Genomic DNA, 54,981 nt, shown 5'->3' on the forward strand with positions numbered 1-54,981 from the left:
CAGCTGGCTGCTGCGTAAAAACGTTCATGGTCGTCATGCTCGGGCCCGTCCCGAGCATCTGCTACGCTGATTTTGTGGCAGCGTGATTAGATCCTTGGGACAAGCCCAAGGATGACGGAAGTGGCAAAACTGAATTGCGAAAGGCCCGCCATTGGCGGGTCTTTCTGCGTTCAGGTAGCTGGCACTCTTTTCGCCGTTACCACCGTCTTCACAAATGCCAGAATGAACACCGTCGTCATCAGGAGCACGATTGTCGGGGCAGGGGCGCTATCGAGGAAGAAAGCGAGGTAAATGCCGCCGAGCGAACAGCCGAGCGCCACCGCGACGGCCGTCAGCATCATCGCCGTGAACCGGCGCGTCAGCAGGAAGGCGATGGCGCCGGGGGCGACGAGAAGCGCGACCGACAGGATGATGCCGATCGCCTTCAGGGCGCCGACCACGGTGAGCGACAGCACGGTCAGCAGACCGTAATGCAGGATCCGGGTCGGCAGGCCGATGGCTTTCGCGTGCTGTTCGTCAAAGGCGTGGACGAGCAGATCCTTGCGGAAGATCAGGAGGAAGATGGTCGAGGCCACGGCGATCAGCGTTGTTTCGATCAGGTCAGAGGGCAGGATGCCGAGCATGTCGCCGAACAGGATATGGTCGAGATGCACGTCAGCCTGGACGTTGACATAAAGAACCAGGCCCAATCCGAACATGCCGGAAAAGACGATGCCGAGCACCGTGTCCTCCTTGATACGGCTGTTTTCCTTGAGAAAACCGGTCGTCAGCGCGCAGATCATGCCGGCGGCGAAGGCGCCGATGGAAAACGGGATGGCGAGCATATAAGCGATCACCACGCCTGGTAGTACGGCATGGCTCACGGCATCGCCCATCAGCGACCAGCCTTTCAGCACCAGAAAGCAGGAAAGGATGGCCATGGGCAGCGCGATCATCAGCGTCACGGCAAAGGCAGTGCGCATGAAATCGATCTGGAAGGGAAAGAGCAGAAGGTCGATCGTGTCGCTCATCGTGCAGTCTCCGGGGTCGCCGGCGCCAGGGTGGCGTCTTCGAGGGATGCTTTCAGCCGGCGGCGCGCGGCGAGCATGCCGTGTTTGGGGGCAAACACGAAGGCTATGAGGAAGATCGCCGTCTGCAGCACCACGATGATGCCGCCGGTGGCGCCATCGAGGAAGTAGGAGAGGTAGGCGCCGACAAAGCTGGTGGCGGCGCCGATGCCGAGACCCATCAGGATCACGCGGCTGAAGCGGTCGGTCAGCAGATAGGCGGTGGCGCCGGGGGTGACGACCATGGCTACGACGAGAAAGGCCCCGACGGTCTGCATGGCGGCGACGGTGGAGGCGGCAAGCAGCGCGAAGAACATCACTTTCAGGAGATCAGGCTTAAGGCCGATCGTGCGGGCATGGTTCTCGTCGAAAAAGGCGACCATCAGGTCCTTCCACTTCAAGGCAAGAACCGCGAGGCTGACCGTGCCGATGATGACGAGTTGCAGCGTATCGCCGGGCGAAATGGCCAGAACATTGCCGAGCACGATGGTCTGGATATCGACCGAGGTGGGAGACAGCGACACCATGAACAGGCCAAGCCCGAAGAACGAGGTGAAGATCAGGCCGATAATGGCGTCTTCCTTCAGCCGCGTGCGCTGGTTGAGAAAGAGCATGGCGAGCGCCGCCAGACCGCCGGACAGGAATGCGCCGATGGAAAAGGGCAGGCCGAGCATGAAGGCGCCGGCAACGCCGGGCACGATGGAATGGGACAAGGCATCGCCGATCAGCGACCAGCCTTTCAACATCAGATAGGCGGAGAGGAAGCCACAGACGCCGCCAACGAGGGTCGAAACCCAAATGGCGTTGACCATGTAGCCGTAGGTAAAGGGTTCAAGAAGCGTCTGGAGCATTTTCGGCCTCCGTCTGCTTTTGTCGGCCGTGGCCATAGGTGACGTAGGGCCGTTCGTCATCGGTGAAGACCTTGACGTGGCGCGGGTCCTCGTCGTCATGCAGGTCGCGGCCGCCAAGAATGAAGTGACGCAGCACGCCGCCAAAAGCCTTTTCCAGATTGGCTTCGTTGAACGTGTCCTCCGTCCTTCCGTAGGCGAGCACCGTGCCCTTCACGAAAACGGTACGGTCGCAAAAATCCGGGACGCTGCCGAGATTGTGGGTGGAGACCAGCATGACGCGGCCCTCGTCGCGCAGCGCGCGGAGCAGTTCGATGATCTGCTCCTCGGTGGTCACGTCGACGCCGGTAAACGGTTCGTCGAGCAGGATGACCTGCCCTTCCTGGGCGAGCGCGCGAGCGAGGAACACACGCTTGCGCTGGCCGCCGGAAAGCTCGCCGATCTGGCGCTTGCGGTAGTCCGCCATGTTCACCCGTTCAAGAGCCTGCGTGACCATCTCGTGGTCGCGGCGCGACGGGATGCGCAGAAAATTCATGTGCCCGTAGCGGCCCATCATCACCACATCCTCGACAAGGACGGGGAAATCCCAATCGACCTCTTCCGACTGCGGAACATAGGCGACGAGGTTCTTTTTCAACGCCGCGCGGGCAGGAAGCCCGAGAATTTCCACGGCGCCCTCGGCCAGCGGCACGAACCCCATGATCGCCTTGAAGAGGGTGGACTTGCCGGCGCCGTTGACGCCGACAAGAGCGGTAATCGTTCCTCTCGGCACCTCGAAACTGGCCTGTTTGAGCGCAGTGTGGCCGTTGCGATAGGCAACGCTGACATTGTCGAGGCGGATGCCGGATGTCGCCGGCTTGACGCTGCCCATCATCATCGTGCGAGACCTTTCGCGATGGTTCCGGACGTGACGCGCAGCAGATCCAGATAGGTCGGCACCGGGCCGTCTGCTTCACTAAGCGAATCCACGTACAGAACGCCGCCATAGGCCGCGCCGGTCTCCGATGCGACCTGCCGTGCCGGCTTGTCGGAGACCGTGCTTTCCGAAAAGATCACCTTGACCTGATGCTGGCGCATGGCATCGATCACGGCGCGCACCTGCTGCGGCGTGCCCTGGCTGTCGGCATTGACCGGCCAGAGATAGAGTTCCTGCAGGCCGAAATCGCGGGCGAGATAGGAAAAGGCGCCTTCGCTTGTCACCAGCCAGCGGTGGTTCTCCGGCAGCTTTTGCAGTTCATCGCGGATCGGCTGGGTCTGGGCGCGGATCTTGTCGCTATAGGCCCTGGCATTGGCCGCATAGACCGCGGCATTGGCCGGATCGATCTGTGCCAGACCCTTACGAATGTTCTCGACGTAGATGAGAGCATTGTCCGGCGACATCCAGGCATGCGGATTGGGCTTGCCCTGATACGCGCCGCCGGCAATCGGCATTGGGGTGATGCCGTCCGATACAGTGACGCTCGGCACGTCGCCGAGGTTTTTCAAGAACCGTTCGAACCAGAGTTCAAGATTGAGACCGTTGCGCAAAACCAGATCGGCGTCACGGGCCCGCAACAGGTCGCGCGGCGTCGGCTGGTAATTGTGGATCTCGGCACCGGGCTTGGTGATGCTCTCGACGGTCGCGGCATCGCCGGCGACATTCTTCGCGATGTCGGCGATGATGGTGAAGGTGGTGACGACCTTGGGCTTTTCTTGCGCCTGCGCGGTGAAAGGAAGGGCAAGGATACCGGCGACGAGGCATGCAATTCTCAAAAGGGACATGGAACCGTTTCTGTTGTTGCAAGTCATTCGCATTATAGACTAGTGCGGATTTCTTCGCTGTCAATGCTATTGCGAATGATTAGCAACAAGGCAGGTTTGACCGGGCACCTGTTCTGCACGGGGAAGCGATTGCCCTCGTCGAAATCGGAAACGCAGCTAGGCGTCGAAAAAAGGTTCAACCTGGATCGATCTGGCACGGATGCGGTGGAAAACACGCGTATTTTCGCGTGGAAAACATTAGCGGATTAAAGTTTCCTCAATAGGAATGAGTGAGTATCGGCTCAGTATTCTAGATGTGTTGTTGAGTAATTGGGGTAGACCATGCCGGGGCTTGGTACGTGAAAGGCATCAAGATCCGGCTATCGCGAAAGCTTGCCCTGATCCTCGGTGGCATCGTCGTTCTCGGCGGTGGCAGCGGTGCGGCCGCGCTTTACGCCAGCCACGCCGGATTGCTCGGTTCCTCTTCCGCAAGTCTCAACGGGCTGTCCTGTTCGACGCTGCAGACGGTGAAGATCAAGCGCGATCATCAATACTGGGTGCGCAAATATGTCGTTGCCGATCCGGGCGACGGCATTGCGCGCCTGCGCACGGCGGTGCGGGTCGCCAAGTCTGTTCAGAAGTCGGAAAAGGCGGATCTCGTTCAGGTCGCCATTCTGGACAAGGCCGGACCGACCGACCGGGCCGCCATGCGCGGCCGTGCCATCGGCGCGCAGGTCATCTATACGCCGGATCCTTCGAAAGTGCCGGACGGCGTGATGAACCATCCGCTCTCCGCTTTCTACCTCGATGGCAGTGCCGATGCGACGGGCCAGTATTACGGCATGCGCGTCGACCTGCCTTACGAGGATATCGACGGCATGGCCGCGAGCCTGACCGAATTTTCCGATTGCGTCGAGCCGGTCGTTGCCGGTGCGGAAGGTGGTCATGGCGCCGCCCCGTCTGGTCATGGCAAGAGCGCCGATACCGGCCATGGCGGGGATGAAGCTGCTGGAAATCACGGTGAAGGTCATGGTGAAGCACCGGCGCAAAGCCATGATGCGGAACCTGCCGAAGGTCACGATGCACCGTCCGCCGAAGGACATGGGTCACCTGATGGCGGTGAGGTGGTTGCCTCGACGCCGCAGGACCAGGGTTTCCTCGCCTCGATTACCGGCCTGTTCTTTGGCGAAAAGAAAGATGAAACGCCGGCTATCGATGAACACACGACGGCTGCGGCGGGCGATCATCCGCCGGTGACGGAACCTTCTCCGTCAGGTCATTGAAGAGATCATCAATTCTCCACCGTCATCCTCGGGCTTTTCCCGAGGATCTGCCATGGCTTGATAGTATTGACGTGCTTGGATCCTCGGCACCGTGCCGAGGATGACGTCCCCATCGAAAGCGGTGCTTGATAAACAAATGGCGCCGCTGATGAAGCGGCGCCATTATCGTTTGATCTGGTCGGCGTGCATCCGTCGGATACGCGCCTTCTAGGAACCTCAATCCGCCTTGGCCTTGCGGGCGGGGAAGAGGATGACGTCGCGGATGGAAGGCGCGTTGGTCAGGAGCATGGTCAGGCGATCGACGCCGATGCCGAGGCCACCTGCCGGCGGCATGCCCTGGTCGATCGCGTCGAGGAACTCGTCGTCCAGCTGCTTGTCCTTCTCGCCGCGGGCGTGAGCCTGTTCCAGCTGCTCGACCATGCGCTTGCGCTGTTCTTCCGGGTCGTTGAGTTCGGAAAACGCATTGCCCAGTTCCCAGGCGTTGCAATAGGTCTCGAAACGCTCGACGAGGCGCGGCTCGCCCGGCACTTCCTTGGCGAAGGGCGAAATGTCCTTTGGGAAATGCGTGACGTGAGACGGCTGGATCAGCGTGCCCTCGACCTTTTCCTCGAAGATGAAGGCCAGGCACTCGCCCCAGGTCCAGTCCTTTTCGACTTCGAAACCGGCAGCTTTTGCAGCGGTGCGGGCTTCCTCGTCGGTCTTCATAGCGAGGAAATCGATGCCGGTGACTTCCTTGACGGCGTCGGGCATGGGCACGCGCTTGAACGGGCCCTTGAAGGACATTTCCTTGTCGCCGTACATGAACTCGGTCGAGCCGTGGATTTTTGTTGCCAGCTCGGCGAACAGGCGCTCCACGAGGTCCATGATGTCCTCATAGTCCGCGTAGGCCCAATAGCATTCCATCATGGTGAATTCAGGATTGTGCCGGGTGGAGACGCCTTCGTTGCGGAAATTGCGATTGATCTCGAACACCTTGTCGGTGAGGCCGGAGACCAGCGTGCGCTTCAAGAACAGTTCCGGCGCGATGCGCAGATACATGTCCTGCTTCAGCGTGTTGTGGTGGGTCTTGAACGGATCGGCCGTCGCGCCGCCATAGACGGAATGCAGCATCGGCGTCTCGACTTCCATGAAGCCGTCGTTTTCCATGAAATGACGGATGCCAGACACGATCTTCGAACGCTGCTGGAAGCGCAGCTTGGATTCCTCATTGCTCATGATGTCGAGGTGGCGCTTACGGTAGCGGATCTCGACATCGGCAATGCCGTTCCACTTCTCCGGCATGGGGAGAAGCGACTTGGTGAGCATGGTGATTTCTTTGGCGTTGATCGACAACTCGCCACGCTTGGTGCGGCGCACGGTGCCGGTGACGCCGATGATGTCGCCGAGGTCGATCATCGCCAGCATGTTGCGGGCGTCTTCCGGGGTAACGTCCTTGTGGGAAAAGATCTGGATCTTGCCGGACGCGTCATGGATGTCCATGAACATGCCCGAGTTGCGCGAGGAATAGACGCGGCCGGCGACGGTGACGGTATCTTCCGTTTCGGTGTCGTCGGGGAGCTCCGCGTATTTCGCCGCCAGCTCGGCATTGGTCATCGTGCGGTGGAAATGCGCCGGATAGACATCGCCGATGGTTTCGCGCAGCTTTGCGAGTTTTTGCGCGCGCACTTCGGTGGCGTCGGAGGAGAGGGCGGTTTCGGTCTTGGTGTCGGTCATCGTGTTTCGCCTTTAGGGGCTGTGTTCGTTGGGGTTACCGGTGCATTCTGGTGCCGTAGGGACGAAACCTCTCCGCATCCGCCATCCTCGGGCCTGACCCGAGGATCTAATCACATTTCGCCAGGCTGCCGCGCCTCATCCGTCACTGCCCTGGCAGATCCTCGGGTCAAGCCCAAGGATGACGTCGGAGAGCGGAGCGGCGTCAGCGCAAAGCGCCACAAGGGCGATTACTTTCCGTCGCCCACCATCGAGGCGACGACCGTTGCGGCAATCTTCAAACGCTGGCGTACCACCGAGCGGCCGAGGATTGCCATACTGTCGAACAGCGGCAGCGAGCGTTGCGAGCCGGACATGGCGATGAAGAGCGGCGGCGTCACGACGCGGAGTTTCTTCTCCAGCTTGTCGGCAACGGCGCGCAGTTCGGCGTCGATCGCTTCCACGTTCCACTCGATCATCTTTTCGATGTCGGCCTGAACGGTGTTGATGATGAGAAGCGTGTCTTCCGGAGACGTCTTCAGGCCCGCAAACGAGGCAGGCGTCAGGTTGACGTCGGCGGCGAGCAGGAAACCGGCAAGGTTCGGCAGGTCGCCGAGTTTCGACACGCGGCTCTGCGAGTGCTTCAAGCCTTCGGTCAGGCGGGAATTTTCCATCGCCCATTCGAGCGTGCGGGCAACGAACTCTTCCGGCGAAAGCTTTTCGCGCAGCCAGCGGCCGTTCAGCCAGTCCAGCTTCTGCAGGTCGAAGATCGCGCCGGCCTTGGACAGTGCTTCCGGGTCAAACTTTTCGGTCAGCTCTTCCATCGTCAGCAGCTCTTCGCCTTCGGCGATCTGCACGAAAAACAGGCCGAGGAAGTTCATCAGCGCTTCCGGCAGGTAGCCCAGCGCGGAGTAATAGCTGATCGATGTCGGGTTCTTGCGCTTCGACAGTTTTGACTTGTCGGCATTGCGCATCAGCGACAGGTGCATCCATACCGGCGCTTCCCAGCCGAAATAACGGTACAGCAGGATGTGCTTCGGTACCGATGCCAGCCACTCTTCGCCGCGCGCGACATGGGTGATCTTCATCAGGTGGTCGTCGATGACGTTGGCCATGTGATAGGTCGGCATGCCGTCGCCCTTGATAAGCACCTGCATGTCCACCGAATCCCACGGGATCGACACATCGCCGTAAACGCCGTCGGTAAAATCGCACGATCCTTCGGTCGGGATTTTCATGCGGATGACGGAGCCTTCGCCGGCTGCCATCTTGGCGGTCACTTCCTCTGCGCTGTAGCGCAGGCACAGACCATCATACTTCGGCGGCTTGCCGGCAGCGCGCTGGCCTTCGCGCATCTGCTCCAGCCGCTCGGGCGTGCAGAAGCAGCGGAAGGCATGGCCCTTGTCCAGGAGGTCCTGCGCGTAGGGCTGGTACATGTCCTTGCGCTCGGACTGGCGGTAGGGACCGTAGGGGCCGCCGACATCCGGGCCTTCCGCCCATTTCAGGCCGGTCCATTTCAGGGCGTCGAGCACACGCTCCTCGAATTCGAGGGTCGAGCGGGTGGCGTCGGTGTCCTCGATACGCAGGATGAACTCGCCGCCATGCTTCTTGGCAAAGAGGTAGTTGAAAAGCGCGATATAGGCGGTGCCGACATGGGGTTCGCCTGTCGGCGATGGAGCGATGCGGACGCGCGGGGTCGGATGGATCATGATGCTGCTCTTCTTGACGGCGCGCTGCCCGCAGAGTTCGGGCGGCGCCAAGCCTGTTCCGGGAATAGGGATTGGTGCAGGCTTAGGCCATATTCAGCCGGCAGCGTCAAGGTTTTTGGGGGCGGCAGCGCCTAGCCGACGGGCCAGATGTAAAGCAGCGCCGGTATGCTGACGATGATGATCAGCAAGGAGAGCGGCAAGCCGAGGCGTGGATAGTCGGAAAACTTGTAGCCGCCGGGGCCGAAGACCAGCGTGTTGCACTGGTGCCCGACGGGGGTGAGGAAATCGCAGCCGGCGCCGATCGCCACCGCCATCAGGAAGGCTTCCGGCTTGAAGCCCAGATTGGTGGCAAAACTGGCGGCGATCGGTCCCATGACCAGCACGGTGGCGGCATTGTTGAGAAAGGGCGTGACCGCCATGGCGGTGATGAGGATCAGTGCCAGCGCCCCCCAGGCGGGCAGCATGGCGGCGGCATTGCCGAGCCAGCCGGCAATCAGCTCGCTGCCGCCGGTCGTGCGCAGGCTGTCAGACACCGGAATCAGTGCGGCGAGCATGACGAGGATCGGGCCGTCCACCGATTTGTAGATGTCGGCAAGCGGAATGGCGCGGAAGACGACCATGCCGAGTGCGGCGGCGAAGAAGGCGACCGGTACCGGTGCAAGGCCGAGTGCCGTGGCCGCCATGGCCAGCGCCAGGATGATCAGCGGAATGACCGCGCGTCGCCGCGTGCCGAGCAAGACCTCACGCTGGGCCAACGGCAGTAGCGCAAAATCCTGCATGATGCCGGGCATGATCTTGCGGCTGCCCTGCAGCACCAGCACGTCGCCCGCCATCAGCGTGAGGCTGCCGAGCCGCTGCTTCAGCCTTTCACCATGACGGCTGATCGCCAGCAAATTGACGCCGCGCGTATAGGAGAGCGCCAGTTCCTTGGCCGACAGGCCGCGCAGGGGAGATTCCTGGCTGATAATGGCCTCGATCGAGATGATGTCGGCATCGGCCTTTCCCTTGCCATCGAGGGGCTTGCCGGAAAGCTGCAGCTTGCCCGCCGACACGACGCGGTCGAGCGCTGCCGAGGGGCCTTCGAGCAGCACCACGTCGTTTTCCCGCAACACCAGGTCCGGTAGTGGGGTACGCCGCGAGGGCCCGCGCAGGACCGCAACGGCGATGACCTCGCCGTCGCCCAGCTTGAGAAGTTCGCTGATCGGCCGCTCCAGCACGGTCGACTGCGGGCCGACCGTCACTTCGGACGTGTAGTTGCTGATCTCGACGGCTTCCTCAAGCGAATTGTGCTGCTTGGTGCGGCTCGGCACCAGCCAGTGGAAGAACAGGAGAAAGGTGATGCCGACAATGGCAAGGATGACACCCATCGGGGTGAAATCGAACATGGTGAAGGCGGTGCCGGTGATCTCCTCGCGAATGCGTGACACGACGATATTGGGCGAGGTGCCGATCTGCGTCATCAACCCGCCGAGCAGGGCGGAAAATGCCATCGGCATGAGATATTTGGAGGGCGAGGCGCCGGATTTCTTGGCGAACTGAAAGGCGACCGGCATCATGATCGCCAAAGCCCCGATATTCTTGATGAAGGCCGAGAGTACCGCGACCACGATCATCAGCAGCGCCAGCTGCGTATGCAGGGTGTTGAGATTGGGAAAGAATTTCTTGATGGCGGTGTCGACGATGCCCGAGCGCGCCACCCCGGCCGAAACCACGAGGGCGCTGCCGACGATGATGACGATGTCGTCGGAAAAGCCGGAAAAGGCGCGGTCCACCGGAACCACGCCAAGCGCCACGGCAAGCACCAGCGCGCAGCAGGCGACCACGTCGTAACGGAAGCGATCCCAGATGAACACCGTCATCATGGCGGCGATGACGGCAAAGGCGAGGATCTGCTGGGTGGTCATGCGGCTCCGGGCGATGCAAGGCGTTGCTTGAGATGTGGCGCATTAATGCTCGAGCGCACCGATTGTTTCAAACGGCGGACGCGGGCGCAGAAGATTTCATCGCCGCTGGACAAAGGCAAGTGGCCGATTAGAGTGCGCACGCCGGTTGGCCCCATCAGGAGATTTTCCATGACCGATATTCTGTCCATTCCCGTAACCCTTGCCGATGGGCGTGAGACAGCCCTTTCCGAATACCGGGGCAAGGTCATGCTGGTGGTCAATGTCGCGTCGCGATGTGGACTGACCCAGCAGTATGACGGGCTGGAGCAGCTCTATGAACAGAAGCGGGATGAGGGTTTTGTCATCGCTGCATTCCCGGCCAACAATTTCAAGGACCAGGAGCCGGGCACAGACGCTGAGATCGTCGAGTTCTGCCGGTCCACCTATGACGTGAAATTTCCGATCTTTTCAAAAATCTCGGTAAAGGGCAGGGATCAGCATCCGCTCTACAAGGCGCTGACCTCGGTCGTGCTGCCGACCACGGGCGACGGGCCTATGAAAGAGCGACTGCGCGCGATGGGGCTGGAACTGAAGGATGGCGGCGACATCGTCTGGAATTTCGAAAAATTCCTGATCGGCCGCGATGGCAAGGTTGTCGCTCGTTTCGCGCCCGACGTGGAGCCGCTCGACAGCCGGCTGGTGTCGGCGCTGGAGCAGGAACTGGCGAAGGGATGAAGTTTGCTGCCACTTGAGAAATTATAGCGGAGGTGCTATATAGCGTAGATGAGATAGGTGGTCGAAACACACGAGGACGCTGACCCCGAAATCGAGGCTTTGCCACCCCGTCTTCAGGCTCGGCTGATCCGACTTATCGAAGCAATTGAGAGTGTTGGTCTGGACAATCTGCGAGAGCCACATGTGAAGCATCTTGAGGGCAAACTTTGGGAGTTGCGTGCCAAGGCGTCAGAGGGAATTGCCCGCGGTATTTACGTGACGCTTACGGGGCGAAAAGTTGTAGTCCTACATGTGTTCGTCAAGAAAACGCAGAAGACGCCACCACGCGCTCTCGCAATTGCCAGGCAACGAATGAATGAGGTGAAGCCATGACCCGGATAGTTGAACTTAAGAAGAAGCTGATGGCAAACCCGGAGTTTCGTGCGGAATACGAAAAGGCGGACGCCGAGTTTAGCCTGATTGAGGCGCTGGTTCGTGCGCGCAGCAATGCAAATCTATCGCAGGCGGAGCTTGCTAGACGCATCGGGACGACGCAATCTGCCATCGCCCGGCTGGAAGGCGGCGGCGTTTCGCCTTCGCTTTCTACTTTGCGGCGTTATGCTCAGGCGACCGGATCAAAACTGGAAATCAACCTGATTCCGCAATGAAAGGGGCGATGTAGAGCGTCTGCTTACCCTCTAAAGAGGGTCTGTTCGGAGGTTTCACGCCGCTTCGCTCACCCGCATCGCGACACGCAGGCCGGCTGCCACGAGCATGTTGACAAGCGTGTCGAGGGAAAAAAGGTTTATCTTGCCATTCAGGAGATCGGAAATGCGCGGCTGAGTTACCCTCAGCAGCCGCGCTGCCTCTGCCTGCGTCCAATTTTTGGAGCGGATATGTTGCTCAAGTGACATCATCAGATGTGACCGAAGCTTCATGTTTTCGGCTTCGGCAGGATCCTGTTCGATGGCGTCCCAGATGTTTGCGAAAGTTTCATTGCTCATCGGTCTCGTTCCTTCAGCAGATCGCCAAAACGTTTCGCTGCAATGTCCAGGTCTGCCCTGCCGGTTTTTTGTGTCTTTTTCTGAAAACAGTGAAGCACATAAATGGCCGCCGCAAATTTGGCGACACAGAGCACTCTGAACGCGCCGGTCTCGTCTCGAACCCGGATTTCACAGACGCCCTTTCCGACTGTGTGCATGGGCTTCCGGTCGGATGGATTCAGTCCGTTCTGAACCTTGTCCAACTGGTAGCCGACCTCGCGCCGTGGCGCTTCCGGGAAAGAGGACGAATATACAAAGTTTTGTATTATCCGGCAATATGTCAACGAAAGAGGGCGCCACGGTGCGCCCTTCTTGTTTGAAGCTTTGCAAACCTGCCTCAATGCAGTGTCTGTTCGCCGCTCTTCTTCTTCCGCTTGGCGTTGCGCGAGACCATGTTCAAGATCTCGACCAGGGCGGAAAAGGCCATGGCGGCATAGATGTAGCCCTTGGGCACATGCACGCCAAAACCTTCCGCGATCAGCGTCGCGCCGATCATCAGCAGGAAGCCGAGCGCCAGCATGACGATGGTCGGGTTCTTCTCGATGAAGTTGGCGAGCGGGTTTGCGGCCAGAAGCATGACGGTGACGGCGGCAATCACGGCGATGATCATGATCGGCAGGTGGGGGGTCATGCCGACGGCCGTGATGATGCTGTCGATCGAAAACACCAGATCGAGGATGAGGATCTGGATGATGGCAGCCGAGAACGTCATCTGTACGACCTTGTCGGCGCCGCCGACCATGTCTTCCTTGTGATCGACCGGATCGACATTGTGGTGGATTTCCTTGGTCGCCTTGTAGAGCAGGAACAGGCCACCGGCGATGAGGATCATGTCCTTCCACGAGAAGGGATGGCCAAATGCCTCGAAGACCGGATTGGTGAGCTGGACGATCCAGGCGACGGTGCCGAGCAGGCCGAGGCGCATGATGAGCGCGAGGCCGATGCCGATCTTGCGGGCCTTGTCACGGTGTTCCGGCGGCAGCTTGTTAGTCAGGATCGAGATGAAGATGAGGTTGTCGATGCCGAGCACCACCTCCATGACGACAAGGGTGACGAGCGCGACCCAGGCTGTAGGGTCCTGGATGAGCATCATGATGTCCTGCATGGGGTAGCGTTCTCCTGAAACGTCGGACTTATGGACCGGATATATTGCCGCCGGTTTTCGATAAACAAGCGCACGTTTCGGATATACGCATGCCGCCCGGTTTTTATTCCGAGGGCGGGTCTGCTTTTTTTGCGCCATAGGCGGCCATGAAGACCTGAATTGCGCCATGGATGACACGCTCGATCTGCGGACGCGGCGGCGCTTCCGGCATGGTGCCGAACAGCCGGAACTTGAAAAAGCTGCCGCTGGCAAGATCCAGGAACTGCCCGGAGGCAAGATCGATGTCGTCGATGACGAGCGTGCCAGCCTCGACATGGCGGGTCAGGAAATCCTGAAGCACGCCGCGCAGGTTCTGCGGGCCGCGAAAGAAGCGGGCGCAAAGGTCCGGCATGCGCTCGCGCACGCCAAGCACGATGCGCATCGCATTGACGATCTTTTCGTCGGTCAGGTGTTCGAGGAATTTGATCCCGAACGCGCGCAGGCCCGTCTCGACGTCGTCATTGTCATTAAGCACCGTGCGCAGCGATGCCAGAAAGGCGGCACGCTCGCGCTCGACCATTGCGATGAACAGGTCTTCCTTGTTGTCGAAATAGACGTAGATCGTGCCTTTCGACACGCCGGCCTCTCGGGTGATGTCGTTCATGCTGGCGGCGTCGAAACCTTTTTGCATGAAAACCCGTTTGGCACCATCGACGATCTGCTCGCGTTTTACCGGATCCGCGCCGGCGGCAAAGCGACCGGCGGGCGAAGAAGTCTCGGTTGTCGACGATGTCTTCGAGGCGTCCATGTTACCTTTTTTCTTAATTCGAACCGTTTGGTTCGATTGGCACTTGATATGTGTTTTGCAACGCTCTAAGTCAAGCCCGATTAAACCGATCGGTTCGATTGGTGCTTGCTCTCCCTCTGTCGATGGTCGATACCATGAACGCATCACAAAATTCCGGCGCTGCCCGCGCCGTCAAGCTCGAACCTGTCGAGGACGACAAGGCCGAAGCCCGCACAGAAGCGCCGGCCAGCGCACCGACTGCCCCGACGGCGACGGCTGCGGCAACCACCGAGCAGAAGGCCGAGCCGAAGACAAAGAAGCGTGGCGTGGTGCTGCCGATCGTCGTGCTCGCACTTGTCGCCGGCGGCGCATGGTACGGCTATGAATGGTGGACGAACGGCCGTTTCCTGGTCTCGACCGATGATGCCTATATCGAAGGCGATATCGCCACGATCACGCCGAAGGTAACCGCCTTCGTGTCGAAGGTGAATGTCATTGCCAACCAGCAGGTGAAGGCCGGCGACACGCTCGTCACGCTCGACAATGGCGATTATCAGAACGCCCTCGATCAGGCGAATGCCGCAATCGAAACGCAGAAACTGTCGTTGACCCGCATCGATGCCCAGATCGCCGCCGGCAATGCCAGCGTCGAGCAGGCTGAGGCGCAGCAGGTTGCGCTGCAGGCTGCCGTTCGTGGTGCAGAAATCACCCAGAAGCGCCAGACGGAACTGCAGTCGAAGTCGGCCGGCACCGCCGCAGACCTCGATCAGGCCAATATCGCGCTCGATCAGGCCAAGGCCAACCTTGTCGGCGGTCAGGCCAGCATTGCCAGCGCCAAGGCGAATATCACAATTCTGGAAGCCCAGAAAAAAGAGGCCGAAGGCCAGATCCGCACGCTGGAACTGCGGCGTGACAAGGCTGCCCGCGATCTTTCCTTCACCATCCTGAAGGCGCCCTATGACGGTGTCGTCGGCAATCGTTCGGTGCAGGAGGGCGATCTCGTTTCCTCCGGTCAGCGGCTGATGGCGCTGGTGCCAACGCGCCAGCTTTATATCGACGCCAATTTCAAGGAAACGCAGATCCAGCATCTGCAGCCGGGATCCAAGGTCGGCGTGCATGTCGACGCCTATAGCGACGACACGATCACCGGTACGGTGGAATCGATCTCGCCGGCTTCCGGCTCGGTCTTCTCGCTGCTTCCGCCGGAAAACGCGACGGGCAATTTCACCAAGATCATCCAGCGCGTGCCGGTCAGGATCGCCCTGCCGCAGGAAGCGTTGGATAGCGGTCGCTTGCGCGCAGGCTTGAGCGTCGTCGTCGATGTCGACACGCGCACCGCTCCGCAGAACTAACCCGGCTCGGATCTAACGGCCCTGATCAAGGGCGGAGGTGGTCCCATGGCTGGGAGCGCAACGACAACGGCAGGATCGGCGGCAGGATCGGCGCCTGCTGCCATGGCAGCGGATGCCCCCATGGACCGAAGAAAGCTGATCGCTTTCTTCGCCATGGTGCTCGGCATGTTCATGTCAATCCTCGACATCCAGATCGTTTCGGCATCGCTGTCGGAAATCCAGGCCGGCCTGTCCGCCGGTTCGGACGAGATCGGCTGGGTACAGACATCCTACCTGATCGCGGAAGTCATCATGATCCCGCTGTCCGGTACCTTGGCGCGCATCGTGTCGACGCGGTATCTGTTTGCCTTCTCGGCGGCCGGTTTCACCGTCGCCAGCGCGCTCTGCGCCACGGCGTCGAATATCGACCAGATGATCGTCTACCGCGCCATCCAGGGCTTTATCGGTGGCGGCATGATCCCGTCCGTCTTCGCGGCCGCCTTCACGATCTTCCCGCCGTCGAAACGCGCCATCGTCTCGCCGATCATCGGCCTGATCGCCACGCTCGCCCCGACGATCGGTCCTACAGTCGGCGGTTATCTGTCCCACGCCTTTTCGTGGCACTGGCTGTTCCTGGTCAACATCATTCCGGGCATCATCGTGTCGATCGTCACCTGGAATTTCATCGACTTCGACAAGCCGGAACTGCCGCTTCTCAAGAAGTTCGACTGGACCGGTCTGGCGGCCATGGGCATTTTTCTCGGCGCGCTGGAATATGTGCTGGAAGAAGGCAATTCCAACGACTGGTTCAACGACCACATGATCGTCATCGGCGCAATTGCATCGGGACTTGGCGCCATCGTGTTCTTCTACCGGGCCTTTACCTCGGAATTCCCGGTGGTGGATCTGACCGCCTTCGCCAACCGCAACTTTGCCTTCGGCTCGATCTTCTCCTTCGTCATGGGCATCGGGCTTTATGGCCTCACCTATATCTATCCGGTCTATCTCGGCCGCATCCGTGGGTATGACAGCCTGATGATCGGCGAGACGATGTTCGTGTCCGGTCTTGCCATGTTCGTCACCGCACCGATTGCGGGCAAGCTGTCGACCAAGATGGATCTGCGCGCGATGATGGTGCTCGGCTTCATCAGCTTTGCGGCCGGCACCTATATCATGACCGGGATTACCGCCGACTGGGATTTCTACGAGCTGTTCATCCCGCAGATCCTGCGCGGTTTCGGATTGATGATGTGCATGGTGCCGATCAACAATATCGCGCTCGGCACGCTGCCGCCGGCGCGTATCCGCGGCGCATCCGGCCTGTTCAACCTGACGCGTAACCTTGGCGGCGCCGTCGGTCTCGCCATCATCAGCACGTTGTTGTCCAACCGTCAGGATGTGCATTACGAGCGGCTGCGCGAAAACCTCGATTGGGGCAATCAGGCTGCCGTCAACCAGCTCGACAGCATGGCCGCCAACCTCAATTCCTATGGACTTGACGGGGCTACCGGCGCCATCCGCCAGATGGTGCAGCTGGTGACCAAGCAGGCCGTCGTCATGTCGTTCAGCGACGTGTTCATGATCCTTACCGTATTGTTCGGTCTGATGATCTTGGGCGTTGCCGCCATTTCCAAGCCTGCACCGCCACAAGGCGGCGGCGGTGGCGGCGGCCATTGATTTTAAGAGGAATCCACCGCGCCACTCGGGGTCGCTGTCACCAGCGGCCCCGTTTTGCATTCTCCCTATCGGGCCGCGCAAAAATCTGATTTACGTACCTCAGCTTTTTCGCTACCACACGGGCGGAGGAGTGCGCATGAAGCCGACCGTCCATGACATTGCCAGACGTGCCGGCGTCAGCCTTGCCACCGTCGACCGCGTGCTCAATGCCAGGCCGGGTGTGCGCGAAGGCACGCGTCTGCGGGTCGAGGACGCGATCGCGACGCTCGGTTACGTGCGCGATGTCGCCGCCGCCAATCTGGCCAAGAGCCGTATCTATCCTTTCGTCTTCATTCTGCCGGTCAACGAGAACCCGTTCATGGCTGGCCTGCGCCGGGAGGTGGAGGAGGCGATTGCCCGCTCGGGCATCGAGCGAACCCGTATAGAGGTGATCGACGTGCCGGCGCTGGAAAGTGCCGCGCTGGTGGCGGCGCTCGACAAGGTGGCCGCCGGCGATGCCGCAGGCGTTGCCTTCGTTGCCGTCGATGCGCCGGATGTGCGCGAGGCGGCCAGCCGCGTTGCAGCCGCCGGCATTGCGATGGTGACGCTGGTCTCCGATCTCAGCCAGTCGCTCCGCGATCACTACGCCGGCATCGACAATATCGCCGCCGGCCGTACGGCGGCAACGCTGATGGGGCGTTTCCTTGGGGCCCGCCCAGGCAAGATCGTGCCGCTGGCGGGCTCCCTGATGGTGCGCGACCATCGCCAGCGTCTGGACGGTTTTGCCCAGGCGATGGCAAGCGATTTCCCGCATCTGGTGCTGTTGCCGGCGGTTGAAGGCAGGGATGATCCGGCGCTTGTGGAACGGCTGATCGGCGAGACGCTGCGTCGGCATTCCGACATCTGCGGCATCTACAGTCTGGGTGCCGGCAATAGCGGCCTGCTGCGGGTGCTTGAAGACGAGCCGGTATCGCCGCCGCCGGTGGTGATCCTGCATGAGCTGACTGAGCTAAGCAGTGCTGCGCTGCGGGCCGGCACGATCGATGCCGTTCTCAACCAGGATGCCGGGCATGAGGTGCGCAGCGCCATTCGCGTCCTGAAGGCCAAGGCGGATGGGCTGCCGGTCATTGCCGCGCAGGAACGTATTCGCATCGACATATTCTTGAAGGATAACCTGCCCTGAAGGTGGCGGGAGGAAAGGAAACAGCATGTATCTCGGTCTCGATCTGGGCACGTCCGGCGTCAAGGCGCTGCTTATCGACGGCGATCAGAAGATTATCGGTTCGGCCAATGGCGCCCTCGATGTCTCGCGCCCACATCCCGGCTGGTCGGAACAGGACCCGGCGCATTGGGTGCGCGCGACCAAGGAAGCCGTTGCCGGGCTGAAGCAAAAGTTCTCCAAGGAGCTGGCGGCGGTGAAGGGCATCGGCCTGTCCGGTCAGATGCACGGTGCGACGCTGCTTGATGCCGATGACAAGGTTCTGCGCCCCTGCATCCTGTGGAACGACACGCGGTCCCACAAGGAAGCCGCCAGCCTCGACGCCAACCCGATTTTCCGCAAGCTGACCGGCAATATCGTCTTCCCCGGCTTTACCGCGCCAAAACTGGCATGGGTGAAGAACAACGAGCCCGAGATCTTTGCCAGGGTTGCCAAGGTTCTGCTGCCCAAGGATTACCTGCGCCTGTGGCTGACCGGCGAACACATTTCCGAAATGTCTGACAGCGCCGGTACGTCGTGGCTCGACACGGGTGCGCGCAAATGGTCGGCGGATCTGCTGGCTGCGACCGATCTTTCCGAAGAACAGATGCCGTCGCTGGTCGAGGGCACCGAACAGGCCGGCAGACTGCGCGCCGAACTGCTTTCGGAATGGGGCATGTCCGAAGGTGTGGTCGTGGCCGGTGGGGCGGGGGACAACGCCGCTTCGGCGATCGGCATGGGCACCGTCAGCCACGGCGCTGCCTTCGTCTCGCTCGGCACATCGGGCGTGCTGTTTGCGGCGACCGACAGTTATCTCCCCAAGCCGGAAAGCGCCGTTCATGCCTTTTGCCACGCCCTGCCCAAAACATGGCACCAGATGGGCGTCATCCTGTCGGCCGCCGACGCGCTCAACTGGCATGCGAAGGTCAGCGGCAAGCCCGCCGGCGATCTGGTGGCCGAACTGGGTGACACATTGAAGGTACCATCGGGCGTGACTTTCCTGCCCTATCTTTCCGGCGAGCGCACGCCGCATAACGATGCCGTCATTCGCGGCGCCTTCGTCGGGCTGGAGCATGAATCCAGCCGTGCAGTGCTGACACAGGCCGTGCTGGAAGGCGTCACCTTCGCGATCCGTGACAATCTCGAGGCGCTGAAATCGGCGGGCACGCAGATAGAGCGTGTGACCGCCATCGGCGGCGGTTCGCGCTCGCGTTACTGGCTGGCCTCGATTGCGACGTCGCTTGGCGTGCCGGTGGATATTCCGGCCGATGGCGATTTCGGAGCGGCTTTCGGCGCCGCGCGTCTTGGCCTGATCGCCGCAACCGGCGCCGATCCGATTGCCGTCTGCACCGCGCCGCAAACCGAGCGCAGCATCGATCCCGTCGCCGATCTGACCGGCGCCTACGAGACCGCCTATAACCGCTACCGTGCCGCCTATCCGGCCATCCGGGCGCTGGCGGGCTGACAGCCGCCGAAATCGAAGACCGATCACGCAGGCGGAGTGTGACCGGTCTTCACTCCGGCCGGAACAGTGAGGCGCAGCCCTCCAAAAAAATTTGAGGTACGTACATCATTTTATGATTTACGTACCTCATGCGCTCGGTCTAGATTGAGAAAAACATTACGAGAGGAGACCCCCCACATGAAAACCGGCTTTTTCGGCGATATCCAGAAGGTCAAGTTTGAAGGCCCGGACAGCAGCAATCCGCTGGCCTATCGTTTCTACAATCCGGACGAGATCGTCGCCGGCAAGCGGATGGAGGATCATCTGCGCTTCGCCATTGCCTACTGGCATTCGTTTGCCTGGGAGGGCAGCGATCCGTTCGGGGGCCGTACTTTCGATCGCCCGTGGTATGACGGCGAAATGGAAAAGGCCAAGCTGAAGGCAGATATCGCCTTCGAGATGTTTTCGCTGCTCGGCGCACCCTATTACTGCTTCCACGATGCGGACGTGCGGCCCGAAGGCAAAACCTTTGCCGAAAACACGCGCAACCTTGAAGAAATCGTCGATTATTTCGCGCAGAAGCATGAAGAGACCGGCGTCAAGCTGCTGTGGGGTACGGCGAACCTGTTCTCCCATCGCCGCTTCATGGCCGGCGCCTCCACCAATCCGGACCCGGACGTGTTTGCCTATTCGGCCGCAACCATCAAGACCTGCATGGATGCGACGATGAAGCTGGGCGGCGAGAACTATGTTCTGTGGGGTGGCCGCGAAGGCTACGAGACCCTGCTCAATACCGACCTGTCGCGTGAATTCGACCAGATGGCACGCATGCTGCACATGGTGGTCGATTACAAGCACAAGATTGGTTTCAAGGGCGCCATCCTCGTCGAGCCGAAACCGCAGGAGCCGACCAAGCATCAGTATGATTACGACGTCGCGACGGTTTATGGTTTCCTGAAAAAGTACGGCCTCGAAAACGAGGTGAAGATGAATATCGAACAGGGCCATGCGATCCTTGCCGGTCACACGTTCGAGCATGAGCTGGCGCTGGCCAATGCCCATGGCATTTTCGGCTCCATCGACATGAACCGCAACGACTATCAGTCCGGCTGGGATACCGACCAGTTCCCCAACAATGTGCCGGAAATGGCGCTTGCCTATTATCAGGTTCTGCTGGCGGGCGGGTTCACCACCGGCGGCACCAATTTCGACGCAAAACTGCGCCGCCAGTCGATCGATCCGGAAGATCTGCTGATCGGCCATATCGGCGGCATGGATTCCTGTGCGCGCGGTTTGAAAGCCGCGGCGAAGATGCTGGAGGACGGTGCCCTGTCGAAACCACTTTCCGAGCGTTACGCAAAGTGGGACGGCGAGGAAGCGCAGAAGATGCTGCGCGGCGAATACACGCTGGAAGATATCGCCGCCAGAGTGGAGCGGGAAAACATCAATCCCGAACCGAAGTCCGGTCGTCAGGAACTTCTGGAAAACGTCGTCAACCGCTACGTTTGACGTATGAGAGAGCGGGCTGGGCCTGATAGAGGCCCCGGCCCGCCAGCGATCAGGTCGTCATCCTCGGGGCAGGCTCGAGGATGACGGCGATGGAGGCGGTTTTCTGCCAACCGGACGTCGGCAATGTCGTTTGGCACGCGAGACCTCTGCACGCGCCGGAAGCCCGGCGCCTCCTCGTGAAGGTCCGCCGCGCCAGGCCCCGACTGCGTTTTCTGTCAAATACAATTTATATTAGAAATATCTAATTAGTCAACGCGCAATGCACTCTGCGATTGTTGATAAGCAGTCGTTTTTCTGGCTCACATTTGGTTGAGCCACATTCAGCAAATGCTGCTTTACGTACCTCACAATCTTCGCTAGCCTCCCTGATTGGGAGGAAATTCAATGCATTCGACCGCTTGCGAGGAGGCTGGCGTTCGGTTTGTGTTTCCAGTTGGAAACCTGTCGACGTCCATACCATCGGTGGCCGGCCCATGAGCGTTTCTGCGCCTGAGCCTTCGATCCAACATGCCGCGCCGCTTCTGGAAGGTGCGGGACTTTCCAAGACATTCGGGATCGTCGAGGTCCTGAAGGATATCGCCCTCACCGTCCGGGCCGGCGAGGTCCATGCCATTATCGGTGAAAATGGTGCCGGCAAATCGACGCTTATGAAGATCCTTGCCGGCAACCACGCGCCGACGCGCGGCGAGCTGCGCATCGATGGCAAGCCGGTAAGCTTTTCCGGGCCCGTCGATGCCGAAAGCCACGGCATCGTGCTGGTGCATCAGGAAATCCTGCTGGCGCCGGACCTGACGGTCGCCCAGAACATCTATCTCGGCCGTGAACTCGGCAAGGGCATCGCTCTTGACGACAGGATGATGAACGAAGGCGCGGCCAAAGCAATCCGCGATCTTGGCGCCGACCTCGATCCCAACGCCATCGTCTCGCGCCTGTCCATCGCACAGCGGCAACTGGTGCAGATCGCGCGCGTGCTTCTGGTGCCGCACCGGGTCGTCATTTTCGACGAGCCGACCGCTTCGCTGACCCCGCATGAGACCGAGGCGCTCCTCAAGGTCATTCGAGACATTCGCGGCAAGGGCGTCGGCGTACTCTATATTTCCCATCGCCTGCCGGAGGTGAAGGAGATTGCCGACCGCGTCACCGTTCTGCGCGATGGCCGCCTGGTGGCTTCGCATGAAACATCCGAGCTCCAGCCGGCCGACATGGCGCGGTTGATGGTGGGGCGTGATGTGGCAAAACTCTATCCCGACCGGCATGCGGCGCAGGCGCGCGAGACCGTGCTGAATGTCGAGGATTTCGGTGTGCCGGGTTATGCGCAGGGCGCGTCCTTCAGCCTGCGCAAGGGTGAAATTTTGGGTTTTGCCGGGCTGATCGGTGCCGGCCGCACCGAGTTGATGGAAGGTCTGGTAGGGCTTCGTCCAGCCAGCGGCAAGGTGACCTTTCGCGGCCAAACAGTGGCCTTTACCGATGTCCATTCCAGCCTCAAAGCCGGCATCGCCTACCTTTCCGAGGACCGCAAGGGCAAGGGCTTGCTGCTGACGAAGGACCTGCGCACCAACCTGACACTCGCTTCGCTTGGAAAGTTCATCCGCGGGTTTCAGATCGATCGCAGACAAGAAAGCGACGCGCTCGACAAGGCGATCGAGGATTTCGATATCCGCACCGGCACGAAAATCATTCTTGCCGGGCAGCTGTCCGGCGGCAACCAGCAGAAACTGCTGCTTGCCAAAATGATGCTGCTCGATCCGCAGGTCGTCATCATCGATGAACCGACACGCGGCATCGATATCGGCAACAAGGAACAGATCTACAAATTCATTGCCGCTCTGGCCGGGCAAGGGCGCTCGATCATCGTCGTCTCTTCCGAAATGCCGGAACTGATCGGCATCTGCGATCGCATCCATGTCATGCGCGCGGGAAAAATCGTCGGCGAGGTGGAAGGGGACCGAATGACCGAAAACGATATCGTGCAGCTTGCCACGGGCGTGAATGCAGGCGCAGGGGAGGCGGCATGAGCGCGGTCGGCACGGATACGGCCAAGACGCCGAAAACGTCGAAGGATTGGGACATGGCCGCGATCGCGCCCTTCGTGGCGCTGGCGCTGCTTCTGGTGCTCGGCTATTTCGCCAATCCGAATTTTGTCTCGCTCGCCAATCTCACCAATGTCATCACCCGCAGCGCCTTCATCGCCATCATCGCGCTGGGCGCGACCTATGTGATCTCGTCCGGCGGGCTTGACCTGTCCGTCGGCTCGATGGTGGCCTTCGTCGCCAGCCTGATGATCCTGTTCATGAATTCCGGCGCCGTTGCCGATCCGATGCTGATGCTGATCGCCGCCATGCTGCTGGCGCTGATCCTTGGCGCCGCCTGCGGCCTTACCAATGGGCTGATCACCACGGTCGGCCGGATCGAGCCGTTCATCGCCACGCTCGGCATGATGGGCATCTATCGTGGCCTGACGACGTGGCTCAGCCAAGGTGGATCGATCACGGTGCGCGACCGTGAACTACAGCAGCTCTATCGGCCGGTCTATTTTGGCGACGTGTTCGGGGTGCCGATCCCGATCATCGTCATCTTCGTCACCGCCGCGATCGCCGCCTTCGTGCTCTATCGCACCCGCTACGGCCGGCATGTGATTGCCGTCGGCTCGAACGAGGACGTGGCGCGCTATTCCGGCATTTCGGTGCAGAAGGTGCGCACGATCGCCTATGTCATTCAGGGCCTGTGCGTCGCCGTTGCCGTCATCATCTATGTGCCGCGCCTCGGCTCGACCTCGGCGACCACGGGCATTCTTTGGGAATTGCAGGCGATCACCGCCGTCGTGGTCGGCGGCACCGCGCTGCGCGGCGGCGTCGGCCGCGTCTGGGGCACGATCTGCGGCGCCTTCATTCTGGAAATCGTCGGCAACATCATGCTCTTGTCCAACTTCGTCAGCGAATATCTGATCGGCGCCATCCAGGGGGCGATCATCATCATCGCCATGCTGGTGCAGCGCACGCTGATGCGGAAATAGGGTTTTTAAAGAATACGTCGGGCCATCTGGGGCGGGTCCGGTCGGGAGGAGAGACCCCGTATCTTGGGAGAGAGAACATGCGTAGAAGAACTTTTGGGATTGCCGCGGCAGCACTTGCCGCATCGGTGGTGATGGCACCCACGCTCGGCTGGGCGCAGGAAGCAAAGAAGGTGACGATCGGCGTATCCATTCCGGCCGCCGACCACGGCTGGACGGCAGGCGTCGTGTTCCATGCCGAACGCGTCGCCAAGCTGCTGATGGAAGAGCACAAGGGGCTCAACGTCATCGTGAAAACATCGGCCGATCCGGCCAGCCAGGCCAATGCCGTGCAGGATCTGGCCGTGCAGGGCATCGATGCGCTGGTGATCCTGCCGACCGATCCGGACCAGCTCGTCTCGGCCATCCAGCAAGTCAAGGACGACGGCAAGTTCGTGGCGCTGGTCGACCGTGCGCCTTCCGTAAACGACAATACCATCCGCGATCTCTACGTGGCCGGCAACAATCCGGCGCTCGGTGAAGTCGCCGGCAAATACATTGCCGAGACGACGCCCGAAGCCGAAGTCGTCATCATTCGCGGCCTGCCGATCCCCATCGATCAGCAGCGTCAGGACGGTTTCGACAAGGGTATCGAAGGCTCGAAGGTCAAGGTGCTGGATCGCCAGTACGGCAACTGGAGCCGCGACGACGCATTCCGCGTGATGCAGGACTATCTCACCAAATATCCGAAGATCGACGTGGTCTGGTGCCAGGATGACGATATGGCGGTCGGCGTGCTGGAAGCCATCGAGCAGGCCAAGCGCAGCGATATCAAATATGTCGTCGGCGGTGCCGGTTCCAAGGACATGATCAAGCGCGTCATGGATGGCGACAAGATGACGCCCGTCAACGTGCTTTACCCGCCGGCCATGGTGGCCACCGCCATGCAGCTCACGGCGGGCGGTTTCTACGATCAGGTCCCGGTCAGCGGCAATTACATCCTCGATGCGACGCTGGTGACCAAGGACAACGCCGAAGGTTTCTATTTCGCCGACTCACCGTTCTGATCGGCGTTTTTCGAGCGCGCATGGATCTTCCCTGCGCGCTCATTCCTGTTGCACATGGTTTAGCGAGGTATTTTTGATGAAGACGATCAAGGGCCCGGGCATCTTTCTCGGTCAGTTTGCCGGCGATGCGGCACCGTTCAATTCATGGGACGGCATTACCAAATGGGCGGCCGACAAGGGTTATCTCGGCGTGCAGGTGCCGACCTGGGCAGGCCAGCTGATCGACTTGAAAAAGGCTGCGACCTCCAAGGATTATTGCGATGAGCTTGCCGGCGTGGCGCGGAGCAATGGCGTCGAGATCACCGAGCTTTCCACCCATCTCCAGGGCCAGCTCGTCGCCGTGCATCCGGCCTATGACGAAGTGTTCGACGGTTTTGCCGCACCCGAGGTCCGGGGCAACCCGAAAGCCCGGCAGGAATGGGCGGTAGAACAAGTCAAAATGGGCATCAGCGCTTCAAGGAATCTCGGCATCAAGGCACATGCAACCTTTTCCGGCGCGCTGGTCTGGCCCTATCTCTATCCGTTCCCGCAGCGCCCGGCAGGCCTGGTCGAGGCCGCCTTCGACGAACTGGCAAGACGCTGGACGCCGATCCTCGACCATGCCGAGGACAACGGCGTGGACGTCGCTTATGAAATCCACCCCAGCGAAGACCTGCATGACGGGGTCACGTTCGAGATGTTCCTCGAGCGGGTCAAAAACCATCCGCGCGCCAACATGCTCTACGATCCGTCGCATTACGTGCTGCAATGCCTGGATTATCTCGACAATATCGACATCTACAAGGACCGGATCAAGATGTTCCACGTCAAGGACGCGGAATTCAATCCGACCGGCCGGCAGGGCGTCTATGGCGGTTTCCAAAGCTGGGTGAACCGCGCCGGCCGTTTCCGCTCGCCAGGTGACGGTCAGGTGGATTTTGGTGCGATCTTCTCCAAGATGGCCGCCAACGATTTCGATGGCTGGGCCGTGGTCGAGTGGGAATGCGCACTGAAACACCCGGAAGACGGGGCGCGCGAAGGGGCTGAATTCGTCAAGGCGCATATCATCCGTGTCACCGAACACGCGTTCGATGACTTTGCCGGTGCCGGCACGGATGAGGCGGCCAACCGGCGGATGCTGGGGCTTTAAGAGGGACATCATGGCAATCGAAGGCAAACAGGAAGCGGCTCGGCAGCCGCGCATTCGGCTCGGCATGGTCGGCGGCGGATCGGGTGCTTTCATCGGCGCGGTGCATCGCATGGCGGCCCGTCTGGACGACCGGTTCGAACTGGTTGCCGGCGCGCTGTCATCGACGCCGGACAAGGCGGCCGTTTCGGGCCGGGAACTGGGGCTCGATCCGGTCCGCACCTACGGGTCCTACCGGGACATGGCCGAAACGGAAGCGGGCCGCGAAGACGGGATCGAGGCAGTGTCGATCGTCACACCCAACCATGTGCATTTCGAAGCGGCGCGTGCGTTTTTGGAGCGCGGCATCCATGTCATCTGCGACAAGCCGCTGACATCCAATCTGGCGGATGCGAAAAAGCTGAAGACGCTTGCCGATGAAAGCGATGCGCTGTTCATCCTCACCCATAACTATACCGGCTATCCGATGGTGCGGCAGGCGCGCGAAATGATCGCCAATGGCGATCTCGGCAGGCTGCGTGTGGTGAATGTGGAATATGCGCAGGACTGGCTGACGGAGGCCGCCGAAGAGACCGGCGCGAAACAGGCCGTGTGGCGCACCGACCCGGCGCAATCGGGCGTCGGCGGTTCGACCGGCGATATCGGCACACATGCCTACAATCTTGCCTGTTTTGTCACCGGGCTGACGCTCGAAAGCCTCGCTGCCGATCTCGACAGTTTCGTGCCGGGCCGCAGACTGGACGACAATGCCCATGTGATGCTGCGGTTTGCGGCAGAGGAAGGCGAACGGCCTGCCAAGGGCATGCTGTGGTGCAGCCAGGTGGCGCCCGGCAACGAGAACGCCTTGAAGCTGCGTGTCTATGGCGACAAGGGCGGTCTGGAATGGTCACAGGAAAACCCGAACCTGCTGTGGTACACGCCGTTCGGCGAGCCAAAGCGGCTCATCACCCGCAACGGTGCGGGCGCGGGCGCGGCGGCTGCGCGCGTTTCGCGCATCCCGGGCGGACATCCGGAAGGCTATCTCGAAGCCTTTGCGACGATCTATTCGGAGGCAGCGCTTGCCATCCATGCCAAGAAGAGTGGCAGCGAACTCGATCCGGCCGTTCTCTATCCCTCGGTCGATGACGGCGTGAAGGGTGTCGCCTTTGTCGAGGCCTGCGTGGAATCGTCCAGAAAGAACGGCGTCTGGGTCACTCTGTGACCCGATCGCCGTAGCCGGTGGCCGCTGGACCTAATTAGCGGAACATCGAACCGAGCCGCAGGATGAGCTTGCGGTCGAACAGATGCGGCTGGTCATACATCCAGGTCAGCGCATCGGCCGTCGTCCATGCCTTCTTGTAGGCGCGCGCGCTGGTCAGCGCGTCGAACACATCGCAGACGGTGCAGATGCGAATGATCGGGCTGATCTGCTCGTCCTTCAGACCCAGCGGATACCCGCTTCCGTCAAGCGCCTCATGATGCAGGCGGCAGACATCGAGGATGAGGTCGGAAACGCCGCCGATATCCTTCATGTGGCGATAGCCGATTTCCGGATGGCTGCGGATCATCCGCCATTCGACGGCGTTGAGCTTGCCCGGCTTGTTGAGGATGGCGTTGGGGATCAGCAGCTTGCCGATATCGTGCAGGATGCCGGCGCGACCGATTTCCTCGACCATGGCATCGTCATAGTCGAGAAGCACGGCGAGCTGCGCCATCAGGCCGGCCACGACCACGGAATGGAGATAGGTCGCCTTGTGCTTGGCCTTCAGCCGGCTCATCTCGACGAAAAGTTCAGGCGCTTTCTCCACACCGCGCCGGGCGGCAATGGCGGCCTCGGTAATATGCGCCATGTCTATATTGCCGTCGACCATGGCTTCGAGACCCTGGCGCATCGCGTCCATGGCACCTTCGAGCGCGGCACTGGTCTCAAGCCGCATCGGTTCGCTCGATGGCGCCGGCTTGAAATAGCCCGCAGGCGCCCGTTCAAGCAGGGCTGCGACATCGACCCGGCTTTTCTGCTGGCTGACAAGCACGTCGATGGCGGATGACAGCAGAATGGATTTCAGGTCTTCCTCGGATTCGAGCATGAACCGGCGGCGGGGAAACTCCGCGCTCGGGCACTCGACGGCCTCTATGTAGAGCCCCGCCTGAACAAGATTTTTGGGGAAACGAAGTATCACGCCAGTCATTCCTCAATTACGGGGTGATTTGGCGGTCAAGACTATAAATAAATTACTTATATGAGCGGCTGCATTTTTATCTTGTGCGGCGCAAGCGCAAATTTCTCTTATTTGTGATCGAAATCGCTACAGCCTATCATTTTTTCATGCGCGTAAATGTCTTAATTTTCAAAGATCTAATGAAATCCTGAGTAGGCGTTTGGACATGTTCAATTGCGGCCGTACCTGTCGGTACAGAGGCCTACCCCGCTGCGCTTTAAGCAGCGGGGTAGGCCAGTCTTTAGTGTTCGGCGAGGTCGCGAACGGCCTTCACATCGGCCGCCGAAACGGCAGGCGCCTTGTTCGTCCAGCCTTCGCGCAGGAAGGTGGCGAGCGCCGCGATCTCCTCGTCGGAGAGACGGTTGTCGTAGCCCTGCATTCGCAGCTTCATCGGGCGGTCAGGCGTGGAGGGCAGTTCGGCGCCGTGCAGAATGACGCTGATCAATCCCTTGGACGATTTCGCCGCGACCAGCGAGTTGCCGTCGAGTGCCGGGAAGGTTTCGCCGGCGCCCTTGCCGTTGACGAAGTGGCAACCGCTGCAGTTGTCGAGATAAAGGCGGGGCCCGAGCGGGATATCCGGCTTGGCTTCCGTCAGCATCTTTTCCGTCTCCGTCGCCACCGGGGTTGCCGGCGCGGCCGATGCGTTACCTGCCGGCGGGGTCCCGATCTTCTTCAGGTAGGTGGCAATCGCCAGATTGTCCTCCTGCGTCAGGTACTGGGTCGAGTCGCGCACGACGAGCATCATTTCGCCGGTCGCGGTCGAGTGGGCGTTACGCGCCGTCGCGAGATAGGCGGCGGTCTCTTCGGTCGTCCAGGTCTGCGGGCCGCTTGCCGGACCACGCAGGTCAGGCGCGGTGTAACCGTCGATTTCGCCGCCGCTCAGGAAGGCCTTCGACGTGCTGTCGATACCGTCCTGCGCCATGAACAGGTTGCGCGGGCTGTGGCAGGCGGCGCAGTGGCCGGCGCCTTCGACAAGATACTTGCCGCGGTTGAACTGCTCGTCCTGACCTTCTTCCGGTTTGAAACCGGCCTCATAGCTGGCTGCCAGCCAGTTCCAGGCGCGCAGACCGAAGCGCATGTTGAAGGGGAAGGAGAGTTTGGTTTCCTCGACCTTGTTGGAAACCGGTTCGACCTCGTGCATGAAGTAGTCGTAAAGCGCAACGACATCCTCCTCCGACATCTTGCGGTAGTTCTCGTAGGGCATGGCCGGATAGAGATGCGTACCGTTCGGGGTCACGCCATCGTAAAGCGCCGCGCGAAAATCGTCGAGCGACCAGTTGCCGATGCCGGTTTCCTTGTCGGGGGTGATGTTGGTGGTCCAGATCGTGCCCATCGGGCTCTGGATGGCACGGCCACCCGCAAAAGGCTTGCCGCCTTCAGTGGTATGGCATGCCATGCAGTCGCCGGCGCGCATGACGTATTCACCATGGCCTTCGGCAGGCTTGAAATCCGCCGCGAGCTGGGTGACCGGGCCGGTACGCTGTACCGGCACGAAGATGAAGGCGAGAAGGGCGATGACGCCCAGGACGACGAGGACGCCGAGAACGTGAATGAATGTTTTCATCGATGTTCTCCTCAAACCAGCGGACGCGGATTACGCAGGTAATCCGTGCGGATGGCATGGGCGGCCCAATAGGCGAGACCGCCGACCATGCCGGTCGGGTTGTACTGGGTGTTCTGCGGGAAGGCGCCGGCGCCCATCACGAAGATGTTGTGCTTGTCCCAGGCCTGCAGATAACGGTTGACCGCAGAGGTCTTCGGGTCGGCGCCCATGACGGAGCCGCCGACATTGTGCGTCGTCTGGTAAGGACGCACGTCGTACATCGCGCCTTCCTTCTTGAAGCCTTCCTGCATCGAGGTCGGGTTCATCGATTTGGCGATCGGTTCCATCTTCGACTTCATGAACTGCGTCATGCGGATGTCGTTCGGATTCCAGTTGAAGGTCATGCGCATCAACGGACGGCCAAGCGGATCCTTGTAGGTCGGATCGAGGTCGAGGAAGTTGCCACGATAGGACATGTGCGAACCGTGCGAACCGATGTTCATGGAATGGCCGTACCATTCGCCCACTGCCTGCTTCCACTTCGACCCCCAGGTGGGAGTGCCTGCGGGAAGCGACATGGAGCGGATCGGCTGACCGTTGGTCTGACCGGAACGCCAATAGGCACCACCGATAAAGCCTTCGCGACCGAAATCGATATTGTCCATGCCGAAGTCGTCGATCGACATGCCGTTCGCGCCGGTGCCGATGAACGGGTTGAAATGCTCGTCCTTGAAGAACAGCGTGTAGCCGCCGTTCATCTGGTAGGCATAGTTACGGCCGGTCGTGCCTTCGCCCGTTACCGGATCATAAGGCTTGCCGATGCCCGACAGCAGCATCAGATGCACGTTGTGCAGCTGGTAGGCGGCCAGAATGACCAGATCGGCCGGCTGGAACACTTCCTCGCCGGTCTTGTAGTCATAATAGGTGACGCCGGTGGCTGTCTTGCCGTCCGGCGCCATTTCGACCCGCAGAACGTCGGATTCGGTGCGGTATTCGAAGTTCGGCTTGCGCTTCAGGGCATCGAGGATGGCCGTCTGCGGCGAGGATTTCGAATAGTTGTAGCAGCCGTAACGCTCGCAGAAACCACAGTGGTTGCACGGCCCCATCTGCATGCCGTACTCGTTCACATAGGCCTGCGAGGCGATGCCGCCCGGGCTCGGGAATGGATGACAGCCGGCAGCCTTGGCAGCTTCGGCAAACTTCGCGCCGTCCCAGGTGGTCGGCATGGCCGGCATCGGGTATTCGCGCGAACGCGGCGCCTCGAACGGGTTGCCGCCCTCGACGATCTTGCCCTTGATGTTTCCGGCCATGCCGGAAATGCCGGCAACATGCTCGAAGCGATCGAAGAAGGGCTCCAGTTCCTCGTAGGTGACCGGATAGTCCTGAAGATGCATGTCTTCCGGAATGATGCCGGCGCCCCAGCGCTCTTCCACATAGGAGCGCAGACGGTATTCCGACAGCTGCGGACGCCAGTTCAGGCCGTTCCAATGGGTGCCGGCGCCGCCCACACCGATGCCGGGCAGGAACGAGCCGAGGCTGCGGTAAGGCAGGGCGGTTTCGTTGACGTCGCGGCGGATGGTGACGGTCGAGTTGTGCGGCTTCTGCATCATGCCGAGGCGGACGCCGTATTTCAGCTCGTCGATCATGTTCGGATACTGGAAGTTCGGAACCGTATTCTGATCGTGGCCGCGCTCAAGCGCGACGATTTCTAGACCGTCCTGCGCCAGTTCCATGCCGAGGATGGAGCCGGTCCAGCCGAGACCGACAATGACGACGTCTTTTTTCTTTTCTGTGCGTGCCATGATCTCAGGCCCTTTCGCCGGAAATGGAAACGGGGCCGAGCGGGTATTTGACGTTGTGCTTCAGGACCCATTCCTTGTAGGCGCCGCGGGCGCCGGGGAAACCGATATAGGTCCAGGCCTGCATGCCGTGATTGCCGCCATACATCGGGTCGGCAAAGTAACCTTCCTTGGTGTTGGCGAGCAGGATCGTGAAGAATTCGCGCAGTTCCGGCGCAATCTTCATCTCGTCCTTCTGGAGCGAGGTCAGCGCCTTGTCCTGAGTTTCCGCATCCAGTTCGGCAAAGATCTTGCCGTGGGTGGTCTTGCACCAGTCGTCAAAGACCGGGATGGCCTGCTGGTAGATCTGCAGCGGGTTGAGCGGGGTCTGCCAGCCGCGCAGCGGGCTTGCCGCAGCATCGTGCGGGCCCTGCATGTACCAGTCGGCTGCCTTGCCGTAATCGCCGGCGAGCTGCTTGTCGATGAAGACCGGAACACGCGCCTCGATCGCGCCTGGGCCTTCCCCGTCCGAGGGGATCAATCTTGCTACCGCTGCCATCACGAAAGCCCACTCCGTGGGCTTGAGACAGTCCGGCTTGTATTCGGTCAGAGCCACCGGTTCTGGCTTCTGTTCGGCTTTTGCGGGAACCGCTGCGATACCCGCGATGGCTGCGCTTGCCGCCGATGCCTTCAAAAAGGTTCGGCGAGACGGCAGCCCCGGAACGTCTCTCATGTCTTGCTCCTTCGTCCGCGTGAGATGCCCCACGCGGCGGGTCAGGAAACTGACGCGTCATTTTAGCGCAGGACAATGTGACACTGCGGCCCTACGCCTCGGTCGGGGGATGTGCAAGGTCGTTATGGTTGAAATTACTGCATTTGCATTTAATGGCGAACAAACTTTGCGCATGTTCAAATGATCGTGCCGTTTTCGTCGCCAACCACGGGCTTTGGCGAACATCAATTTCTCCTCCGCGACCAGGATCGCCCGAGAAGGGGCTGACGGAGCAGGGAGGGCAGCGGCCATACGCCCCCGTGCCATGCGCATGCTGTACAAGGCGCGCTGTACAAGCGCGTTCGGCTTGGCTAAACCAGCCCGGCATCCTCATAACCAGAACAGAGGCGTGTTCTCATGACCGACCCCCTGCATCTTGCCCGGCAATTTCCCGCGGACTTCCTGTTCGGCGTCGCAACGGCCGCCTTCCAGATTGAGGGTGCGACGAAGGAGGGCGGGCGAAAGGCCTCGATCTGGGACGCCTTTTGCAACATGCCGGGTCGCGTCCATGCCCGCCACAACGGCGATATTGCCTGCGATCACTACCACCGCTTCGAACAGGATCTCGATCTCATCAAGGAGATGGGCGTCGAAGCCTATCGCTTTTCTATTGCCTGGCCGCGCATCATTCCCGATGGCACCGGCCGCATCAACGAAGCCGGGCTGGATTTCTACGATCGCCTTCTCGACGGCATGAAGGCGCGCGGCATCAAGGCCTATGCGACGCTCTATCATTGGGACCTGCCCCTGGCGCTGATGGGTGATGGCGGCTGGACGGCGCGCTCGACGGCCTATGCCTTCCAGCGTTACGCCCAGGTGGTGATGGCAAGGCTCGGCGACCGGCTCGATTCGGTCGCGACCTTCAACGAGCCCTGGTGCTCCGTCTGGCTGTCGCATTTGTACGGCGTGCATGCGCCGGGCGAGCGCAGCATGGAAGCGGCACTCGCTGCCATGCATTACACCAATCTCGCCCATGGCCTCGGGATCGAGACCATCCGCGATGCCGCGCCGAACGTGCCGGCCGGGTTGGTGCTCAACGCGCATTCGGTCATTCCCGGCACGCAGGAACCCGAAGACAGGGCTGCGGCCGAGCGCGCCTTCGACTTCCACAATGGCGCGTTTTTCGACCCGGTCTTCCGTGGCGAATATCCGCCGTCGCTGGTCGCCGCGCTGGGCGATCGCATGCCGCCGGTCGAGGAGGGGGATCTTGCGGTCATCTCGCAAAAACTCGACTGGTGGGGGCTGAATTATTACACGCCCATGCGCGTGCTTGCCGATCCGAACGAGGATGCCACATTCCCCGCGATGCGGCCGGCACCATTCGTCAGCGACCGGATCACCGATATCGGCTGGGAAATTCATGCGCCGGCCATGGCATCCCTCATCGAGGATCTCTACCGGCGTTACGACCTTCCGGTCTGCTATGTCACCGAAAACGGCGCCTGCGACAATACGGAACTTGTCGACGGCAAGGTCGAGGACGACATGCGTCTCGAATACTATGCCGACCATCTGGCGGTCGTCGCCGATCTGGTAAAGGCCGGTTATCCGATCAAGGGCTATTTCGCGTGGAGCCTGATGGACAATTTCGAATGGGCGGAAGGCTATCGCATGCGCTTCGGCCTCGTCTATGTCGACTACGAGACCCAGCAGCGGACGATCAAGAAGAGCGGAAACTGGTATAGCGCGCTGGCTTCGGCTTTCTCTTCGTCAGGGGAGCAGGATCCCGCCTAGAAGAGAGAAGATTATTTCCTGCCGCATCGCACAAACGGAAAACCATCCCTGTGCAGTTGTCGGCGAGGGCCGCATAAGTCTTCGTCAGAAGAGACAGAACTCTCTGCTGCAACCGCGCATACCGAAAGCCGTCAGAAAATGCTTGCCTCCCGTGTTTGTCTTCGAATGTGCCGCTGATTGGCTAAAACGCCATTAAGCGGTTATAGAGCCGCCAGTTCAAGAAGACCAACACCCGAGAGTAGACTATGACAATCCAACAAGCGGTAACCCGCACCGCGCCGGAGGCCGATCAGGCGGTCACGACGCATCCGGTGCCGATGGTTGCCTTCGAAGGCGTCGGAAAGCGTTACGGCCCCGCTGGCGAAGGCGGCTTTACCGCGCTTGCCGATATCGATCTCACCGTCGCACGCGGCGCCATCACCGGTATTATCGGCCGCTCCGGTGCTGGAAAATCCACGCTGATCCGCCTCGTCAACGGGCTGGAAAAGGCAACGACCGGTAAGGTGATCGTTGATGGCATCGAGGTCGGCGGGCTTGGCGAGGATGGTCTGCGTGGCCTGCGCCGCCAGATCGGCATGATCTTCCAGCACTTCAACCTGCTTTCATCGCGCACCGCTTTCGACAACGTGGCACTGCCGCTGGAAATCGCCGGTGTCGACAAGGCAACGATCAGGGCCAAGGTCGGGCCGCTGCTCGATCTCGTCGGTCTCGGTGACAAGGCGAACCGTTATCCCTCGGAACTGTCCGGCGGCCAGAAGCAGCGCGTCGGCATTGCCCGGGCGCTTGCGACCGATCCAAAACTGCTGCTCTCCGACGAAGCCACCTCGGCGCTCGACCCGGAAACCACGCAGTCGATCCTCGAACTTCTCAAGCGCATCAATGCCGAACTGAACCTGACGGTTCTCCTCATCACCCACGAGATGGAAGTGGTGAAAACCATTGCCAGCCATGTGGCAGTGATCGATGCCGGCCGTATCGTCGAAGCCGGCCGCACATTCGACGTTTACGCCAACCCGAGCCATGAGACGACGCGCACGCTTCTGGCGTCTGCGCTCAACCTGCCGGAATGGCTGCGCAACAGCATCAAGCAGGTTCCGTCTGTTGGCGACCGCGTTCTGGTTCGTCTGGTGTTCTTCGGCGAAACCGCCTTCAAGCCGCTGACTGGCCGTCTGGTTGCCGAGCTTGGCTCCGACGTCAACATTCTGGCCGGCGGTATCGAGGAGATCGGCGGCGAGCCTTTTGGTTCGCTGGTCGTCTCCTATTCGGCCGACCCCCAAGTCGTCGCTCGCGCGGAAAAATTCTATGCCAAAACCGGCCTGACCACGGAGGTTCTCGGTTATGTCGCTTGAGATGATGATCAGCCTTATCCTCAAATCGCTTGGCCAGACCGGCCAGATGGTGGCGATCTCTGGCCTGCTCGGCTCTCTGATCGGCCTTCCGATCGGCATTTTCCTCGCCACCAGCGGCAGGGGTGAACTGTTCCCGGCGCCGATGGTCAACCGCATCATCGGCCTGATCGTCAACGCCGCCCGCTCGACGCCTTTCATCATCATGGTCGTGGCGATCATTCCGTTCACCCGGTTCGTCACCGGCACCTCGATCGGCACCAACGCGGCGATCGTGCCCCTGACCATCGCGACCATTCCGTTTTTCGCCCGTCTGGTGGAAGCGGCGATCCGCGAGATCGACAAGGGCCTGATCGAGGCAGCGCGTGCCATGGGGGCGACCCCGATGCAGATCGTCTTCAAGGTTCTGCTCGCCGAAGCGCGTCCGGCCCTGATGGCCGCACTCACCATGACCATGGTCAGCCTGATCGGGTATTCCGCCATGGTCGGCGCTGTCGGCGGCGGTGGTCTGGGCGATCTCGGCATCCGTTACGGTTATCAGCGTTTCATGCCGGAAATGATGCTCGCCGTCGTCATCGTGCTGATCGTGCTCGTCCAGCTCGTACAGAGCGCCGGCGACGCACTGGCTCGCAGTTTCGACAAGCGCAATCGCAAGAACTGACTGTTTTTAGAGGGGTAAGATCATGAGACAACTGATTGTCGCGGCAACGCTTGCCGTCCTGTTTTCCACCGGTGCGGCACTCGCCGAAACGAAGAAGGTCGGCGTGACACCCGGCCCGCATGCGCAGCTGGTCGAAAAGGTCAAGGAAGTCGCAGCAAAGAAGGGTCTTGATCTCGATATCATCGAGTTCTCCGACTATGTCGTGCCGAACCAGGCGCTATCGGATGGCGATATCGACATCAACTCCTTCCAGCATCAGCCCTATCTGGACAACCAGGTGAAGGAGCGCGGGCTCGATCTCGTCAGCGTCGCCCAGTCCGTCAATTTCCCGATGGCGGGTTACTCCAAGAAGATCAAGGCGCTCTCCGAGCTGAAGGAGGGCGCGTCCGTTTCGATCCCCAACGATCCGAGCAATGGCGCCCGCGCCCTGCTGCTTCTGGCCGACCAGAAACTGATCACGCTCAAGGACGGCGTCGGCGTCAAGGCATCGGTTGCCGACATTACCGACAACCCGAAGAAGCTGAACATTCTCGAACTCGATGCCGCCCAGCTGCCGCGTTCGCTCGACGATGTCGATCTGGCCGCCATCACCACCAATTACGCGCTTGCCGCCGGTTTGAACCCGAAGTCGGACGGCATTTTCCAGGAAAGCACCAAGGCGCCTTATGTCGGCATCATCGCCGTGCGCGCCAAGGACAGCCAGGCCGACTGGGTGAAGACCTTCGTCGAGAGCTATCACAGCCCCGAGGTGAAGGCCTTTATCGAGGAAAAGTTCAAGGGCGCGATCACGCCGACCTGGTAAGCGCAACCGATTGCGCCGCCCCGTCATACGGTGCGGTGCCATGAAACCAAGCAAAAACCGTGAGGAACACCGAATGAAGAAGCTCATCCTTGCCGCAACGCTTGCGGCCTTCGCCGCCGGCTCCGCCCTTGCCGAAGATATCAAAGTCGGCGTCTCGGCCGGCGAACATGCCAAGATCATGGAAAAGGTCGCCGAGGTCGCCAAGACCAAGGGTCTCAACATCGATATCGTCGAGTTCTCCGACTATGTCGTGCCGAACCAGGCGCTGAACGACGGCGACATCCAGGCCAACTCGTTCCAGCACCAGCCCTATCTCGACAACCAGATCGCCGACCGCAAGTTCGATCTCGTCAGCATCGGCAAGACCATCACCACCCCGATGGGCGTCTATTCCAAGAAGGTGAAGAGCCTCGACGAACTGAAGGAAGGTTCGACCGTCGCCATCCCGAACGACCCGACCAATGGCGGGCGCGCCCTGCTGGTTCTGGCCGCCAAGGGCCTGATCAAGTTCAAGCCGGATGCCGGCATCAAGGTAACCCCGGCCGATATCATCGAGAACCCGAAGAAGATCGAGTTCGCCGAGATCGACGCCGCCCAGCTGCCGCGCTCGCTCGATGACGTCGATGCCGCCGTCATCAACACCAACTATGCCATGGAAGCCGGCCTCAACCCGCGCAAGGATTCCATCGCAATCGAAGGAGACGAGTCGCCTTACGCAAACATCATCGTTGTGCGCACGGCCGACAAGGATGCTTCCTGGGCCAAGACACTGGTAGAAGCCTACCATGACGACAGCATTCGCAAGTTTATCGATGAGGAATACAAGGGCGCGATCATCGCTTCCTGGTAATTGTCTCGCGTTTCATCCACTGCAATCGCGGCGGTCCGGTCATTCCGGGCCGCCTTTTTCATTGGCGAGGGTTTGCGCCTGCGATTTCACCGCGATAAACAAAATGTGAGTCCGGCAACGCATTCCGGGTTCGGGGGAAAACATGCGGGTCCTGTCATCGCGTCAAAAGCCGTCTTCTGCCGCGCAGCGCCGTTCGCTGGTGCGCTCGCTGCTGGTCATCTTTGCAGCGGTGATGGTGATCGTCACCAGCATGGTGCTGACCGCGCTCGACCGCGTCGGCGCGCATGCCGACCGGCTGGACGACGAACGCTCGCGCGAGACGACGATCGGTGCGCTGCAGACGTTCCGGGATCATCTCGGTGCCACGCTCAACGATTATGCCGCCTGGGACGATGCCGCCCGCCATGTCTATGACGCTGACGGCATGGACTGGGTAGTGGCCAATTTCGGCGAGATGACCGCCAACAGCAACCTGTTCGATGCCTCCGTCTTGCTCGATGCCGAAGGGCGTGCGCTGATGGTGTACGATGCCGGGCAGCCGGCGGACTGGTCCGTCGATCGCTTCTTTGATGCCTCCTTTGCGAAACTGTTCGACAGCGTGCGCCATGCCGCGCCCGGTTCGACCCCCGAGGCAAGCGCCTTCATCTCCACCGCACGAGGCATTGCGGCGATCGGCATTGGTCTCGTTCGCCAAAAGAATGGCACGATTGAGAAGGAGCCGGGCGAGCGCCGTTACCTCGTGCTGGCGCGGCATCTGAGCGATCCGCATATCAAGGCCATGGCCCGGACCTATGTTGTCGATGGCCTTACGCTGAGAAGCGCGGGCGAACGGCCGGCAAACCATGTCGCAATCCGCGACGTGCGGGGCGAGGCGATCGGTGTGCTCAGCTGGAGTTCGCGTCTGCCGGGGCGCGCCAGCCTGGCGCAGGTGCAGCCGCTCGTTCTTGGCGCGATTGCCATGGTGGCGATCTATTTCATTCTGCTGTTCGTCAGCGGATCGCGCCTGCTGCGCCAGATCAAGGCGGAAGAAACGGCCGCGCTGGACCTGTCGCGTCTCGATCCGCTGAGCGGGCTTGCAAATCGCTTCGGTCTTTTTTCCGATCTCGGACGGCTTGTGTCTCAAGCCGGGTCCGGTCAGGACGACGTGCTGCTGCTCTATCTCGACCTCGACGGGTTCAAGGAAGTCAACGACGCCTATGGCCACGCCACCGGCGACAACCTGATACGCGGCGTGGCGGCCGGCCTGAAGACGCTGATTTCCGGTCCGGCGACGATCGCGCGCGTCGGCGGTGACGAATTCGCCATTGCCCTGAACACTCGCAGCCAGGCGCGGAAGACTGCGGAACTATGCGAGCGGATCCTTGGTTTTTTCGGCGAGCCGTTCGTCATCGGCGAGCGCGTCGCCGTCGTCGGGTGCAGTATCGGCGTGGCGGTGTCGGCGCGCGGCACGGTTTCGGGCGAGGAACTGCTGCGCCGCGCGGACATGGCGATGTATCGTTCGAAGGAAGACGGGCGCGGTCGCTGGACCGTCTACGACCCGGCCATGGATACCGAACGTGAAGCGCGCAACCAGCTGGAGATCGACCTGCGACGCGCCATCGAAACCAGCGAGATCGGCGTGGTCTACCAGCCGGTCGTCGACGCGCGCGACGGACGGATGGTGTCGGTCGAGGCGCTGGCGCGCTGGGACCGGCCGGGGCATGGCGCCGTCAGCCCCGAAGTGTTCATCGGCATTGCCGAACGGACCGGCATGATCGATCAACTCGGTCTCTCCGTGCTGCGCACCGCCTGCCGGGCGGTCCGGCAATGGCCGGGCCTGCGCCTTGCCGTCAACATTTCGCCCGGCCAGTTCCGCGACCCGGCCTTTGCCGGGCAGGTCGCGCGGGCTTTCAGCGATCTTGGGATCGATCCCGGCCGGATCACGCTGGAAATGACGGAGAGCTATTTCATCCGCAATCCGGGCCGCGCGCTTGCCGCGATCGCCAGTCTGAAGGCTATCGGCGTCAAGATCGCGCTCGACGATTTTGGCTCCGGCTTCTCCAGCGTCGGCTATCTGCGCCAGTTCGGTTTCGACCGCATGAAGATCGACCAGTCGCTGGTGGCGACGGTGGCGGAGGGCGGCAGCGCGGTGGATCTGTTGCAGGCGACGGTCGCGCTGGCGCGCGCGCTCGACATTCCGGTGACGGCGGAAGGCGTGGAGACCGAGGACCAGGCCAGGATTTTGCGGCTGAGCGGCTGCGACGAGCTACAGGGCTACCTGTTCGGCCGACCGATGTCCGCGGATGCGATCGGGCGCATGGTGATGGAGCAAAGGGTCGTGAGCTGATGTCTGCCGGTAGGGGAAGAAATGCCATCGTCTCACTGGTCTTCTGTCTCTTAACGGTCACCGCTGTCGCATCTGCATCGGGTTTTTCTGCGTATTCCGGCTTTTTTGCCGGGTCTACCGAGACACCTTTTCAATGCGGTGAGCTGCTGTCATCCGGTGGTGATGACGAAGTCGCAATGCTCTTTTCGTTTATGATCGGTCCGTCCGTTCTCTGGCGGCTGTTCCGCTGGAACAGATCAATATCAGATGCAGAGGTGCTGGCGTTTTTTGCTCTGAATATTGGCGCGTTGGCGCTGACGCTCATGAGCTTGGACTGTGGTGATTTTTTCCTGACTGCATTCGTTGTTGGCGATCGGTATCTGCAGGCTTTTTGTATTTTCAGTGCGGCGGCGGCGGGTGTTTTGATCGCTCAGAAAGTGACCGGTTCTTCCAAGCAATAGAATAGGCGCGCGACGCGGCCGATCACTTGTGCTGGTCAAGATCGGCCAACATAGCACGGCGCAGAATCGCATTCAGTCGGGTCTGGTAACCTTTGCCCTGTCCCTTGAGCCAAGCCAGTACATCCGAATCTACCCGAACAGTGGTCGCGGTCTTTGTCGGTTTGTAGAACCGGCCCTGCACGGCGTTTTTCCAGAATGCTTCATCCAGTTCGGGAATGTCGCCAGTATCGATCTCATCGTCCGGCATTGCCGCCAGAGACTCGATCTCGGCCTTTTGCGCCTCGGTGAGAGGCGGCAGGTTGCTCAGGTCAACCTCATGGCGAACGGTTTTGCTCATAGCGCCTTCTCTCTTTCGGTTCGGCCCGACGCGCCGAGATGATGCGGATCACTTCAACACCATCCTCATCGTCCCACAGGGTGTGCGCCACCAGCAACAGCAGAACACCTTCCACGAGGCCCACTGTTTGCCATCGAAATTCCCCGCCCTCGATGCGGTCCTGGTCTGTCATGGCGAATGGATCGGCGAAGACACGGGTAGCCAACGGGAAGCTCACCCGGTGCTTGCGGAGATTGGCCTCTGCCTTTTCCGGATCCCATTCAAACCGTGCCCATGGTTCATATGTTAGTACGTTTTTGTACCAACACCAAGATCGGGCAAGCGTCGCGGATATCGGGGCATATCCGGCGCGTGTTCTTCATCAGCCGCCGATGTGTTTGTGCCCGCGCTTCTTGGCAAGCGCGATCTGCAGCTGGCGCTGGCGGTAACGCAGGCGGTCTTCTTCCGAGCGGCTGTCATAGCAGTTGGAGCAGGACACGCCTTCCTCGTATTTTTCCGAGGTGACTTCTTCGGCGGTGATCGGGTTACGGCAGGCATGGCAGAGCTTGTGATTGCCTTCCTTCAGCCCGTGTTCGACCGAGACGCGCTCGTCGAACACGAAACAGGCGCCTTCCCACAGGCTTTCCTCTTCCGGCACTTCCTCGAGATATTTCAGGATGCCGCCCTTGAGGTGATAGACTTCCTCGAAACCCTCCTGCTTCATGAAGGCGGTCGCCTTCTCGCATCGGATGCCCCCGGTGCAGTACATGGCAATCTTCGGCTTGTTGTGCAGGCCGGCATTGTTGCGCACCCAGTCAGGGAATTCGCGGAACGTCTTGGTATTCGGGTCGACTGCGCCTTTGAAAATGCCGATCGCCGTCTCGTAGTCGTTGCGCGTGTCGATCACGATAGTTTCCGGATCGGAGATCAGCGCATTCCAGTCCTTCGGATCGACATAAGTGCCGACGATGCGGTTGGGATCGATATCCTCGACGCCCATGGTGACGATCTCTTTCTTGAGCTTCACCTTCATGCGCACGAAGGGCATTTTCGACGCCCGGCTTTCCTTGTGCTCAAGGCTCGCAAATTCCGGCATGGCGCGCAGGTGAGCGAGCAGTTTTGCGATTGCCCCATCGGTGCCGGCCACCGTGCCGTTGATGCCCTCGCGCGCGAGAAGCAGCGTGCCCTTGATGCCGTTTTCATCGCAAAAGGCTTGCAGCGGCTTTTGCACGCCTTCGAAACGTTCGAAGCGGGCGAAATGGTAAAGGGCAGCCACAAGAAATGCGCCTGTGGCTTGCGGGCGCGCGAGGGTCTGATTGTCGGTCATGGCGCTGGAAATACAATTTTGGCCCAGTAAGCGCAACGGCCTATCTGCGCTACGCCCGGCGGGCGTGCACGGATCGGTATTTCTGGACATGGACGTCGAAACGGCCCGCAGACACACGCACGCATGACCGCCAGCAGGGGGGAGGGCTGGAGCGCGTGGAGGGCAACGCCGGCAAAGAACGAGGGACGGGCAGCCACCGGCGATCACCGGATCATGAAATGACGAAGGCTTGCGGCCGGGAAGGCGGCGCCCGCAGCATCCGGCGATCAGCCTTCCGCGGCCGCTTTCCACAGCAGCGCAATCGCCCGGCTCTCCTCGTCGATATCCTCGGCAAACACCGTGTCGGCGAGCGTCAGCGCCTGCTCGCGCAGCTTTTGCTGCTTGGCGATGACGGCGCCCAGCAGCCGCGCCAGCGTATCGCCGTCGCCGAACAGGTCCGCCTCCTCGTTGATCAGTTGCGTCAGCACCGAAAGATCATGCTCATGACCGAGAATCTCGACCAGTGTCTTTGCATCGTCATGCTTGGCGGCCATGGCGGAAGGCCACAGATCGCGCATCAGCGACAGATGCATCCAGTAGGTCTGGCCGGCCTTGCGCAATTCGTGAAACACATCCGCCTCGGGCTGCGCGTGACAGGCGGCCAGGGCCTCGGCCGAAGCCTTGCGCCGCTTGCGCCACGCCCGAGAGAGACGCTTTGCCGTCTTTTTCGGATCGTCGGTCAGCGTCAGCGCCTCCAATGCCTCGATCGCCTCGCCGGACTGGTCGATGGCAGACGCGATCTTTTGCGCAAGATCGGTTTCTGCGGCAACGATCCGGTCACGTCGCTCGATCAGCGCGTTCGACGCGAAAGTGAGCGCTGCGATCTCCTCGGGCGAGGCCGCATCCCCGACCAGATATTCGGTGGTTTCGATGAGCGCTGTGGCATCGCGCGCCGTGGACAGGGTCTTGGCGACATCGCGGATGCGGGCATTTTCCTGCTTTCGGAAATGCCTGGCATCGGAGCCGAGCAGACGATAGAGCGCACGCACCCGCTTGAAGCGCTTGCGCGCGTCGTGCACGGCCTTGTGCTGGCCGTCCGGCTGATCCCGCAACAGGTCGATCGCCCGCCTGAGCTGGCTTTCGGCAACCCGCCGCACCTCTTTGGTGAAAGGCTCACAAGGGCGGATTCGATAAGCCATGGCCCAACTCCGTGCTCAGGGTTTCATCGATCGCCATCGCCATGTTGGAGTAGCGCTTGTCGCCGGTCACTTCCCGGCCGAGCCATTCGGGAAGATCCGGCCTGTCATCGGTCGACTGCATTTCCACCTCGGCGACCACCAGCCCATGGTAGAAGCCGGCGAATTCGTCGATTTCGAAGGTGAAGCCGCGATAGTCCACCCGGTGACGGGTCTTTTCAAGGACAATGCCGATCGCGCCCCGCATCAGCTCCTCGGCGTCGGCAAGCGGAATGTCGTATTCGAATTCGTCGCGCACAAAAAGGTCGCGGCCGAGCTTGATCGTCAGGCGGGCCTGCGCGCCGTCGATAATGCGCACGCGGATGGAGCGATCGTCGCCGGTGGCGATATAGGCCTGCAGAAAGCTTTGGGTCTTGCCGGCTGCGGCTTTCCAGCCATCATCCGCCACCAGAAACTTGCGTTCTATTTCCTTGGCCATGCGCGCTCCGTTGTTAGGGGCAAACCTATGGCAAGGCATGGGTTTCGACCAGCCCCGCGTGATGTCGCGGCTTCATTTTTCCTCGACATCGCAGGGTCTGGAGAGTATTCCAGGCGCGACTTCAATCGTTTGATATGGATATCATGATGAGCGGCAAGACCGAGAAAGTCCTTTCCATCCTCAAGTTGCAGCCGGTCGTTCCGGTGCTGATCGTGGACGACGCGAAGTCTGCGGTGGATCTCGCAAAAGCCCTGGTTGCCGGTGGCCTGCGGGCCATCGAAATTACCCTGCGCACCCCTGCGGCCCTCGATGCCATCCGGGCGGTTGCAGCCGAGGTCGAAGGCGCCAATGTCGGGGCTGGCACCATCCTGAGTTCGAAGGATTACGAAGCCGCCGTCAAGGCCGGCTCGACTTTCATCGTATCGCCGGGCGTCGCGCCGGGCGTGCTGGCCGCTGCGGCCGATTCGGAGGTGCCCCTGCTTCCGGGCACGGCGACGCCGAGCGAGGTGATGACGCTGCGTGAAGCCGGCTACGAGGTGATGAAATTTTTCCCCGCCGAACAGGCCGGCGGCGCTGCCATGCTCAAAGCCTGGTCATCGCCGCTCGCGGGCATGATGTTCTGCCCGACCGGCGGCATTTCGTTGAAGAACGCCAGGGATTATCTGGCGCTGCCGAATGTCGTGTGCGTCGGCGGGTCCTGGGTCGCTCCGAAGGAGATGATTGCCGCCGGCGACTGGGCCGGCATCACCAAGCTTGCCTCGGAAGCCTTCGCCCTGAAGGCCTGAACGGAATATTTTGAGCGCGGTCATGAAGCGGTCCGTTGCGAGGACCGCCTCATGACATTTCCGTCATCCGTTTGATTTCGTCTGCCGCATTCCTATCTCCGGGTCATTGTTTCGCGATCAGGAGAATGAGATGTTCGACGCCAAGAAGCTTCTAGACCAGTTCCTCGGTTCGCAGGTGCCCGGTCTTTCGGGAAGCGTGCGCGATCGGGCCGGCCAGTTCGGCGATGTCGCCAGGAACAATCCGCTCAAATCTGCCGGCATCGCCGCTGCCATTCTCGGCACCAAGACCGGCCGCAAGCTGGCCGGCAATGTGGCGACGATCGGCGGCATCGCGGCCGTGGCCGGGCTCGGCTATCTCGCCTACAAAAACTACCAGTCCGGTAAGGCACCGGACGCCGCGCCGCAGCCGACGCCTGCCAGCAACGCGCCGATTGCCCTGCCGCCGCCTGATTCGGCGTTCAGCCTGCAATCGCCCCAGCTTTCCAACGATTTTGCGCTGACGCTGATCCGCGCCATGATCGCCGCCGCCAAGGCCGACGGCCATATCGACGCGGCCGAGCGCGCCAATATCATGGAAAAGGTGCACGAGGTCGATCTCGGTTCGGAGGCGGAAGCCTTCATCCGAGACGAGCTCGCCAATCCGGTCGATATCGACGATCTGGTGGCCGCGGCCCGCACGGAAGAGCAGAAGGTGGAGCTTTACACCGCAACCCGCCTTACCATCGATCCGGATACCCGCGCCGAGCGCGGCTATCTCGATCTGCTCGCCGGTCGTCTGAACCTGCCGGATGCGTTGGTCGATCATATCGATGCGACCGTTTCGGCCGCCAAGCTCGACGCCTGAACCGGTCCGTCCCGAAGATATCCCAGCTCGCGCATTCATGCGCGGGCCGGCCTGTTGCCTTTCGCCTGTGCCCCGCATAGCCTCCCTTCGTTCACAGCCGAGGCTTTCATGCGCGATCTTTCCACCTACCGTCCCGCCGCTCCCGCGCCCGTCACCCTTACGGGCCGTTTCGTCACGCTCGAACCCTATGAGCGCGCAAGACATCTTGCCGCGCTATGGGAGGCGCTTGGCGGTGCTGCCGGCATCAATGACCTCATCCGCTATTTCCCCAACGACCATTACGACACGCCGGAAGCTTTTGGCGCCTGGCTCGACCATGTGCGCGACGCATCCGGTTTCGTGACGCTGATCGCACGCGAAAACGCCAGCCGCGCGGTAATGGGCATGGCGAGCTATATGCGGCCGGATCCGAAAAACGGGGTCGTCGAGGTCGGCTCGGTCGCGCACGGACCGGCAATGAAACGTTCGCCGATGTCGACAGAACTGCATTACCTGATGGCGAAACACGTGTTCGAGGATCTCGATTATCGCCGTTACGAGTGGAAATGCCACAATGACAACGAACCGAGCAAGACCACGGCCAAACGGTACGGTTTCACCTTCGAAGGCATTTTCCGCCAGCACCTGATTTCACGGGGGCAGAACCGCGATACCGCGTGGTTTTCGATGATCGACAGCGAATGGCCGGTGATCGGCAAGGCTTTCGAGGCCTGGCTTGCGCCGGACAATTTTGACGCGGACGGAAATCAAAAGCGCAGGCTGGAGGATTTGCGCGCCGAGATTGCCGGGACACCTGACGCATGACGCCTGAAGCGAAATCGCAGGCGCTTGCCGCCGCCGTCATTCTCGGCGGCGCCATTCTCGTTCTTTATTTCCTGCCACCGCTGGTTCTGTGGATCGGCGCCTATTCACCGGTTCTGGCGGTGATCGTCGGCGCGCTGCTGATCCTCGGCTTCTTCTGGATTTTCTGGGCGCGGGCGCGCTATCAGCGGCGGCGTGACGGCCGGTAATCACGCCTGCAGCGAAGCGCCCAGCAGCGACAGGCCCATCAGCACGAGGAAGAGCGCTGCGACGATCTCGACACCAAGCGTGATTTTCTGCGCGCGAGCGGAGCCTGCACCGGCGAAACGGACCGCGACATCCTTGGCCGTGACGGCGAGCGTCGCGAGGATGGAGACGGTGATTGCGGTGCCGATCGACATGGCGAGCACCGACAGCGCACCGCCGACATAAAGCCCGTTCAAAAGCGAGAACGTCATCACCAGAATGGCGCCGGAACAGGGGCGCATGCCGACGGCCAGAATGGCCGACCATGCCTCCTGCAGGCTGAAATTGCGTCCACCCATGGCGGCGGCATCCGGCATGTGCATCTGACCGCAATCGGCGCAGACATTGCCGTGTTCGAGGTCGGAATGATCATGCACCTCGACAGCTTCGAAACGCAGGCCGGTCGGCCCGGTCGGGGCCGCCATGGCAAGTCCATTCAGCGCCGCCGGCCGGCGCAGCGACCCGATTTTGCGCACAAGCAGCCAGCAGCCGAACAGCGCGATCATGGCAAAGCTCGCCGCCTCCATCGCCCATGTGGCGCGGGTCAGCGTGATGCCGGTGCCGCGCAGCGCGAAATAGGCGATGATGACCAGAAGGATGGCGGCGACGCCCTGCAGCAGTGCCGAGAGGAAGGAGATCACCATGCCGCGTTTGAGCGCGGTTTCGTTGGCGATCATATAGGAGGAGATAACCGCCTTGCCGTGGCCGGGTCCGGCGGCGTGGAAGATGCCATAGGCAAAGGACAGGCCGATCAGGCTTGCCAAGGCGAAAGGGTCTTCGCGCATGGCTTTGAGCGCACCGGTCAAGGCGCGATAGAAACTCTGCTGATAGGTGTTGATCCACTGGAAATAGGGCGCCAGCGGACCGCCCAGGGAAAAGCTGGGCTCGGCCGAGCCGACGCCGAGCGGTGACTGGGCATAAGCTGTGGTGGCCAGGGCAAGGCTGGCAAAAACGAGGCCGGGAAGGAGGAGAACGCGAAGAATGGGCGTGAAACGGCGCGGGCTCAGCATGTCACCTCCATGCGCGTCGCGAAAAGCTTGGTCATGTCGGTGCCGGTCGGATCGTTGAAAAAGGCGTCGGTCAGCGTATCCTTGTTGGAGGCGATGACTTCGTCCGGATCGGGGCGAACCACGGTATGCGTGCAGGCGGCGAAACCCTTGCCTTCCACCTTCAGGTCGTTATCGGTTGGAAAATTGACTGCGGTGTACATCGAGGGATCGTAGATACCGAAGGCAAGCTTGCCTTTAAGCGGTACCGGCCTTGCCGGCTTGACGGCGAAGATGACGAGAATCTGGCCGTGCTGCCAGGAAACGTGGATGATGCCCGGCTCTGCCACGGGCACGTCCTTGCCGTCGACGGAGATCGTGGTGAAATAATGGAAATCCTCCATCGAGGCACGCATCGTCTCGCCCAGTTCCGCCAGTTCCTCATTGTCGAGCTTCAGGTCGGAATTCCTGTCGAAATCGAGGAGCACGCTGGAGGAGAACACCTCGTCGAACCGCCAGACATTGCGTAACTCGGCCAGATGACCGTCATCGCTTGCGACCACTTCCAACCGCGCATCGAGAAAGATATGCGGATGGGCAAGCGCGGGCAGGGGCATGGCACAGAGTGCTGCGGCAGCGATGATCGATCTGAAAAACTTCATGCTTCGGTTTCTTTGCCCAAATGATGCGAGGTGCAGTGACCCGCAAATAAGACGGAATTTCGGCTCCCTGATGACAGTGCCGTTATTGCCTCGAAATGCATGCACTCACCGTCAGACTTGGGTCTTGCGAAACCACGCGGTCAAAAAGTCCACGAAACTGCGCACCTTTGCCGGCAGATAGCGCCTATGCGGGTAAACCGCATAGATGCCCCGGTCCTTGACGATATAGTCGTCGAACAGCGTCACCAGTTCGCCGGACTGGATAAAGGGCAGGACGATGAAATCCGGCACGATGGCGACGCCGAGGCCCGCTTGCGCCGCGCGCAACGTCGCCTGCGGACTGTTGACCTCGATCGGGCCGGCGACCGGCACCGAAAGGGCGCCGCCGTTGGGATCCTGAAAACGGATATTGTTGTGCGAACGGGTATTGGTGTCGACGATGAAGGGTTTTCCCGTCAGGTCCTGCGGATGGTCGAACGGACCGAAGCGGGCGACGAAATCCGGCGTCGCCACGGCATAGACGCGGAAATCGGAGAGTTTGCGGGCGATGAGGCCTGAATCCTCCAGCCGGGTGATGCGGATGGCGAGATCGAAACTTTCCTCGATCAGATCGACAAAGCGATCCTCGGCGACAATTTCCAGCGCGATTTCCGGATTGGCGGCAGCGAAATCGATCAGCGACTGGCCGACCGGGGCATCGATGAAGGTGCGCGGCACCGACACGCGGATGCGGCCCTTGAGATCGGCATTGTTCTCGCGCACGAGATCGGCGAGATTGTCGATCTCTTTCAAAATGTCTGCGGCAGTGCGGAAATAGGTATGGCCGGCCTCGGTCAGCGAGAACTGGCGGGTGGTGCGGTTGAGAAGAAGCGCACCGAGATCGTCTTCGAGTTCGCGCACGTATTTCGACAGAAGGGCCTTGGAGCGGCCGGTGCGGCGGGCAGCGGCGGAAAAGCCTTCCGCTTCGACAACGTCGATGAAGGCGCGCATGCGGGTGAGTGTGTCCATGGTTACTCCAGCTTCTGGGCTTGACTTATAAGCCAAGCGCAAAGGCGAGCGCCACGTCTAATCTCTTAATATCTGAATGGCTTAAATGACCGATGATGGAGCCAATCCGAAGGCGGGATACCGCGACGGGTTTGTCGATCATAAGGTCGGATCGAGCCTTCAGCCCGTTCTGGTCGGAAGGCTCGATAGTAATGCAAAAATCTGCCTGTAAATCCATTGTCGATGTGAACTGGCAAACCGCGATGCCGCCATATTCGCGAGCGAGCAGAATATCATTGGTAATGACGACGGTGGGGCGAGGTTTGCCGTAATCCCCCGAAACGGCGACGCTTCATTCGAGGTCGCGGTCCTCGTTGTCAAACAACGATACCGACTCGATCCAACGCAATGATTCGGCCTCGACGTCAGGGTCCATGGCCGCGATTGCCTTGGCTATCCGCGCCTTGACCTCTGGATCGCTCACATCAGGCAATGCGGCGCGAATTTCCGGCCGCAAGGCATCCGCGACTTCCGTTTCATGAGCTCTTTGCTGGTTCCGGACAGATGGCATTCGACCTCTCCTGCGGACTCCTCACCGCCTAATTTAATACCGAGCATGTCGCACCGCAAATTCAACCTCGAGAGTGTTCTCGGATTATTTTTTCCTGTCCGAAAAAACCGCTTGATTATGACCGCGAATATTCTTATCTCCCGCCTTGCCCAAAGTCGCACGTGCCCATGGGTGTCCGCCGACCCTCGAATTGAGATCTATCTCTAAGGTGAGGTCATCGGTAAGGTACCTGGAACTAACCCCTCCAGTCGCTATTCCGGCCAACCGGGAAATGCGAGGACATCTGAAGCAACGACGGTGCGGGCCTTTTAAGTCTCTGCATGCTTTCCATCAGCATGCAATTCTGTAGAGGCACACCTGAATTGCCAAAAGTGCGGTAGGGACAACCCTCCAATCAATGGCAGACAAAGCGGATCAAAGCTCTTGGCAGGGCGTTGGTCCATCGATCGCGCGTTTGAGCGTGCTAGGCGGCGGTGTCTCCAAAAACCGTTGTTGGCGCATACTCATTACGTCCTTTGTCCTCTTGCCGGAGCGTGGTGCTCCAGAGGGTTTGAACGATGACTGCACGTATCCTCGACTTCCTCCGTACCGAGCGTCCGGAAGGCCCCTGCCTCGTTGTCGACCTCGACGTCGTGCGCGACAATTTCAAGGCTTTCCGCCACGCACTGCCGGACAGCTCGATCTACTATGCCGTCAAGGCAAACCCGGAACCGAAGATCCTGGAACTGCTCGCCTCCATGGGCTCGAGCTTCGATTGCGCTTCGGTTGCCGAAATCCAGATGGCCCTTGCCGCCGGCGCTACCGCTGACCGCCTTTCCTTCGGCAACACGATCAAGAAGGAACGCGACGTTGCGCGCGCCCACGCGCTCGGCGTTGGCCTGTTTGCCGTCGACAGCCACGAGGAAGTCGAAAAGATCGCTCGTGCCGCGCCCGGTGCCAAGGTGTTCTGCCGTGTTCTGACCGACGGTGAGGGCGCCGAATGGCCGCTGTCGCGCAAGTTCGGCTGCGTGCCGCAGATGGCCGTCGACGTTCTCGTCTACGCGCACCAGCTGGGTCTCGAAAGCTACGGTGTGTCGTTCCACGTCGGTTCGCAGATGACCAAGGTCGATGCCTGGGATTCGGCGCTCGCCGATGCCAAGCGCGTCTTCTCCCAACTGGCCAAGCAGGGCATCGTCCTGCAGATGGTCAACATGGGCGGCGGCTTCCCGACCAAGTACCTGCGCGACATCCCGAAGGCCGAGGAATACGGCCAGGCGATCAACGCTTCGCTGCGCAAGCATTTTGGCAACAACCTGCCGAAGACGATCATCGAGCCGGGTCGCGGCATGGTCGGCAATGCGGGCGTCATCAAGGCGGAAGTCGTTCTCGTTTCGCGCAAGTCGGACAATGACAACCATCGCTGGGTCTTCCTCGACATCGGCAAGTTCGGCGGTCTTGCCGAAACCATGGACGAGGCGATCCGTTATCCGATCCGCACCACGCGCGATCAGGACGAGATGGAGCCCTGCGTTCTGGCCGGCCCGACCTGCGATTCGGCCGATGTCATGTACGAGAAGAACATGTATCCGCTGCCGCTCACGCTGACGATCGGCGACGAAGTTCTGATCGAAGGCACCGGCGCCTACACGACGACCTATTCGGCGGTGGCCTTCAACGGCTTTGATCCGCTCAAGGCCTACGTGATCTGATAAATTCGCGGTTCCCGGTCCTCCAGACGGGAGCCGCACCTCCACAATGATCCGACGACGCCGTTTGAAACGGTTTTGAGTAACGGGAGGCCAAGATGGCCGCTGTTCTTGATTCTGTACGCGCATTCCTCGCGCCGAAAGCCAAATCCTTCACGATCTCCGCCGAAAATGCGGCCGATGTCGTGGCTCGCGAAAATCTGCTCGATCGCGCCATGGGTGCGGATCGCCGCAAGAAGTCGTCCGAAAAGATCCGCAACAATCGCTTGCCGGCCGAAGGCCTGGCGTTGGTTGCGCGTGACGCGTCCGGCCATGTCATCGGCACCGTTCGCTTGTGGAACATCGAAGCCGGCGTTGCCGCCGACGGCGTGCCGGTCGATGCGCTGCTGCTCGGCCCGCTTGCCGTCGATCCGGCCCGCGAGGGCAAGGGCATTGGCGCTGCGTTGATGCGCGCCGCCATTTCGGAAGCCACGCGCCGTGGCCACGGCGCCATCATTCTGGTCGGGGACGCTCCCTATTACCAGAAGTTCGGCTTTTCTGCCGACAAGACCCGGCATCTCGTCATGCCCGGCCCCTGCGACCGCGCACGCTTTTTGGGCCTGGAACTCAAGGCCAGCTGGCTGGAGGATGCCGCTGGCATGATCGTGGCGAGTGGACGCAAGCTGGCCTGAGCGCGAGGCGTGCCGCAATGCGATCAGTCTGAGGATTTGCCGGCCCGCGTTCCCGTGAGGGAAGGCGGGTCTTTTCGCGTCTGCTGAAGGCTGTCGGTCGCGCTCCGGTGCTCATCGCTACCTAAGCAACCGGCATGCACGAGGTTTCGCTGACGTTGTTTCTCTCGTCAGGCTTGTCGCAGATCGATTGGCCGGTGTTCACTGCCGGCCGGTTTCCGAAGGTCTGACTTCGCCTCGATGGTCTCCACATCGCGATCCTGATCGGCCGCGGGTCGGGCGTGGGGCAGGGCTTCAACATCGCCACCCGTTGAATGACTTGCAGCCACGTGCCGGCGGCGGCGGGGACGGCGTGCGCGCAGCGAGGCGGCACCGAACAGCGCGGCGGCCAGCCAGCCGAGGATCAGGCCTACTCCACCCCAGATCAGTCCGGCGACGCTGACGGGGACACCCGGCACGTAGTCTCGCCAGGCATTGGCGAAGATATCGGCATCGGGACGGCTGAAAAGGATGAGTGGTTTTGCGAGCTGCGAGGCCTCCTGCAGTTCCCGGCTTTGCTGTTCCAGGTTCTCATAGCGGCTGAACGTATGGCGCATGGAATCGCCCTGCGAACGCAGGAACCGTTCGGGCGATGCGGAATAGATGCCCAGCGCCCGCTCGCGATCGAGGCCGTTGCGGTCGGCTTCGCTGTCGAAGCGGGCGATCACGGCGCGCAATTCGTCGAGCGCGCCGCCGATGCGCTGCCGGTATTGCTGTGCGAATTCCGGCGCCTGCGAAAAGACGATTCCGCCAAGCAAAGCCATTGCCATGGCCAGCATTCTTCCGAACATCAGCATGATCGCGATCCCGGTTGATCAAGCATTCTAAACGGCAGGGCGCAGCAAAGGTTGCGACACCTGTCTTTGATGCGGGGGCGCTTGCCGGTGCTTTGGGGGCATGGCACTGCTCCGTGGAAGAGTTTGTCGCGGCACAATGGCGGGCCAAGGCTTTGTTGTGAACGGTCGCTCACGCCGTTTCACCATGGTGTGAAACGAGGCATTCCGGCATGGGCGCGCCGAGCCCGGCGCACTAGTTGGGGTATCATGCTCAATCGCCGTACCGCACTCATTGCTCTGCCGCTGGCGCTTGCCGCCTCCCGCAGCCTCGCCCAGACCCGCCCTGCTGCCGGTCCCGATCTCAAGGCGGTGCTCGATGCCGCGTCGAGCCTGACGCCGCTCAAGGTCGTGCTGGTGAAACGGGAGGGCCGATCTCTCGGCGAACGCGCCTATAATGGCCATGCGCTCACAGGTTCGACCAATATCAAGTCGGCTTCGAAATCGATCATATCGGCGATGGTTGGCATTGCCATCGGCAGGAAGCTGCTGGAGGGTCCGGGGCAGAAGATCGCACCGATCCTGAAATCGGCCCTGCCGACCGATCCCGATCCGCGGCTGAACGACATCACCATCGGCAACCTCCTGTCCATGCAGTCGGGTCTGGCGCGCATGTCGGGTCCGAATTACGGGCGCTGGGTCTCCAGCGGCAACTGGGTGCGTTTCGCCCTGTCGGAGCCTTTCGACGGAGAACCGGGCGGCGACATGCTCTATTCCACAGCCTCGACGCATCTTCTTTCCGCCATCCTGACGCGGGTCGGGCGCAAATCGACGCTGGAACTGGCGCGGGAATGGTTCTCAGCCGTGGATGATTTCCGCATTGGTGCGTGGGAGCGCGATCCGCAGGGCATCTATCTCGGCGGCAACCAGATGGCCATGACGGCGCGCTCGCTGCTGGCTTTTGGCGAACTTTACCGCAATGGCGGCAAGACGGCTGAGGGGCGGCAGGTGGTGCCGGCTGAGTGGATCGCCGCGTCCTGGCAGGTGAGGACAAACTCGCGCTTCTCCGGTGACGGTTACGGCTATGGCTGGTTCAACCGCATGATCGGTGGTCACGGCGTCTGGTTCGGCTGGGGCTATGGCGGCCAGATGATCTATGTCGTGCCATCGCTGCAGATGACGGTGGCGATGACCTCGAGCGACAACGGCCCTTCGGCGCGCAGCGGTTACCGCGACGATCTGCATGCCCTGCTGGGCAATATCATCGGCGCCGTTCAGTCCGCCTGAAATCAGGCGGTGGCCAGCCAGATCATATGGCGCGCACCGCTGCCCTTGCCACGGCCGTTTGCTTTCACCCGCGCTTCCTCGACGGTAAAGCCCGAGCCCTGCAGACGGCGGGTGAATTTCGGATCGGGCGCCGATGACCAGACCGCAAGCACGCCGCCGGGCGTGAGCGCTGCCTTGGCGGCACGCAGGCCGCGCGACGCGTAGATCTGGTCATTCTCGTCGCGCGTCAGCGCTTCGGGACCATTGTCGACATCGAGAAGGATGGCATCCCATGCCTTGGCGTGTCCATTGATGAAGTCCGCGACGTCGCCTTCACGAATGGTGACGTGAGGATCCGACAGGCAGTCGCCATAGACATCTGCCATCGGGCCGCGGGCCCAGGCGACGACGGCCGGCACCAGTTCGGCCACGGTAATCTGCGCATCCTGCGGCAGCTGTGCGAGAGCGGCGCGCAGCGTAAAGCCCATGCCGAGCCCGCCGATCAGCATTTTTGGCGCCTTGCGGCCTATGATCTTTTCCCAGGAGAGCTTTGCCAGCGCCTCTTCCGAACCGCTCAGCCGGCTGTTCATCAGCTCGTTGGCGCCAAGCATGATGGAAAATTCCGTGCCGCGCTGTTTCAGACGCAATTCGTCGCGTCCACCCGGCACCTTAGCCGTATCGAGCACTTTCCAGGGGATCATCGTTTCACTCCACAGGCAAAATCCGCCGCTGCGCGCCTTATGACCGGTTGATGCCGTGACCGCAATATTGCGGGA

Annotated in this window: 55 protein-coding genes and 2 pseudogenes (1 of these 57 running past the window's edge); 29 read left to right on the forward strand and 28 right to left on the reverse strand. The window is 61.0% G+C overall.

Annotated elements, in window-relative coordinates; translation table 11 throughout:
* A protein-coding gene (tal, locus tag ACQKKX_RS00565; protein ID WP_427567804.1) for a transaldolase crosses the window boundary here: on the forward strand, positions 1-18 show its end. It extends 948 nt beyond the left edge of the window; the window shows 18 of its 966 coding nt (coding positions 949-966); its start codon lies off the left edge, out of view; the stop codon is at positions 16-18.
* 152 nt (positions 19-170) lie between these two features.
* Here the strand turns inward: tal and ACQKKX_RS00570 are convergent, their stop codons facing one another.
* From ACQKKX_RS00570 to ACQKKX_RS00585, 4 genes are read right to left on the reverse strand one after another with little or no spacing between them, the layout of a single operon-like run.
* Positions 171-1,010, reverse strand: coding sequence for a metal ABC transporter permease (locus ACQKKX_RS00570; RefSeq protein WP_427567806.1), 840 nt, complete (start codon positions 1,008-1,010; stop codon positions 171-173).
* Complete coding sequence (locus tag ACQKKX_RS00575; protein WP_427567808.1) at positions 1,007-1,897, reverse strand: metal ABC transporter permease; 891 nt, start codon at positions 1,895-1,897, stop codon at positions 1,007-1,009. The genes ACQKKX_RS00570 and ACQKKX_RS00575 overlap by 4 nt, the downstream gene beginning before the upstream one ends.
* Complete coding sequence (locus tag ACQKKX_RS00580) at positions 1,878-2,771, reverse strand: manganese/iron ABC transporter ATP-binding protein (protein WP_427567810.1); 894 nt, start codon at positions 2,769-2,771, stop codon at positions 1,878-1,880. The genes ACQKKX_RS00575 and ACQKKX_RS00580 overlap by 20 nt, the downstream gene beginning before the upstream one ends.
* Entirely contained in the window at positions 2,768-3,655 is an 888-nt protein-coding gene (locus tag ACQKKX_RS00585) for a metal ABC transporter substrate-binding protein (protein WP_427567812.1), read from the reverse strand. Before ACQKKX_RS00585 ends, ACQKKX_RS00580 begins: the two co-directional genes overlap by 4 nt.
* A gap of 338 nt (positions 3,656-3,993) precedes the next feature.
* Between ACQKKX_RS00585 and ACQKKX_RS00590 the strand changes: the two genes are divergently transcribed.
* Positions 3,994-4,917 carry a hypothetical protein gene (locus tag ACQKKX_RS00590; protein WP_427567814.1) on the forward strand — a complete coding sequence of 308 codons (924 nt, stop codon included), beginning with the start codon at positions 3,994-3,996 and terminating at the stop codon, positions 4,915-4,917.
* 216 nt (positions 4,918-5,133) lie between these two features.
* Here ACQKKX_RS00590 and lysS read toward each other — a convergent pair whose 3' ends face one another.
* From lysS to ACQKKX_RS00610, 4 genes are all read right to left on the reverse strand, one after another.
* A complete protein-coding gene (gene lysS, locus ACQKKX_RS00595) occupies positions 5,134-6,630 on the reverse strand; it encodes a lysine--tRNA ligase (protein WP_427567816.1) in 1,497 nt (498 codons plus the stop codon).
* A gap of 227 nt (positions 6,631-6,857) precedes the next feature.
* The gene (gene gltX, locus ACQKKX_RS00600; protein ID WP_427567817.1) at positions 6,858-8,315 is read right to left on the reverse strand and encodes a glutamate--tRNA ligase; all 1,458 of its coding nucleotides are present in this window, start codon (positions 8,313-8,315) and stop codon (positions 6,858-6,860) included.
* A 131-nt stretch (positions 8,316-8,446) separates the two neighbouring features.
* Positions 8,447-10,219 carry an SLC13 family permease gene (locus ACQKKX_RS00605; protein WP_427567819.1) on the reverse strand — a complete coding sequence of 591 codons (1,773 nt, stop codon included), beginning with the start codon at positions 10,217-10,219 and terminating at the stop codon, positions 8,447-8,449.
* Positions 10,216-10,389, reverse strand: coding sequence for a hypothetical protein (locus ACQKKX_RS00610; protein ID WP_427567821.1), 174 nt, complete (start codon positions 10,387-10,389; stop codon positions 10,216-10,218). Before ACQKKX_RS00610 ends, ACQKKX_RS00605 begins: the two co-directional genes overlap by 4 nt.
* On the opposite strand from ACQKKX_RS00610, the gene ACQKKX_RS00615 reads away from it, so the two are divergent.
* The 3 genes from ACQKKX_RS00615 to ACQKKX_RS00625 are packed head-to-tail and all read left to right on the forward strand — an operon-like array spanning position 10,388 to position 11,580.
* A complete protein-coding gene (locus tag ACQKKX_RS00615; protein ID WP_427567823.1) occupies positions 10,388-10,933 on the forward strand; it encodes a glutathione peroxidase in 546 nt (181 codons plus the stop codon). The genes ACQKKX_RS00610 and ACQKKX_RS00615 overlap by 2 nt on opposite strands.
* Positions 10,934-10,990: 57 nt before the next feature.
* Entirely contained in the window at positions 10,991-11,305 is a 315-nt protein-coding gene (locus ACQKKX_RS00620; RefSeq protein WP_427567825.1) for a type II toxin-antitoxin system RelE/ParE family toxin, read from the forward strand.
* On the forward strand, positions 11,302-11,580 hold the full coding sequence (locus tag ACQKKX_RS00625) for a helix-turn-helix domain-containing protein (RefSeq protein WP_427567826.1): 279 nt from the start codon (positions 11,302-11,304) through the stop codon (positions 11,578-11,580). Before ACQKKX_RS00620 ends, ACQKKX_RS00625 begins: the two co-directional genes overlap by 4 nt.
* A 54-nt stretch (positions 11,581-11,634) precedes the next feature.
* Here the strand turns inward: ACQKKX_RS00625 and ACQKKX_RS00630 are convergent, their stop codons facing one another.
* The 4 genes from ACQKKX_RS00630 to ACQKKX_RS00645 all read right to left on the reverse strand — a co-directional run bounded on the left by ACQKKX_RS00630 (position 11,635) and on the right by ACQKKX_RS00645 (position 13,847).
* Entirely contained in the window at positions 11,635-11,916 is a 282-nt protein-coding gene (locus ACQKKX_RS00630; RefSeq protein WP_427567828.1) for a helix-turn-helix domain-containing protein, read from the reverse strand.
* Positions 11,913-12,239, reverse strand: a complete 327-nt coding sequence (locus ACQKKX_RS00635) for a type II toxin-antitoxin system RelE/ParE family toxin (RefSeq protein ID WP_427569309.1) — start codon at positions 12,237-12,239, stop codon at positions 11,913-11,915. Before ACQKKX_RS00635 ends, ACQKKX_RS00630 begins: the two co-directional genes overlap by 4 nt.
* Before the next feature lie 53 nt (positions 12,240-12,292).
* Positions 12,293-13,060: a TerC family protein gene (locus ACQKKX_RS00640; protein WP_427567830.1), complete on the reverse strand. Its 768-nt coding sequence runs from the start codon at positions 13,058-13,060 to the stop codon at positions 12,293-12,295.
* Positions 13,061-13,163: 103 nt separating this feature from the next.
* On the reverse strand, positions 13,164-13,847 hold the full coding sequence (locus ACQKKX_RS00645) for a TetR/AcrR family transcriptional regulator (RefSeq protein ID WP_427567832.1): 684 nt from the start codon (positions 13,845-13,847) through the stop codon (positions 13,164-13,166).
* A gap of 134 nt (positions 13,848-13,981) precedes the next feature.
* Here ACQKKX_RS00645 and ACQKKX_RS00650 point away from each other — a divergent pair, with 134 nt between their 5' ends.
* From ACQKKX_RS00650 to ACQKKX_RS00695, 10 genes are all read left to right on the forward strand, one after another.
* A complete protein-coding gene (locus ACQKKX_RS00650) occupies positions 13,982-15,178 on the forward strand; it encodes an HlyD family secretion protein (protein ID WP_427567834.1) in 1,197 nt (398 codons plus the stop codon).
* A gap of 45 nt (positions 15,179-15,223) precedes the next feature.
* On the forward strand, positions 15,224-16,834 hold the full coding sequence (locus ACQKKX_RS00655) for a DHA2 family efflux MFS transporter permease subunit (RefSeq protein ID WP_427567836.1): 1,611 nt from the start codon (positions 15,224-15,226) through the stop codon (positions 16,832-16,834).
* 136 nt (positions 16,835-16,970) lie between these two features.
* Positions 16,971-17,996, forward strand: a complete 1,026-nt coding sequence (locus tag ACQKKX_RS00660; RefSeq protein WP_427567838.1) for a LacI family DNA-binding transcriptional regulator — start codon at positions 16,971-16,973, stop codon at positions 17,994-17,996.
* A gap of 25 nt (positions 17,997-18,021) precedes the next feature.
* On the forward strand, positions 18,022-19,476 hold the full coding sequence (gene xylB / locus ACQKKX_RS00665; RefSeq protein WP_427567839.1) for a xylulokinase: 1,455 nt from the start codon (positions 18,022-18,024) through the stop codon (positions 19,474-19,476).
* Between the two features lie 177 nt (positions 19,477-19,653).
* A complete protein-coding gene (gene xylA / locus ACQKKX_RS00670; RefSeq protein ID WP_427567841.1) occupies positions 19,654-20,964 on the forward strand; it encodes a xylose isomerase in 1,311 nt (436 codons plus the stop codon).
* Between the two features lie 473 nt (positions 20,965-21,437).
* Positions 21,438-22,979, forward strand: coding sequence for a sugar ABC transporter ATP-binding protein (locus tag ACQKKX_RS00675; RefSeq protein WP_427567843.1), 1,542 nt, complete (start codon positions 21,438-21,440; stop codon positions 22,977-22,979).
* Entirely contained in the window at positions 22,976-23,977 is a 1,002-nt protein-coding gene (locus tag ACQKKX_RS00680; protein WP_427567844.1) for an ABC transporter permease, read from the forward strand. The genes ACQKKX_RS00675 and ACQKKX_RS00680 overlap by 4 nt, the downstream gene beginning before the upstream one ends.
* Before the next feature lie 77 nt (positions 23,978-24,054).
* Positions 24,055-25,020, forward strand: a complete 966-nt coding sequence (locus ACQKKX_RS00685) for a substrate-binding domain-containing protein (protein WP_427567848.1) — start codon at positions 24,055-24,057, stop codon at positions 25,018-25,020.
* 76 nt (positions 25,021-25,096) lie between these two features.
* Positions 25,097-26,149: a sugar phosphate isomerase/epimerase family protein gene (locus ACQKKX_RS00690; RefSeq protein ID WP_427567850.1), complete on the forward strand. Its 1,053-nt coding sequence runs from the start codon at positions 25,097-25,099 to the stop codon at positions 26,147-26,149.
* A 10-nt stretch (positions 26,150-26,159) separates the two neighbouring features.
* Positions 26,160-27,347, forward strand: a complete 1,188-nt coding sequence (locus tag ACQKKX_RS00695; RefSeq protein WP_427567852.1) for a Gfo/Idh/MocA family protein — start codon at positions 26,160-26,162, stop codon at positions 27,345-27,347.
* A gap of 34 nt (positions 27,348-27,381) precedes the next feature.
* Here ACQKKX_RS00695 and ACQKKX_RS00700 read toward each other — a convergent pair whose 3' ends face one another.
* The 4 genes from ACQKKX_RS00700 to ACQKKX_RS00715 all read right to left on the reverse strand — a co-directional run bounded on the left by ACQKKX_RS00700 (position 27,382) and on the right by ACQKKX_RS00715 (position 32,398).
* A complete protein-coding gene (locus tag ACQKKX_RS00700; protein ID WP_427567854.1) occupies positions 27,382-28,305 on the reverse strand; it encodes an HD-GYP domain-containing protein in 924 nt (307 codons plus the stop codon).
* Positions 28,306-28,585: 280 nt separating this feature from the next.
* On the reverse strand, positions 28,586-29,908 hold the full coding sequence (locus tag ACQKKX_RS00705) for a c-type cytochrome (protein WP_427567856.1): 1,323 nt from the start codon (positions 29,906-29,908) through the stop codon (positions 28,586-28,588).
* 11 nt (positions 29,909-29,919) lie between these two features.
* Positions 29,920-31,689, reverse strand: coding sequence for a GMC family oxidoreductase (locus ACQKKX_RS00710; RefSeq protein ID WP_427567858.1), 1,770 nt, complete (start codon positions 31,687-31,689; stop codon positions 29,920-29,922).
* Between the two features lie 4 nt (positions 31,690-31,693).
* On the reverse strand, positions 31,694-32,398 hold the full coding sequence (locus ACQKKX_RS00715; RefSeq protein WP_427567860.1) for a gluconate 2-dehydrogenase subunit 3 family protein: 705 nt from the start codon (positions 32,396-32,398) through the stop codon (positions 31,694-31,696).
* Positions 32,399-32,794: 396 nt separating this feature from the next.
* Here ACQKKX_RS00715 and ACQKKX_RS00720 point away from each other — a divergent pair, with 396 nt between their 5' ends.
* The 7 genes from ACQKKX_RS00720 (at position 32,795) to ACQKKX_RS00750 (ending at position 40,596) form a co-directional block, all read left to right on the forward strand.
* Positions 32,795-34,171 carry a GH1 family beta-glucosidase gene (locus ACQKKX_RS00720; protein WP_427567862.1) on the forward strand — a complete coding sequence of 459 codons (1,377 nt, stop codon included), beginning with the start codon at positions 32,795-32,797 and terminating at the stop codon, positions 34,169-34,171.
* Between the two features lie 317 nt (positions 34,172-34,488).
* Positions 34,489-35,520, forward strand: a complete 1,032-nt coding sequence (locus ACQKKX_RS00725) for a methionine ABC transporter ATP-binding protein (protein ID WP_427569310.1) — start codon at positions 34,489-34,491, stop codon at positions 35,518-35,520.
* Positions 35,510-36,178 (forward strand): methionine ABC transporter permease, encoded by a 669-nt coding sequence (locus ACQKKX_RS00730; RefSeq protein WP_427567864.1) that lies wholly within the window; start codon positions 35,510-35,512, stop codon positions 36,176-36,178. Before ACQKKX_RS00725 ends, ACQKKX_RS00730 begins: the two co-directional genes overlap by 11 nt.
* Positions 36,179-36,200: 22 nt before the next feature.
* Positions 36,201-36,980, forward strand: coding sequence for a MetQ/NlpA family ABC transporter substrate-binding protein (locus ACQKKX_RS00735; RefSeq protein ID WP_427567866.1), 780 nt, complete (start codon positions 36,201-36,203; stop codon positions 36,978-36,980).
* 73 nt (positions 36,981-37,053) lie between these two features.
* Positions 37,054-37,830, forward strand: a complete 777-nt coding sequence (locus ACQKKX_RS00740) for a MetQ/NlpA family ABC transporter substrate-binding protein (RefSeq protein WP_427567868.1) — start codon at positions 37,054-37,056, stop codon at positions 37,828-37,830.
* A 142-nt stretch (positions 37,831-37,972) separates the two neighbouring features.
* Positions 37,973-40,156: a putative bifunctional diguanylate cyclase/phosphodiesterase gene (locus tag ACQKKX_RS00745; RefSeq protein ID WP_427567870.1), complete on the forward strand. Its 2,184-nt coding sequence runs from the start codon at positions 37,973-37,975 to the stop codon at positions 40,154-40,156.
* Positions 40,156-40,596: a hypothetical protein gene (locus ACQKKX_RS00750; protein WP_427567872.1), complete on the forward strand. Its 441-nt coding sequence runs from the start codon at positions 40,156-40,158 to the stop codon at positions 40,594-40,596. Before ACQKKX_RS00745 ends, ACQKKX_RS00750 begins: the two co-directional genes overlap by 1 nt.
* A 22-nt stretch (positions 40,597-40,618) precedes the next feature.
* On the opposite strand, the gene ACQKKX_RS00755 is transcribed toward ACQKKX_RS00750, so the two are convergent.
* The 5 genes and pseudogenes from ACQKKX_RS00755 to ACQKKX_RS00775 all read right to left on the reverse strand — a co-directional run bounded on the left by ACQKKX_RS00755 (position 40,619) and on the right by ACQKKX_RS00775 (position 43,892).
* Positions 40,619-40,933 (reverse strand): BrnA antitoxin family protein, encoded by a 315-nt coding sequence (locus ACQKKX_RS00755; protein WP_427567874.1) that lies wholly within the window; start codon positions 40,931-40,933, stop codon positions 40,619-40,621.
* Positions 40,911-41,201: pseudogene (locus ACQKKX_RS00760) on the reverse strand (BrnT family toxin); the annotation flags it as partial. The pseudogene ACQKKX_RS00760 and the gene ACQKKX_RS00755, both read right to left, overlap by 23 nt.
* Before the next feature lie 93 nt (positions 41,202-41,294).
* The gene (locus tag ACQKKX_RS00765; protein WP_427567876.1) at positions 41,295-42,239 is read right to left on the reverse strand and encodes a rhodanese-related sulfurtransferase; all 945 of its coding nucleotides are present in this window, start codon (positions 42,237-42,239) and stop codon (positions 41,295-41,297) included.
* Between the two features lie 266 nt (positions 42,240-42,505).
* A complete protein-coding gene (locus tag ACQKKX_RS00770) occupies positions 42,506-43,417 on the reverse strand; it encodes a CHAD domain-containing protein (RefSeq protein ID WP_427567877.1) in 912 nt (303 codons plus the stop codon).
* Positions 43,392-43,892 (reverse strand): CYTH domain-containing protein, encoded by a 501-nt coding sequence (locus ACQKKX_RS00775; RefSeq protein ID WP_427567879.1) that lies wholly within the window; start codon positions 43,890-43,892, stop codon positions 43,392-43,394. Before ACQKKX_RS00775 ends, ACQKKX_RS00770 begins: the two co-directional genes overlap by 26 nt.
* A gap of 146 nt (positions 43,893-44,038) precedes the next feature.
* Here ACQKKX_RS00775 and ACQKKX_RS00780 point away from each other — a divergent pair, with 146 nt between their 5' ends.
* The 4 genes from ACQKKX_RS00780 (at position 44,039) to ACQKKX_RS00795 (ending at position 46,531) form a co-directional block, all read left to right on the forward strand.
* A complete protein-coding gene (locus ACQKKX_RS00780) occupies positions 44,039-44,677 on the forward strand; it encodes a 2-dehydro-3-deoxy-phosphogluconate aldolase (RefSeq protein ID WP_427567881.1) in 639 nt (212 codons plus the stop codon).
* A 130-nt stretch (positions 44,678-44,807) separates the two neighbouring features.
* Complete coding sequence (locus ACQKKX_RS00785; RefSeq protein WP_427567883.1) at positions 44,808-45,521, forward strand: tellurite resistance TerB family protein; 714 nt, start codon at positions 44,808-44,810, stop codon at positions 45,519-45,521.
* Positions 45,522-45,629: 108 nt separating this feature from the next.
* Positions 45,630-46,325 carry a GNAT family N-acetyltransferase gene (locus ACQKKX_RS00790; protein WP_427567885.1) on the forward strand — a complete coding sequence of 232 codons (696 nt, stop codon included), beginning with the start codon at positions 45,630-45,632 and terminating at the stop codon, positions 46,323-46,325.
* Complete coding sequence (locus ACQKKX_RS00795; RefSeq protein ID WP_427567887.1) at positions 46,322-46,531, forward strand: hypothetical protein; 210 nt, start codon at positions 46,322-46,324, stop codon at positions 46,529-46,531. Before ACQKKX_RS00790 ends, ACQKKX_RS00795 begins: the two co-directional genes overlap by 4 nt.
* On the opposite strand, the gene ACQKKX_RS00800 is transcribed toward ACQKKX_RS00795, so the two are convergent.
* The 5 genes and pseudogenes from ACQKKX_RS00800 to ACQKKX_RS00820 all read right to left on the reverse strand — a co-directional run bounded on the left by ACQKKX_RS00800 (position 46,532) and on the right by ACQKKX_RS00820 (position 49,774).
* On the reverse strand, positions 46,532-47,578 hold the full coding sequence (locus tag ACQKKX_RS00800) for a nickel/cobalt transporter (protein WP_427567889.1): 1,047 nt from the start codon (positions 47,576-47,578) through the stop codon (positions 46,532-46,534).
* Positions 47,572-48,216, reverse strand: coding sequence for a DUF1007 family protein (locus ACQKKX_RS00805; protein ID WP_427567891.1), 645 nt, complete (start codon positions 48,214-48,216; stop codon positions 47,572-47,574). The genes ACQKKX_RS00800 and ACQKKX_RS00805 overlap by 7 nt, the downstream gene beginning before the upstream one ends.
* A 111-nt stretch (positions 48,217-48,327) precedes the next feature.
* A complete protein-coding gene (locus ACQKKX_RS00810) occupies positions 48,328-49,224 on the reverse strand; it encodes a LysR family transcriptional regulator (protein WP_427567893.1) in 897 nt (298 codons plus the stop codon).
* 25 nt (positions 49,225-49,249) lie between these two features.
* Positions 49,250-49,528 (reverse strand): annotated as a pseudogene (locus tag ACQKKX_RS00815) (type II toxin-antitoxin system PemK/MazF family toxin); the annotation flags it as partial.
* Positions 49,529-49,555: 27 nt separating this feature from the next.
* Complete coding sequence (locus ACQKKX_RS00820; protein WP_427567895.1) at positions 49,556-49,774, reverse strand: hypothetical protein; 219 nt, start codon at positions 49,772-49,774, stop codon at positions 49,556-49,558.
* Between the two features lie 557 nt (positions 49,775-50,331).
* On the opposite strand from ACQKKX_RS00820, the gene odc2 reads away from it, so the two are divergent.
* Together odc2 and ACQKKX_RS00830 are read left to right on the forward strand one after the other, a co-directional pair.
* Positions 50,332-51,462, forward strand: coding sequence for an ornithine/lysine decarboxylase (odc2, locus tag ACQKKX_RS00825; RefSeq protein WP_427567896.1), 1,131 nt, complete (start codon positions 50,332-50,334; stop codon positions 51,460-51,462).
* 95 nt (positions 51,463-51,557) lie between these two features.
* Positions 51,558-52,130, forward strand: coding sequence for a GNAT family N-acetyltransferase (locus tag ACQKKX_RS00830; RefSeq protein ID WP_427567898.1), 573 nt, complete (start codon positions 51,558-51,560; stop codon positions 52,128-52,130).
* Between the two features lie 167 nt (positions 52,131-52,297).
* Here ACQKKX_RS00830 and ACQKKX_RS00835 read toward each other — a convergent pair whose 3' ends face one another.
* On the reverse strand, positions 52,298-52,963 hold the full coding sequence (locus ACQKKX_RS00835) for a DUF2937 family protein (RefSeq protein ID WP_427567900.1): 666 nt from the start codon (positions 52,961-52,963) through the stop codon (positions 52,298-52,300).
* 246 nt (positions 52,964-53,209) lie between these two features.
* Here ACQKKX_RS00835 and ACQKKX_RS00840 point away from each other — a divergent pair, with 246 nt between their 5' ends.
* Positions 53,210-54,226, forward strand: a complete 1,017-nt coding sequence (locus ACQKKX_RS00840; protein ID WP_427567901.1) for a serine hydrolase domain-containing protein — start codon at positions 53,210-53,212, stop codon at positions 54,224-54,226.
* Positions 54,227-54,228: 2 nt separating this feature from the next.
* Here ACQKKX_RS00840 and ACQKKX_RS00845 read toward each other — a convergent pair whose 3' ends face one another.
* Positions 54,229-54,906, reverse strand: coding sequence for a spermidine synthase (locus ACQKKX_RS00845; protein ID WP_427567903.1), 678 nt, complete (start codon positions 54,904-54,906; stop codon positions 54,229-54,231).
* Between the last annotated feature and the right edge of the window lie 75 nt (positions 54,907-54,981).

This window comes from Neorhizobium sp. NPDC001467 (assembly GCF_050275975.1).
In the GTDB taxonomy this organism is placed as follows: Bacteria; Pseudomonadota; Alphaproteobacteria; order Rhizobiales; family Rhizobiaceae; genus Neorhizobium.

What these genes read in the sequence shown, in the direction of transcription:
- lysS (WP_427567816.1), bottom strand. Translation starts at nt 6,630, where the DNA reads ATGACCGACACCAAGACCGAAACCGCCCTCTCCTCCGACGCCACCGAA.
- ACQKKX_RS00810 (WP_427567893.1), bottom strand. Translation starts at nt 49,224, where the DNA reads ATGGACACACTCACCCGCATGCGCGCCTTCATCGACGTTGTCGAAGCG.
- xylA (WP_427567841.1), top strand. Translation starts at nt 19,654, where the DNA reads ATGAAAACCGGCTTTTTCGGCGATATCCAGAAGGTCAAGTTTGAAGGC.
- ACQKKX_RS00790 (WP_427567885.1), top strand. Translation starts at nt 45,630, where the DNA reads ATGCGCGATCTTTCCACCTACCGTCCCGCCGCTCCCGCGCCCGTCACC.
- ACQKKX_RS00775 (WP_427567879.1), bottom strand. Translation starts at nt 43,892, where the DNA reads ATGGCCAAGGAAATAGAACGCAAGTTTCTGGTGGCGGATGATGGCTGG.
- ACQKKX_RS00630 (WP_427567828.1), bottom strand. Translation starts at nt 11,916, where the DNA reads ATGAGCAATGAAACTTTCGCAAACATCTGGGACGCCATCGAACAGGAT.
- ACQKKX_RS00800 (WP_427567889.1), bottom strand. Translation starts at nt 47,578, where the DNA reads ATGCTGAGCCCGCGCCGTTTCACGCCCATTCTTCGCGTTCTCCTCCTT.
- ACQKKX_RS00650 (WP_427567834.1), top strand. Translation starts at nt 13,982, where the DNA reads ATGAACGCATCACAAAATTCCGGCGCTGCCCGCGCCGTCAAGCTCGAA.
- ACQKKX_RS00575 (WP_427567808.1), bottom strand. Translation starts at nt 1,897, where the DNA reads ATGCTCCAGACGCTTCTTGAACCCTTTACCTACGGCTACATGGTCAAC.
- ACQKKX_RS00615 (WP_427567823.1), top strand. Translation starts at nt 10,388, where the DNA reads ATGACCGATATTCTGTCCATTCCCGTAACCCTTGCCGATGGGCGTGAG.
- ACQKKX_RS00640 (WP_427567830.1), bottom strand. Translation starts at nt 13,060, where the DNA reads ATGCAGGACATCATGATGCTCATCCAGGACCCTACAGCCTGGGTCGCG.
- ACQKKX_RS00840 (WP_427567901.1), top strand. Translation starts at nt 53,210, where the DNA reads ATGCTCAATCGCCGTACCGCACTCATTGCTCTGCCGCTGGCGCTTGCC.
- ACQKKX_RS00715 (WP_427567860.1), bottom strand. Translation starts at nt 32,398, where the DNA reads ATGAGAGACGTTCCGGGGCTGCCGTCTCGCCGAACCTTTTTGAAGGCA.
- xylB (WP_427567839.1), top strand. Translation starts at nt 18,022, where the DNA reads ATGTATCTCGGTCTCGATCTGGGCACGTCCGGCGTCAAGGCGCTGCTT.
- ACQKKX_RS00740 (WP_427567868.1), top strand. Translation starts at nt 37,054, where the DNA reads ATGAAGAAGCTCATCCTTGCCGCAACGCTTGCGGCCTTCGCCGCCGGC.
- ACQKKX_RS00755 (WP_427567874.1), bottom strand. Translation starts at nt 40,933, where the DNA reads ATGAGCAAAACCGTTCGCCATGAGGTTGACCTGAGCAACCTGCCGCCT.
- ACQKKX_RS00605 (WP_427567819.1), bottom strand. Translation starts at nt 10,219, where the DNA reads ATGACCACCCAGCAGATCCTCGCCTTTGCCGTCATCGCCGCCATGATG.
- ACQKKX_RS00570 (WP_427567806.1), bottom strand. Translation starts at nt 1,010, where the DNA reads ATGAGCGACACGATCGACCTTCTGCTCTTTCCCTTCCAGATCGATTTC.
- ACQKKX_RS00625 (WP_427567826.1), top strand. Translation starts at nt 11,302, where the DNA reads ATGACCCGGATAGTTGAACTTAAGAAGAAGCTGATGGCAAACCCGGAG.
- ACQKKX_RS00785 (WP_427567883.1), top strand. Translation starts at nt 44,808, where the DNA reads ATGTTCGACGCCAAGAAGCTTCTAGACCAGTTCCTCGGTTCGCAGGTG.
- ACQKKX_RS00655 (WP_427567836.1), top strand. Translation starts at nt 15,224, where the DNA reads ATGGCTGGGAGCGCAACGACAACGGCAGGATCGGCGGCAGGATCGGCG.
- ACQKKX_RS00695 (WP_427567852.1), top strand. Translation starts at nt 26,160, where the DNA reads ATGGCAATCGAAGGCAAACAGGAAGCGGCTCGGCAGCCGCGCATTCGG.
- ACQKKX_RS00585 (WP_427567812.1), bottom strand. Translation starts at nt 3,655, where the DNA reads ATGTCCCTTTTGAGAATTGCATGCCTCGTCGCCGGTATCCTTGCCCTT.
- ACQKKX_RS00780 (WP_427567881.1), top strand. Translation starts at nt 44,039, where the DNA reads ATGAGCGGCAAGACCGAGAAAGTCCTTTCCATCCTCAAGTTGCAGCCG.
- ACQKKX_RS00725 (WP_427569310.1), top strand. Translation starts at nt 34,489, where the DNA reads ATGGTTGCCTTCGAAGGCGTCGGAAAGCGTTACGGCCCCGCTGGCGAA.
- ACQKKX_RS00580 (WP_427567810.1), bottom strand. Translation starts at nt 2,771, where the DNA reads ATGATGATGGGCAGCGTCAAGCCGGCGACATCCGGCATCCGCCTCGAC.
- ACQKKX_RS00845 (WP_427567903.1), bottom strand. Translation starts at nt 54,906, where the DNA reads ATGATCCCCTGGAAAGTGCTCGATACGGCTAAGGTGCCGGGTGGACGC.
- ACQKKX_RS00720 (WP_427567862.1), top strand. Translation starts at nt 32,795, where the DNA reads ATGACCGACCCCCTGCATCTTGCCCGGCAATTTCCCGCGGACTTCCTG.
- ACQKKX_RS00705 (WP_427567856.1), bottom strand. Translation starts at nt 29,908, where the DNA reads ATGAAAACATTCATTCACGTTCTCGGCGTCCTCGTCGTCCTGGGCGTC.
- ACQKKX_RS00820 (WP_427567895.1), bottom strand. Translation starts at nt 49,774, where the DNA reads ATGCCATCTGTCCGGAACCAGCAAAGAGCTCATGAAACGGAAGTCGCG.
- ACQKKX_RS00770 (WP_427567877.1), bottom strand. Translation starts at nt 43,417, where the DNA reads ATGGCTTATCGAATCCGCCCTTGTGAGCCTTTCACCAAAGAGGTGCGG.
- ACQKKX_RS00745 (WP_427567870.1), top strand. Translation starts at nt 37,973, where the DNA reads ATGCGGGTCCTGTCATCGCGTCAAAAGCCGTCTTCTGCCGCGCAGCGC.
- ACQKKX_RS00690 (WP_427567850.1), top strand. Translation starts at nt 25,097, where the DNA reads ATGAAGACGATCAAGGGCCCGGGCATCTTTCTCGGTCAGTTTGCCGGC.
- ACQKKX_RS00795 (WP_427567887.1), top strand. Translation starts at nt 46,322, where the DNA reads ATGACGCCTGAAGCGAAATCGCAGGCGCTTGCCGCCGCCGTCATTCTC.
- ACQKKX_RS00730 (WP_427567864.1), top strand. Translation starts at nt 35,510, where the DNA reads ATGTCGCTTGAGATGATGATCAGCCTTATCCTCAAATCGCTTGGCCAG.
- ACQKKX_RS00610 (WP_427567821.1), bottom strand. Translation starts at nt 10,389, where the DNA reads ATGGAAAATCTCCTGATGGGGCCAACCGGCGTGCGCACTCTAATCGGC.
- ACQKKX_RS00660 (WP_427567838.1), top strand. Translation starts at nt 16,971, where the DNA reads ATGAAGCCGACCGTCCATGACATTGCCAGACGTGCCGGCGTCAGCCTT.
- ACQKKX_RS00750 (WP_427567872.1), top strand. Translation starts at nt 40,156, where the DNA reads ATGTCTGCCGGTAGGGGAAGAAATGCCATCGTCTCACTGGTCTTCTGT.
- odc2 (WP_427567896.1), top strand. Translation starts at nt 50,332, where the DNA reads ATGACTGCACGTATCCTCGACTTCCTCCGTACCGAGCGTCCGGAAGGC.
- ACQKKX_RS00675 (WP_427567843.1), top strand. Translation starts at nt 21,438, where the DNA reads ATGAGCGTTTCTGCGCCTGAGCCTTCGATCCAACATGCCGCGCCGCTT.
- ACQKKX_RS00805 (WP_427567891.1), bottom strand. Translation starts at nt 48,216, where the DNA reads ATGAAGTTTTTCAGATCGATCATCGCTGCCGCAGCACTCTGTGCCATG.
- gltX (WP_427567817.1), bottom strand. Translation starts at nt 8,315, where the DNA reads ATGATCCATCCGACCCCGCGCGTCCGCATCGCTCCATCGCCGACAGGC.
- ACQKKX_RS00735 (WP_427567866.1), top strand. Translation starts at nt 36,201, where the DNA reads ATGAGACAACTGATTGTCGCGGCAACGCTTGCCGTCCTGTTTTCCACC.
- ACQKKX_RS00765 (WP_427567876.1), bottom strand. Translation starts at nt 42,239, where the DNA reads ATGACCGACAATCAGACCCTCGCGCGCCCGCAAGCCACAGGCGCATTT.
- ACQKKX_RS00830 (WP_427567898.1), top strand. Translation starts at nt 51,558, where the DNA reads ATGGCCGCTGTTCTTGATTCTGTACGCGCATTCCTCGCGCCGAAAGCC.
- ACQKKX_RS00685 (WP_427567848.1), top strand. Translation starts at nt 24,055, where the DNA reads ATGCGTAGAAGAACTTTTGGGATTGCCGCGGCAGCACTTGCCGCATCG.
- ACQKKX_RS00680 (WP_427567844.1), top strand. Translation starts at nt 22,976, where the DNA reads ATGAGCGCGGTCGGCACGGATACGGCCAAGACGCCGAAAACGTCGAAG.
- ACQKKX_RS00710 (WP_427567858.1), bottom strand. Translation starts at nt 31,689, where the DNA reads ATGGCACGCACAGAAAAGAAAAAAGACGTCGTCATTGTCGGTCTCGGC.
- ACQKKX_RS00645 (WP_427567832.1), bottom strand. Translation starts at nt 13,847, where the DNA reads ATGGACGCCTCGAAGACATCGTCGACAACCGAGACTTCTTCGCCCGCC.
- ACQKKX_RS00835 (WP_427567900.1), bottom strand. Translation starts at nt 52,963, where the DNA reads ATGCTGATGTTCGGAAGAATGCTGGCCATGGCAATGGCTTTGCTTGGC.